This window comes from Burkholderia sp. Ac-20384 (assembly GCF_017104605.1).
Lineage (GTDB): Bacteria > Pseudomonadota > Gammaproteobacteria > Burkholderiales > Burkholderiaceae > Burkholderia > Burkholderia lata.
The window spans coordinates 1-56,424 of sequence record NZ_JAAGPE010000029.1 but is presented as its reverse complement, the minus strand read 5'-3'; the positions used below and the strand labels follow the sequence as shown (position 1 = coordinate 56,424).

The window sequence follows — 56,424 nt, the reverse complement described above, 5'->3', positions numbered from 1 at the left end:
AGACGCTGCTCGCGCGCCCCGATGCCACCGACATCCAGGTGCCGCGCGACATCGCGTACGGCCGGCCGATGACGTTCCGCGCGGTGCCGTTCGCCGACCTGCTCGGCGACAAGCTGCCGGCCGACGGCGTGCTCGAAACCCGTGCGGCCGACGGCTTCGCCGCGCAACTGCCGCTGGAGCTCGTGCACCGCCGCGCGCCGGCCGGCGCCATTCCGTGGCTCGCGATCGAGGATCCCGCGCATCCGTGGCCGAATCTGCCCGGCAAGAAAGTCAGCGCCGGGCCGTTCTACCTGGTCTGGCTCGGCCCGGACGCGTCGTCGGTGCGCGGCGAGCAGTGGCCGTACCAGATCGTGCGCGTCACGATCGAGTCGTCGCCGATCGCGCGCTGGCCGTCGCTCGCCGTCGATGCCGCGCTGCCCGCGAACGATCCGGCTCGCGCGGGCCAGCACCTGTTCGTCACACAATGCCTCGCGTGCCACCGCGTCGACGGCGCGGGCAGCAGCCATGCCGGCCCCGACCTGAACACGCCGATGAATCCGGTCGACTACTTCCAGCCCGCCGCGCTGCGCCGCTATATCCGCAACCCGGCATCGGTGCGCGACTGGCCGGGCCGCAGCATGCCGGCGTTTCCGCCCGATCAGCTGAGCGACCGCGAACTCGACCAGATCGTCGCGTATCTCGCTTATATGGCGCGGCGCAAGGCCGGCAAGTAACGCGCGGTTGAATCGAAGCACTCAAGGAATGTTGATGACGTCAGGCGACACGCTGTTCACCATCGAATCGATCGACGCCGCGCAGACGCACCCGCTCCGGGCGATGATCCTGCTGAATGGCGATCTGGACGCGAGCGCGCTGGCCGGCGACCAAGCGCCGACGACCCTGCATGTCGGCGTACGCGACGCGTCGGGCATCGTTGCCGTTGCGTCGCTCTGCGAGGAGTTGCGCGAAGACGATCGTGCGCGACCGGCGTGGCGGCTGCGCGGGATGGCCGTCCACCCTGCCGTGCGCGGCATGGGCTTCGGGCGCGTGCTGGTGCAGGTTTGCGTGCGGCACGCGGAAGCGCGCGGGGCCGCGCTCGTGTGGTGCACGGCACGCGAGACCGCGTACCGGTTCTATGAAAAGCTTGGCTTCGCAGCCGATGACGCGACGATCACGATGCCGGGGCGCACCGACATGGCGTTCCATGTGATGCGCCGGTATATCGATCGGCAATCGCCGGCGGGCTGACGCGAGCCGCACATTCGCGTCGTCAGGCGGAAAGCGACGCGGCCCGGTCCGGCCCGGCGAACACCCTCCCGCCGGACCACCGCCGTCACATTCAGACTCAGCTTTCCTGCGCGCTCTGCAGCACCGCGCGCAACAGCACGTCGGCGCCCGCCGCCGCCCATTCGGGCGTAATCGCTTCGGCCTCGTTGTGGCTCAACCCGTCGACGCACGGCACGAAGATCATCCCCGTCGGCGCGACGCGCGCCACATAGCATGCGTCATGACCCGCGCCGGACACGATATCCATGTGCGACAGCCCGAGCGCCTGGGCCGCATCACGCACCGTGTCGATGCAGCGCGGCGCGAACGGGATCGGCGCATACGTGAAGATCTGCTCGATCTGCGCACCGAGGCCCGATTCGTCGGCCACGCGCGCGAGTTCCGCGCGCAGCGCAGCGTCGAGCTCGTCGAGCACCGCGTCGTCGGGATGACGGAATTCGACCGTGAAGAAGCACCCGCCCGGCACGGTATTACGCGAGTTCGGCCGTGCCTCGATCATCCCGACCGTTGCCCGCGCGTACGGCGCGTAACGGCGGCCGAGCACTTCGACGAACGAGATCATCCGCGCGGCGCCCACCAGCGCATCGCGACGGAATTCCATCGGCGTGGTGCCCGCGTGCGCGTCGACACCGGTGAGCGTCACCTCGTACCAGCGCTGCCCCTGCCCGGCCGTCACGACGCCGATCGTCTTGCCGGCCCGTTCGAGAATCGCGCCCTGTTCGATATGCAGTTCGTACGCCGCATGCACCGGATAGCCGCCGACGGGCTCGGCACCCGCGTAGCCGATCCGCGCCAGCTCCTCGCCGATCGTCCTGCCCGTGCCGTCGGTGCGCGACAGTCCGTATTCGAGCGTATAGACGCCCGAGAACACGCCGGCCGACACCATCGCCGGCGCGAAGCGCGAGCCTTCCTCGTTGGTCCAGATCACGACGTCGATCGGGCGCTCGGTCTCGATGCCCGCGTCGTTCAGCGCGCGCACGACCTCGAGCCCGCCGAGCACGCCGTAGATGCCGTCGTAGCGGCCGCCCGTCGGCTGCGAATCGGCGTGCGAGCCGGTCATGACCGGCGCGGCGGCGGGATTGCGCCCCGCGCGGCGCGCGAACACGTTGCCCATCTGGTCCACGCGCACCGTGCAGCCGGCGTCTTGCGTCCATTGCACGAACAGGTCGCGCGATTCGCGATCGAGATCGGTCAGCGCAAGACGACAGACGCCGCCCTTCGGCGTCGCACCGATCTGCGCCATCCGGTCGAGCGACGCCCACAGGCGGTCGCCGTCGACGCGCGGCGCGCTCACACGCTCAACCACTACGTTGTCGTCACGCATCGCCGTTCTCCGGCGCGGCTTGCAGCGCATAGCGGAAATCGCAGCGCTTGCCGCCCTGCATGATCGTGCTCGTCCGCGTCAGCGCGATGTCCGGCGCATAGCCCTGGATGAAATAGCTGTCGCGCGCGCAGCTCAGCAGGTGGCCGATCTCGCCGAGCCCCATCGCGTGATACATCTCCGCGTAGCTGCAGCGATGCACGTCGTAATCGTAATGCGCGTCGTCCGCGCGCTGCACCTCGACGTCGAGCGCATCGTCCTTCTCCCACAGCACCTGCAGCGCGACGAACGATTTCACGCTCGTGCCGCCGGGCTCCTGCGCCGCGAACGTGCGGCCGGCGTCGACCGCCGCGCCGCGCACGGCTTCCGCGATCACGGCCTGCGCGCGCTCGGCGCCGAACTCGCGCTTCATGATCTCGTAGATCGGCTTGATGATTTCCGCTTCGATGCGGCGCCGCGCGAGGATCCCGAGGCGCGTGTCCTCGGGTGCGGCGGCGGATGTCTGGGTGGCTTCGGTCATGGGGATCGTCTTGGTCGTTTTATCACTGTGTCGCGCTGTGTCGCGCTGTGTCGCGCGGTGTCGTTTACTTGGTCGCGGTGCGCGAGCCGCCGAGCACGTCGACGACGGTCCACTTGCCGCCGCGCACCTGGTAGATCGTGAAGGCCGGATCCTTCAGGTTGCCTTCGGCGTCGAACGCGATCCGCCCCGTCACGCCGGGCCGGTCGATCGCACGCACCGCCGCGACCAGCTTCGCCGGCTGCGTCGTGCCGGCCTTCTGCGCGGCTGCGATCAGCGTGGCCGCCGCGTCGTACGCGAACGGCGCATGCAGCTCGATCGGAGCGCGGAAGCGCGCCTGGTATTGCGTGTCGAACGCCTTGCCACCCGGCATCCGGTCGAGCGGCAGGCCCGGCTCGAGCGCCGTCACGCCGTCGCCGTCCTTGCCGGCAAGCGACAGGAAGGTCTGGCTCACGAAGCCGCCCGCGCCGAGCAGCGGCGCGTTCACGCCGAGCTGGCGCATCCGGCGCGAGATCGGTGCGGCCTGCGCATCGAGGCCGCCGAAGAACACGAGATCCGCGCGCTTGCCCTTGATCGCGGTCAGCACGCCGCTGAAGTCGGTCGTCTTGTCGTTCACGTACTGGCGATCGACGATCGCGCCGCCGTTCGCCTGCACACCCTTGATGAACTGGTCGGCGAGCCCCGAGCCGAACGACGTGCGATCGTCGATCACCGCGATGCGCTTCGCCTTCAGCGTCTTCACCGCATACGCGCCGGTGAAATTGCCGCCCGCATCGTCGTGACCCATGATGCGGAAGGCCGTCGCATAGCCTTGCTGCGTGTATTGATGGCCGGTGGACGCCGGCGCGATCTGCGGGATGCCCGCATCGCGGTAGACGCGCGACGCCGGCACGCTGCAGCCCGTGTTCCAGTGACCGACGACGCCGATCACGTGCTTGTCGACGAGCTGCTGCGCAACGGCGACGGCCGTGCGCGGATCGGACTGGTCGTCAGCCGCGACGAGCTTGTAGACGACCGGCTTGCCGCCGATGGTCGGATGCTTTGCATTCGCGTCGTCGATCGCGAGTTGCGCGCCGTTCTGCAAGTCCTTGCCGATCCGCGCGGACGGGCCGGTGAGCGGCGCGGCGAGACCGATCAGGATCGTCTGCGGCGCGGATTGTGCGAACGCGGGAACGGAGGCGACCAGGGCGGCCGCCGAGATTGCGAGGCTGGCGTGGAGAAAAGCGATTTTCATGTGCGGGGATCGGTGAATCGGATCAAAACATGAAAAATATTAAATATTCATCACCCAAACCTCAAATACCCAATTGTTGGATGCTTATGCCGTTCCCGACACATTAACCTACACCACTGTAAATACAGGATATTTCCATGTTGTCGGTTACTCTGACTTTTCGATAAAATTCGACACATGAAAAATATCGAACAATTGCCGCACGATCCTCCGCTGCGCGCGGTGCGTGCGTTCGAAGCGTTTGCGCGTCTCGGGTCGGTCACCGCGGCGGCGGGCGAGCTCGACATCACGCCGTCGGCGGTCAGCCATCAGCTGCAACTGCTCGAAGCGTTCATCCAGACGCCGCTGACCGTGCGCGAGGGCCGGCTGCTCGCGCTCACCGACGAAGGCCGCGACTACTACCGCTCGATCAGCGCCGCGTTCTCGGTGCTGCGCAGCGCGACGCGTTTCGTGCGCGACCGTTCGTCGCTGCGGCAGATCACCGTCAGCCTGATTCCGCTGCTCGGCATCGGCTGGTTCATTCCGCGGCTGCACGCATTCCTGGCCGACAACACGGACGTCGACGTGACCGTGCTGTACGCGCATCACCGCAACTACCGCAGCGATGCATCGGACCTGTCGATCCGCTTCGGCACCGGCGACTGGCCCGGCTACCGTTGCGAGCGGCTGCTGCCGGGCGCGATGGTGCCGATGTGCAGCCCGTCGTTCCTGAAACGCCACGGGCCGTTCCGCACGCCGGCCGATCTCGCGCGCGCGCCGCTCGTGCACGACGAGGATCGCAGTACGTGGGTCAACTGGCTGCAGGGCGCGGGCGTCAAGCATGTGTCGCATGCGGTGGGGCCGATGTTCGAGGATGGCCAGCTCACGCTGAGCGCCGCGCGCGCGGATCTCGGCGCGGCGTTGCTGCGCGCGCCGCTGGTCGAGCGCGAGCTGGCGAATGGCGAGCTAGTGAAGCTGTTCGATCACGCGCTCGACGACGGGCGCGATTACTACCTGTGCACGCGCGAGGACGCGGACATGCCGGACGGGGCTCGGAGGCTGGCGGAGTGGCTGAGGAAGATGGCGGGGATTTGAGCGGAGCGGGACAATAACGCTCCGACAGCCGGCCGATTCGGGAAGCCGCATTCGCATCGGTCGCGCCGCGCACTTGCACTTGCCCGGCCGGATCGCCACGATGGCCGCGTCCCGTCACGGAGGTTGCAATGATCAGAATTCCGGTCGATCTATCAGATGACCAGCATACCGCGTTGACCCGCATCGCCACGCGCCGGAGCAGTTCCCCCGCCGAGATCATCCGGAACGCGATCGATGCCTACATCGCGCAGCAGGACCGGACACTTGCTGACAATGTGTTCGGCCTCTGGAAGGGGCGCGACGTCGTCAACCAGGAAGACTTGCGCTCGGAGTGGTGAACGCGCCTCAGCATCCGCCTACCGAACAAACTTCGACGCCGCCTCGAGTGGCTCCCCCCACGGCTTTGGACTTTCAACGCAATCCCTCTCGCCGCATCTCCGCCCGGCTGCCGCTCGTCCACACACCCACGCTTCAATGACCTCCCCGCACACCCCACCCAATCAAGGGCCGGAAGCAGATAGAAATTCCTGATGCCCCGGATTGAAACAAGCAATTTCACAAACTCAGGGTGAACCCGGATACTGGCAACACTCCACTCACCACTGAAGCAAAGGAATTCTCCAGATGCCGATCATCAACACCCAAATCAAGCCGTTCAAGGCAACCGCTTACCACAATGGCGATTTCGTGCCCGTCTCGGAAGAGAACTTCAAGGGCAAGTGGTCCGTCGTCGTGTTCTACCCGGCCGACTTCACGTTCGTCTGCCCGACCGAGCTGGGCGACCTCGCCGACCGTTACGCGGAATTCCAGAAGCTGGGTGTCGAAATCTACGGCGTGTCGACCGACACGCACTTCACGCACAAGGCATGGCACGACACGTCGGACACGATCGGCAAGATCAAGTACCCGATGATCGGCGACCCGACGCTCACGCTGTCGCGCAACTTCGACGTGCTGATCGAGGAAGAAGGGATGGCTCTGCGCGGCACGTTCGTGATCAACCCGGAAGGCGAGATCAAGCTGTGCGAAATCCACGACAACGGCATCGGCCGCGACGCAGGCGAACTGCTGCGCAAGGTGCAGGCTGCGCAATACATCGCGGCGCACCCGGGTGAAGTGTGCCCGGCCAAGTGGACGCCGGGTGCGGAAACGCTGACCCCGTCGCTCGACCTGATCGGCAAGATCTGACGATCGCGCCGCGCGCCTCGCACGAGGCGCGCGAGACACACTACGGGCCGCTGCGGCATGCGGCCCGCGCCCTCCTCCGGCACGACGTGCCCGACCATAATCATTAATACGGAATCCGAAACGCCATGCTCGACGCCAATCTCAAGAACCAACTGAAAGCGTACCTCGAAAAGATCACGCGCCCGATCGAGCTCGTCGCCTCGCTCGACGACAGCGCGAAATCGCAGGAACTGCTGGCGCTGCTGAACGAGATTGCGTCGCTGACGGATCGCGTGACCGTGACCGAACGCCGCGACGACGCCGAGCGCAAGCCGTCGTTCTCGATCGGCGAACCCGGCAAGCCGGCCGGCATCCGCTTCGCCGGCATCCCGATGGGCCATGAATTCACGTCGCTCGTGCTCGCGCTGCTGCAGACGGGCGGCCACCCGATCAAGCTCGACGACGATGTGATCGAGCAAATCCGCGCGCTCGACGGCGACTACGCGTTCGAGACGTATTTCTCGCTGTCGTGCCAGAACTGCCCGGAAGTCGTGCAGGCGCTGAACGTGATGTCGCTGATCAACCCGCGCATCCGTCACGTCGCGATCGACGGCGCGCTGTTCCAGGGTGAAGTCGAGTCGCGCCAGATCATGGCCGTGCCGACGATGTTCCTGAACGGTACCTCGTTCGGCCAGGGCCGCAGCAGCGTGAAGGAAATCCTCGCGAAGCTCGACACGGGCGCCAGCGCACGTGCCGCGAAGTCGCTCGAGAACAAGCCGGTGTTCGACACGCTGATCGTCGGCGGCGGCCCGGCAGGCGCAGCGGCTGCGATCTACTCGGCACGCAAGGGCATTGCGACGGGCGTCGTCGCCGAACGTTTCGGCGGCCAGGTGCTCGACACGATGGCGATCGAGAACTTCGTGTCGGTGCAGGAAACCGAAGGGCCGAAGTTCGCGACCGCGCTCGAACAGCACGTGAAGCAGTACGACGTCGACATCATGGACGTGCAGCGCGCCGACGCGTTGATTCCGGGCGACGTGCACCAGATCCGCCTCGCGAACGGCGCGGTGCTGAAGGCGAAGACGATCATCCTCGCGACCGGCGCACGCTGGCGCGAAATCAACGTGCCGGGCGAGCGCGAATACCGCAACCGCGGTGTCGCGTACTGCCCGCACTGCGACGGCCCGCTGTTCAAGGGCAAGCGCGTCGCGGTGGTCGGCGGCGGCAACTCGGGCGTCGAGGCCGCGATCGACCTCGCTGGCATCGTGAAGGCCGTCACGCTGATCGAATACGGCGCGCAACTGCGCGCAGATGAAGTGCTGCAACGCAAGCTGCGCAGCCTGCCGAACGTGACGATCGTCACGCAGGCGCAAACGACCGAGCTGACCGGCGACGGCAGCAAGCTGAACGGGCTCGTCTACAACGATCTGCGCTCGGGTGACACGCAGCGCATCGATCTCGAAGGCGTGTTCGTGCAGATCGGCCTCGTGCCGAACACCGAATGGCTGAAAGGCACGATCGAACTGTCGAAGCACGGCGAGATCGTCGTCGATGCGCGCGGCGCGACGTCGGTACCGGGCGTGTTTGCGGCCGGCGACGTGACGACGGTGCCGTTCAAGCAGATCGTGATCGCGGTCGGTGAAGGCGCGAAGGCATCGCTCGGCGCGTTCGACCATCTGATCCGGCAGGACGTTGCACCGGTTGCCGCCGCGCAGCCTCAATCCGAGGAAGCAGTCGCCGCGTAACGCGCGTCAGCCCGTCGGCACAACGATTTGTCTCTCTTGGCCCCGCATGCTTTGGTCGGCGTGCGGGGTCCTTTTTATTCCGGAAGCGATCGCGGTTACTTGGTCGTGGTCGGGCCGCTGTTTGCCGGTACCGGTGACGGTGCCGCGTTGAAATTGCTCGACTGCCGGACCAGTTGCTCGGTCATCGCAGCAGCCACCGGATTCGCGCCCGACGATGAACTGCCCTGCCGGTACGAACCGCTGCTCGATGGCGTCGACGTCATCGACGGCGGCGGCAACGACGGGTCGAGCTTCGCCGATTCCCTGACAAGGGCGGCGGTCTCCGGCGTTTCGGATTTCGTTGCAGCGGGGGCGGCGGCCGCGTGGCGTTCGAGGCCATCGCGCTTGCGCGGTGCGCGTTGCGTGACCTGCGCGGGTGCGGGTGCAGGTGCGGCCTGCTGCACAGGTTTGGCTGCCGGCGGGGTCGAATCCTGCGCATCGACGGTCACGACGTTGACCTTCGGCGGCGGTGCGCTCGGCGTCGTCACCGGCTGCGGTTTGTCGCTGACAACCGGCACGGCAGGCGCTGCACTGACGCGCGCGGTTTCGGCCGGCGCAGAAGGCGCCGGTGCCGATGGTGGTGGCGGCACGACAGCCGCCTGTTTCGGTGCCATCGCGGCGGCCGGGGCCGGCGGCGCGATGGTGCCCTGCACGGCGTGATCGTTGCCCGCGGGCGCTGCGGCAACAGGCGCGGCCGAATCGCCGATGCCGGCATCTTCGATCGCGCGGTGGTCCGCACGCAGGAGCATCACGTAGGCAGTGCCGGCCGCGGCTACCAGGAGCCCACCGGCGATCATCAAGGTCTTGCGGGTACTCGTCATGCTTGCTCACCGCTCATATCGACGTGAACAAGCCATCATACGCGGCGATCGGCCGTCGATCCCGCATGAATACATTTGGTTGCATTGTGCCGGAACAGGTCGGCAACACGTTCGTCAGACGTATCGCCTCCGCTGCTCCAGCACGATCAACGCGCGGGCGTCACTCCGGAAACGGCAATTCGGTCTGCCCTTCCGCGCGCATGCCGAACGTGTTCAGCGTCATCGCGACGAGCGCGTAGTAGCCGAGCAACGCAACGAGATTCACGACGGTTGCGTGGCCGAAGCGCGCTTCCGCCCGCGCAAACGTCGCGTCGCTCACGCGCCGCGTGTCGTAAAGCTCGCTCGCGAATGCATGGATCAGCGCATCGTCGTCCGACTCGAATGCGGGTGCGACACCGCGCCGGATCGCGTCGGCCGTCGCGGCCGGCACGCCCGCCTCGAGCGCGATCGGATGGTGGATGTGCCACTCGGCCTGCGAGCGCCAGCGCGCGGCCGTCACGAGAATCGCGAGTTCCGACAGGCGCAGCGGCAGGCCCGTGCGATAGCGGCAGAACGCGCCGAGTTTCTGCGCGTGCTGAGCGAGCTCGGGGCTCGCGATCCAGCCGAGAAACGGCCCGTTCAGGTTGCCGCGCGGGCCGCTGAGAATGTCGGCCAGCACGGCCTTCTGCTCATCGGTGGCCGATGCGGGATCGAACGGAGGCAATCTGTTGGTCATGGCGAGGTCCGGACAGGGTTCGATGAATGCGGTCACGCGCCGGCCGACGCAAGCGCCGTGCCGATCGCGCCCGACAGCCGCTCGACGATCGTATCGATCTGCTGCGCGGTGCAAATGAAAGGCGGCGCGACCAGGATGTGATCGCCGTGCACGCCGTCGATCGTCCCGCCCATCGGATACACCATCAGGCCGCGCTGCATCGCTTCGCGCTTGACCGCCGCATGCAGCTTCAGCGCCGGATCGAACGTCGCCTTGCTGTCGCGATCGCGCACGAGCTCGACGCCGACGAACAGCCCGCGGCCGCGCACGTCGCCGATATGCGGGTGCGCGCCGTAGTGCTCGCGCAACGATGCGCGCAGTTGCTCGCCGCGTGCCTTCACGTTGTCGAGCAGCTTCTCTTCGGCGATCACACGTTGTACTTCAAGCGCGGCCGCGCAGGCGGTCGCATGGCCAAGGTACGTGTGGCCGTGCTGGAAGAAACCCGAGCCGTCGACGATCGTCCGGTAGATGCGGTCGCTGACGAGCGTCGCGCCGATCGGCTGGTAGCCCGCGCCGAGCCCTTTCGCGATCGTCAGAAGATCGGGCGCGACGCCGTCTTCATCGCACGCGTACAGGTAGCCCGTGCGGCCCATCCCCGACATGATCTCGTCGAGGATCAGCAGCACGCCGTACTTGTCGCACACCGCGCGAATCTTCTTCAGGTACGTGCGCACCGGCGGCACCGCGCCGGCCGTTGCGCCCACCACCGTCTCTGCGACGAACGCCGCGACGTTGTCCGCACCGAGTTCGACGATCTTCTGCTCGAGCTCGTCCGCGAGGCGCTGCGCATAGGCCTCGTCGGTTTCGCCGGCCTGCTGGTCGCGATACGCGAAGCACGGGCTCACGTGGTGCGCCTCGATCAGCAGCGGCAGGAACGGCTCGCGCCGCCATGCATTGCCGCCGATCGCGAGCGCGCCGAGCGTGTTGCCGTGATAGCTCTGGCGTCGTGCGATGAAATGGCGGCGCTGCGGCTCGCCCTTCTCGACGAAATACTGGCGTGCGAGCTTCAGCGCGGCCTCGACCGCCTCGGAGCCGCCCGACACGAAATACACGTGTTCGAGGCCGGCCGGCGCGGCAGCGACGAGCCGGTCGGCCAGTTCCTCGGCCACGTCGGTCGTGAAGAACGACGTATGGGCGTACGCCAGTTGCTGCGCCTGCCGCTTGATCGCGTCGATCACGCGCTGGTTGCTGTGGCCGAGACACGAAACGGCCGCGCCGCCGCACGCGTCGATATAGCGTTTGCCGGTCGAGTCGATGATCTCGATGCCGTCGCCTGCGACGGCGACGGGCAAGGTGGCGCGCGGAGCGCGATGGAAAACGGTCGTCATGCGTTGCCTCATGGATCAGGATGCGTCGTGCGCGCGCCCGGACGGCACGATGCGCGTCGCGAAACACTGCGCGCCCTGTTGGTGAATGGTGAAATCGATCGATGCCGCGCCGATCGCGAACACGCCGGTGGCCAGTGTGTTCTCGTCGTCGGGGTCGGCCGGATCATCGCGGTAGATCGGCAGCCCTTCCGGCGCGCGATCGCCGAGTACGCGCAGCAGCGCGGCTTCATCGATTGCGTCGATGCCGGGCGTCAGCGCGTCGACGCGGCGCTGGCGGTCGGCCGACGATTGCGTGACGATCTGCGCTTCCGCGTCGCAGCCGGGATGCACGAGATGGTTCGCATGCCCCGCGAGCCGCGCGACGTCGATCACCGAACAGCGCGCGACGCTCGCCTCGATGCTCAGCAGCCGCGCATCGCCGGTTGCGCCCAGCGTGTGATGAAAGCCGCTTGCACGCCCATGACCGCGCAGCACGTCGGCTGCCGCGTCGAGCGACGTCGCGTCGAGCACGGCGCGCGCGAGGATCATCCGCGGCACGCCCGCGGCCGGCGTGCGGATCCGCAGGTTGTTGATCGCCTGCGCGATGCCCGCGTGGTTCGCGGCAAAGGTATGGCCCGGCAGCGAACCGGGGTAATAGAAGCTGATGAAGCCCGGCTTGCCCTCTGGTTGCACATCGACGAGCAGGCCGCGCTCGCGCAGGTACGGATCGCCGTCCTCGTTGTGCGCGATCCAGCGCGTGCCGGCCGCGTCGCGCGCGGCAAGCGTCGTGCAGCCGTCCGGCGCGTTGTGGATCAGCTCGCCGCGGCAGTTCCACAGAAAGATGTCCTCGGCCGGCCAGCCGACACCGGCCGCGATCCCGTCCAGTTCCGCGACGAGATCGGGATACGCGGCCAGTGCGGCCTGCCGCAGCGCGGCGACGAACGGATGGCCGCGCCAGCGGCGCACGGCCTGCCACGCGCTGCTCTGCTGCATGTATTCATCGAACACGGGGCGGGCGAGCTCGCCGAGGCGCACGCCGATGTCGAACGGCGCGCCGGCGATGACGGGAGAAAGGGAAAGCGGCATGTCGGAGGGTTCGGTTTCGTTCAGGACACGTGTTTCAGGAATTCCTTCAGGCGCGGGGTCGGCGGCCGGTCGATCAGGTCGACCGGATGGCCGTCCTCGGCAATCCCGCCCTGATCCATGAACAGCAGGCGCGTGCCGACCCGTTTCGCAAAGCCGATCTCGTGCGTGACGACGATCATCGTCATCCCTTCGGTAGCGAGATCCTGCATCACTTTCAGCACTTCGTGGCGCAATTCCGGATCGAGCGCCGAGGTCGGCTCGTCGAACAGCATCAGCCGCGGCCGGATCGCGAGCGCGCGCGCAATCGCGACACGCTGCTGCTGGCCGCCCGACAGCTCCGACGGGAAATGATTCGCGCGCGATTCGAGACCGACCTTGTCGAGCAGCGCCATCGCCTGGTCGCGTGCATCGGCACGCGATGCGCCGCGCACCTGGATCGGCCCGAACATCACGTTCTCGAGCGCGGTCATCTGCGGGAACAGGTTGAACTGCTGGAACACCATGCCCGCTTCGAGCCGGATGTTGCGGATCGTCGTCGCGTTGCCGCGCACGCTCTGGCCGTCGACCAGCAGCTCGCCACCGGTGATTTTCTCGAGTGCGTTGATACAGCGCAGCATCGTCGACTTGCCCGAGCCGGACGGGCCGATCACGACGACCACTTCGCCTGCGTCGATCTTCAGGTCGATATGCTTCAGTACCGGCACGTGGCCGAAGCTCTTCGACACGTTCTGGAATTCGATCATGCTCATAAGATGCGCATCCTCTTCTCGACGAGCCGCAGCGTCAGCGTCATGGCGCCGGTCAGCAACAGGTAGATGACGGCCACCGCCGTCCAGATCTCGACCGCCTGGAAATTGCCCGCGATGATTTCCTGCCCCTTGCGCGTCAGTTCGCCGACGCCGATCACGATGAACAGCGACGTGTCCTTCAGGCTCACGATGCACTGGTTGCCGAGCGGCGGAATCAGGCGCCGGAACGCGAGCGGCCCGACCACCTTCAGCAGCACGCGCGGCATCGACAAGCCCATCGCGAGCCCCGCTTCCGTCAGCCCCTTCGGGATCGACAGCAGCGCGCCGCGCACCACTTCGGCGAGATACGCGCCGGAATTCACCGTGATCGCGATGATCGCGGCCGTCAGGCCGTCGATGCGGATATGCGCGAGCAACGGCAGCGCGAAATACAGGAACATCACCTGCACGACGATCGGCGTGCCGCGGATCAATTCAATATAAACCTGGGCAAGCACGTTCATCGCCTTCGGTCCGTAAGCGCGGAACATGCCCGCGATCATCCCGACGATGAAACCGCCCACCAGCCCGAAAAATGCGATGAACACCGTCAACCGGACCCCGTCCATCAGGTCCGGCAACGCCGCCCAGATCGCCGACCAATCGAAATTCACTTGTCGCTCCCCGTTCGATTCAAGACCGGCGCGGCCACCCGGCCGCGCGCTGTTGCGGCGTCACGCTCACATCTTCGGCGGTTCGGCACCGAACCACTTCTTGTAGATCTGCGCGTAGCGGCCATCGGCCCGGATCTTCACGAGCGACGCGTTGACCTTCGGCACGAGCGGGCTGCCCTTCGGGAAGCCGATCCCGTACTTGTCGCCGCTGACCGGCTGGCCCGCGACCTTCACCTTGCCCTTGCCTTCGTTGTTCACGAAGAACAGCACGTTCGGCGTGTCGTGCATCGCCGCGTCGACCCGGCCGGCTTCAAGTGCGAGGTACGCCTGGTCGATGTTCGGGAACTGGCGGATCTCCTTCGGCTTCAGATGCGCCTTGATCCAGTCGATCGTCGCGGTGCCCGTTTTCGCGGCGATCACCTTGCCGTTCAGGTCGTCGATCGACTTGATCGTCGTGTTGTCGGCCTGGACCATCGCCGCGAGGCCGCTGTCGTAGTACGGCGCGGAGAAGTCGATCGCCTTCTTGCGCTCTTCCTTGATCGTCATGCCCGACAGCGCGACGTCGATGTTCTGCGTCTGCAGCGCCGGGATCAGGCCCGCGAAATCCATCGGCTGGATCGTGTATTTCCAGCCCTGGTCCTTCGCGATCTCCGCCCACAGGTCGAGATCGAAGCCGACGTACTTGTCGCCCTGCTTGAACTCGAACGGCATGAACGACGTGTCGGTCCCGACGACGAGCGTCTTGGTGTCCGCGTGCGCGAGGCTTGCGCCGAGCGCGGCAACGACCGCGACGGCTTTCAGGAAGGAACGGCGACTCATGGTTTCTCTCCGCATGATTGAGCGATGTGACCGGCCAGGGAGCCGGCGGAACGACGACATCAAGCCGCACCGCAACATGCGATGTCGAATTAGACCTTAGTGCAACAAGTGTTGTCAATGGCGATACTACGACAACAAAAAAATCCGCAACGGGTAAATGCATCGAGACAAACCCGGGGCGTGGGGGGCGGATAAGTCGGAGGAAAGGGAGTGTGGCTCGCGGCGAAGCAGACGGGCCGGATCGTGCTGCGCCGGCCGAGGGCGGCGTCTGGCGTGCAGTTGGCGGTGGCTGGTCCGGGCGGGCCAGATTGCCGTCCCGGGCATCACGCACGAGAGGATGATGGCGGCGCAATCGTTCGGCGTCGATCGCCGCCGCCCGCGCGTTTGTCAGTGCGTTTGTCAGCACCTTTGTCGGCGCCTCTGTCAGCGCCTCTATCAGCACCGATCGTCGGCGCTTCGACACGCGGCGCGGTGCCGGGGCGGCTGCCCCCGCGATGCCGGCAACCGCCGGCGCGGTTCAACACATGTTGCGGGAAGCGCGCGGCCCTGCCGGCCGGCCGCGCGCCGATGCAGCGTCGCTTACGCCGCCACCCCGCTCGCCTGATGCGACACCAGCCGCGCATACGCGCCCTGCCGCGCCATCAGGTCCGCATGCCGTCCGGCCTCGATCACGCCGCCGTGCTCCATCACGAGGATCAGGTCGGCATTGCGCACGGTCGACAGCCGGTGCGCGATGATGATCGACGTGCGCTGCGTCATCAGGTCTTCCAGCGCCGCGCGGATCTGCTGCTCGCTGATCGTGTCGAGATGGGACGTCGCTTCGTCGAGGATCAGCACCGGCGCATCCTTCAGGAACGCGCGCGCAATCGCGACACGCTGGCGCTGGCCGCCCGACAGCTGCACGCCACGCTCGCCGACACGCGTCGCGAGCCCGTCCGGCAGGCGCGCGACGAAGTCGCCGAGCGCCGCATGGTCGATCGCGCGCTGCACGTCCGCGTCGGACGCATCGTTCGCGGCGAGCCGGATGTTCGCTTCGAGCGTGTCGTTGAACAGGTAGGTATCCTGCGCAACCAGCGCGATGTGCTGCCGCAGGTCGTCGAGCCGCAGGTCGCGCAGGTCGACGCCGCCGAGCGTCACGCGGCCCTGCTGCGGATCCCAGAAGCGCAGCAGCAGGCTCGCGACCGTCGACTTGCCCGCGCCCGACGCACCGACCAGCGCGACCGTGCTGCCGCGCGGCACCTCGAAGCTCACGCGGTCGATCGCGGGCACGCTGCGGCCCGGGTACGTGAAGGACGTCGCTTCGAAGCGCACGGCCGGATCGGCAGGCATCGCATGCGAGCCGTCCGTCACCGGCACCGGCTCCTTCTCCAGCGCGCGCAAGCGGCGCGTCGACGCGATCGTGTCGGCGAGCTGGCGCGCGACCTGGCCGATTTCGGCCACCGGCATGAAAGCGGCCACCGCCACCAGCACCAGCAGCGGCAACGACTCGCGCGGAAACCAGCCGCGTGCGCACAGCAGCGCGCCGAGCGCCGCGACGACCAGCCCGCCGAGCCCGCTCGCGACTTCCAGTGCGGCGCTCTGTGCCGACAGGTCGTCGAGCAGCCTTGCGCGTTGCTTCCGGTACGCCTCGACTTCGGCCACGAACGCTTCACGCCGGCGCGCGACGGCCTGGAACGCGGTCAGCTCCGCAAGCCCCTGGATCGTTTCGGTCAGGTGCGCGCCGAGCTGGCCAAGCGCCTCGCGCGCGCCGGTGCCGAGCCGGTCGACATCGCGCCGCGCCAGCACCGGTGCGAGCCCGGCCCACAACAGGAACGGCAGCAGCACGAGCGCGAGCGGCCACGCGACCGACGCGAGCAGCACCAGCACGGCGGCCGGCACGAGCACCGCGACGAAGGCGGGCGCCAGCGTGTGCGCATAGAAATACTCGACGGTCTCGACGTCCTGCGTCGCGAGCGACACGAGATCGCCGGAGCGGCGGCGCAGCAGCCCGGCCGGCGCGAGGCGTTCGAGCGTCGCGAACAGCGCGACGCGCATTTCCGCGAGCAGCCGGTACGCCATGTCGTGCGCGAGCCACGAGTCGAGCCAGTGCAGCACGGCCGGCACCGGCGCGATCACGGGCAGCGCGGTGACGAGCGTCGGGCTCGCGTGGCCGCCCGGCACGGCGCCGACCACCAGCGCGCCGATCACGCCGACGCCGATGAACGCGAGCACGCGGCCGATCCCGCACAGCACCGTCAGCACGACCTTGCCCGTCCACGGGCGCACGAAGCGCAGCAGCGTCTGCAGGGTTTCCGGCCAGCCGATCTCGGCCGCATCGTCGTTCAGCGGCCGCACCTGCGGGCCCGACGACGCGCGCGCGGTCGCGCCGGCCGTCGTTGCCGCGCCGACCGATTCGGCGACCGCTTCCAGTTGCGGCCCCATCAGCCGGCGATACGGGCCGTCACGCGCGATCAGCGCCGCGTGCGTGCCCTCGTCGACCACCTGCCCCTGGTCGAGCACCAGGATGCGGTCGGCGCCGATCACGCTGGACAGCCGGTGCGCGAGCACGAGCGTGGTCCGCCCGCGCGTGAGCCGGTCGAGCGCCTGCTGGATCAGCGCTTCGTTCTCCGCATCGACCGACGACAGCGCCTCGTCGAGCAGCAGGATCGGCGCATCGCGCAGCAGCGCGCGGGCAATCGCGAGGCGCTGACGCTGCCCGCCCGACAGCATGAGCCCGCGTTCGCCGATGCGCGTTGCGTAGCCGTCGGGCAGCGCCGAGATGAAATCGTGTGCGTTGGCGGCACGCGCGGCGGCGATCATGTCCGCGTCGCTCGCGTCGGGGCGGCCGAGCCGCAGGTTGTCGGCGACGCTGCCGTCGAACAGCGTCGCATCCTGCGCGACGACCGCGATCATCTCGCGCACCTGGCCGGCATCGAGCGTGCGCACGTCGTGGCCGCCGATGCGGATCGCGCCGCCCTGCGCATCGTGCTGGCGCAGCAGCAGGCGCACGATGGTCGACTTGCCCGCGCCGCTCGGCCCGACGATCGCTACCGTCTCGCCTTCGCGTACCGAGAAGCTCAACGCCGCATGCGCGTCCGCGCGACGCCCCGGATACGCGAAGCTGACGCCGTCGAACACGATCTCCGGGCGCAGGCTTGCGACGCGCGGCGCATCGGCGGCCGGCGCGTGGCTATCCGCGTCGAGCAGCGCGTGAATCGCATTCGCCGCCGACTGGCCGATCATCCCCTGGTGCAGCACGGAACGCAGGTCGCGCAGCGGCCGGAAGATTTCGCTGCCGGCCATCAGCACGATCAGCAGCGCCTCGAGGCTCATGTCGCCGTGCCGCACGCGCCACGCGCCGACTGCGATCGCGGCGGCCGCGCCGAGGCCGGTGCCGAGATCGGTGAAGAGCCGTGTCAGCAGGCCGAGCGCGAGCACCCAGAAGGTGCTGTCGGACAGCGCGCGCGCCTTCGCGGCCAGCTTCGCGCCGAACGCCGTGCTTTGCCCGAACGCCTTCAGCGTCGGCAGCCCTTGCACCGCGTCGAGAAATTCTTCTCCGAATGCCTTGAACGCTTTCGAGCGCGCGAGCGCCGCACGCTTGTCGGCGCGATGCACAAGCTGCGGCAGCGCGAGCGTGACGAGCGCCGCGACGAGCAGGATCGCGGCCGTCGGCACATCCCACCACGCCAGCACCGCGAAGATCATCACCGGCGCACAGGCGGCGATCACGAGCTGCGGCAAATAGGTGCCGAAAAAGGTCTGCAGCTGCTCGACGCCATCGACGACGGCCAGCATCACGCCGCCCGTGCGTTCGCCGCTGAACCACGCGGGGCCGAGCGCGGCGATCCGGTCGAACAGCCGCGCGCGCAGGGTAGCCTGCACGCGCCCGGCCGTGTGCTGCGCAAGCACCGTGCGGCGATGGTCGAGCCACGCGCGCAGCAGCACGCAGGCCGCCGTTGCAACGACGGCTTCGCCGATGCTGCGCGCCGGCGCACCGGAAAAGACCAGCGCGAGCACGCGGCCGAGAAATACAAAGCGCAGGATGCCGACACCCATCGCGAGCAGGCCGAGTGCGACGGCCGCGGCGACCCGCCAGCGCAGCCCAGCCATCATTGCCCATAGTCGTCGGTCGAAATACATGAACCCCTCCGGTAGTGTCTGATGATGTTTTTTCTTGACCGGATCGAGGCTACCCGCGCGGCCCATGCGCGGCAAAAGATGATTTTTCAACGGGTGTTGAGTCAACTACAATACCCCGCATGTCGCACCTCCCTCCCCTCAGCGCATTGCGAGCTTTCGAGGCGGCCGTCCGCCTCGGCGGGTTCGCGCGCGCGGCGGTCGAGCTGAACGTGTCGACGAGTGCGGTCAGTCACCAGATTCGCGCGCTCGAGGAATCGCTCGGCGCGCGGCTGCTCGAACGCAGCACGGGGCTCGGCGGCATCAGCCTCACGCCGGCCGGCGCACGCCTGCTGCCGGCCGTCAGCGACGCACTGTCGCGACTGACCGATGCCTGTGCCGAGATTCGCGGCACCGCGCAACGGCTCACCGTCTCCGCCAACGCGCCGTTTTCGGCGATGTGGCTCGCACGCCGCCTCGCGGAATTCTCGTCGCTTCATCCCGACACACCGCTGCATGCCGTCGTGCTCGACGACGAACCGGATTACGCGCGCAGCGGCGTCGATCTGGCGATCGTGCACGTGCCCGCGCACCGGCTGCAAGCCGACGACGACGTGTTGATCCAGGAGACCGTGTTCCCGGTATGCAGCCCCGAGCTGTTTCCGTACGCATCGGGGCATGTGTGCCGCTCGCGGCTGCTGCAGGAGATGCACGAGAACAGCCCCGAGATCGACTGGCGCAACTGGGCATCGGAATTCGGCTTGCCGGGCGACTTCGAGACGAAGATCGTCCGTTACAGCAGCTTCAGCCAGGTGATCGGCGCGGCGGTCGGCGGTGCGGGCATCGCGCTCGGCCGCATGCCGCTGATCGAGCCCGAACTGCGCAGCGGACGCCTGGTGCCGTTGAAACCGGGCATCGAACGCGCCGCGTCGTGGCGCTTCGTGCTGCGCCGCAACCCGTCGACGCGGCACCGGTTGCTCGATCCGCTGATCGAGTTCCTGCGCCGCGAAGCAGACGCGGAAGCCGCGCCGATCGCGGCCCCGATCGTTGCGCCCGCATCCAACGACAGTCTCGTGCGCGGCACGGGCGGCGCGACCGGCAAGTAACGCGCCGGCCTCGCCCGCATGCGCCGCTTACGGCGCAGCGAAGAACAACGCGACCACGCACGCCATCCCGCCGAACCACACGAGCGAACGCAGCGACGCCCAGTTCAGCAGGTACATCAGCATATAGACGATACGGATCGCGACGAACGCCATCGCGAGCTGGTCGACGCGATGCACGTTCGCGCCGTTGTGCCACGCCACCACCAGCGCGGCCGTGAACAGCGCGAGCGCTTCCCACGCGTTCTGGTGCGCGGCCTGCGCACGGGCACGCCAGCCTTCGAGCTTCGCCAGGTAGTCGCGCGGCGCGCGGTTGTCGTAGCCCTTGCGGGCCTTTGCGAGAAACGTCATCGGGAACGGCAACAGCGCCACGATGAACAGGCACAGCTGGGACGTCGTCATCAAAAGTCTCCTCCTTTATGATTACATTGATCAATGACAAGATCGCCGAGAGCTTAGCATTGCGCCGTGCTGTTCGCGCACCGGTTTTCTAGACGGGAGACTCGGCTGCGCGGCCCGCCGGCAGCCGCGACAAGCCTGGTTCGACACCAAAATTTCCACCAAATCGTCGACAAAAACGTTAATTAAAACTGGTCGAACACCAATAAGATAGCGCTCAACACTGGCCTGGCGCGCTATCGCGCCAGGCCGCCGAACCTGCGCCGCCGCGCGCCCCAAACGACATCCGATCCGAGACATCGCCATGCCCCGTCCCATCGTCGCCCATATCCGCCCTGACGCCGTTCGCCACAACCTCGACTTCATCCGCCGCACCGCCGCGCAATCGCGCGTGTGGGGCGTGGTCAAGGCCGATGCGTACGGTCACGGCATCGAGCGGATCTACCCGGGCCTCGCGGCCGCCGACGGCATCGCGCTGCTCGATCTCGACGAGGCGGTGCGCGTGCGCGAGCTCGGCTGGGACAAGCCGGTGCTGCTGCTCGAAGGGATCTTCGAGCCGGCCGACGTCGAGCTGGCCGATCGCCACCGCCTGACGGTCGCGGTGCACTGCGACGAGCAGCTCGACCTGCTGATCGCCGCCAGGCCGCAGCAGCCGATCGACATCCAGCTCAAGATGAACTCCGGGATGAACCGGCTCGGCTTCCGCCCCGCCGTTTTCCTTGCCGCATGGGAACGCGCGGCAAGCGCGCCGTCGATCGGCAAGATCACGCTGATGATGCATTTCGCGAACGCCGACGAAGGCGAAGTCGACTGGCAGCTCGACCAGTTCGATGCGACCACGGCGGGAATTCCGGGCGAGCGCTCGACGTCGAACTCGGCCGCCGTGCTGTGGCATCCGCGCGCGCACCGCGACTGGGTACGGCCCGGCACGATCCTGTACGGTGCATCGCCGACGGGTGCGGCGCGGGATATCGCCGACACGCCGCTGATGGCCGCGATGACGCTGACGAGCAAGATCATCGGCGTGCAGACGCTGTCGCCGGAAGAAACCGTCGGCTACGGCCGCCGCTTCACGGCCGACCGGCCGATGCGGATCGGCGTCGTCGCGTGCGGCTATGCGGACGGCTATCCGCGCCACGCACCGACCGGCACGCCGATCGCGGTGGACGGCGTGATGACGCGCGTCGTCGGCCGCGTGTCGATGGACATGCTGACCGTCGACCTGACGCCGTGCCCGAACGCGGGCATCGGGTCGAGCGTCGAGCTGTGGGGCGACCAGGTGAAGGTGGATGACGTGGCGGAAGCCAGCGGCACGATCGGCTACGAGCTGATGTGCGCACTTGCGCGCCGCGTGCCGGTCGTGATCGTCCCGCCGGGTGCGTCGAGCGAACAGCCGACGCTGCGGACCGGGAGCTACGGGCGCTGACCGGCGGAGAGGCGGCGGCGCACACGCTGTTGCGTCGCCTGACGTGCCGCTTCGGTTGCGGGCCGCGTTGGGCGGCCCGTTTGCTTTTCCGTCCGAGCGAAAGGTGTGGGTTACGGCCCTTCCGCTCCGCTCGGTGAACGCATCCGGCGATGCACTACGAACGCCACGTCGGCTTGCGCTTCTCGAGGAACGCGTCGATGCCTTCGCCCGCATCTTCTTCCATCATGTTGCGCGCCATCACGTCGCCCGCATACGCATAGGCTTCGTCGAGCGGCAACTCGCGCTGGCGATAGAACATCTGCTTGCCATATCGCACCGCCGCCGGGCTCTTCGCGACGATCTCGGCGACCTTGCGAGCGACGGCCGCATCGAGCGCATCTTCGGGTACCGCTTCGTTGACGAGCCCCCACGCGGCGGCCGTCGCCGCATCGACGAAGCGCCCGGTCACGAGCATGTCGAACGCGCGCTTCGCTGTGACGTTGCGGCTCAACGCCACGGCCGGCGTCGAGCAGAACAGCCCGACGTTGATGCCCGAAACCGCAAAGCGCGCGGTATCGGCCGCGATCGCCAGATCGCACGCGGCGACGAGCTGGCAGCCGGCCGCCGTCGCGATGCCGTGCACGCGCGCGATCACCGGCACCGGCAACGCGCGCATCGCGAGCATCACACGGCTGCATTGCGCGAACAGCGTGCGGTAGTAGTCGAGCTCGGGCTGGCTGCGCATCTGCCGCAGGTCGTGGCCCGCGCAGAACGCCTTGCCTTCGGCGGCCAGCACGACGCAGCGCACATGCGGATCGGCCGCCAGCGACTCGAATGCATCGTGCAGGCTCGCGAGCATCGCCTCGGACAATGCGTTGAACTGCTGCGGACGGTTCAGCCGCAGCGTGACGACGCCGTCGTGCGCATCGCGCAACAGGATCGGCTCGGCAGTCTCTTGATCGGATGTCATGATGTTCCGCTCGATGGGGTTCGGCAGGATTCGGTGCGGCGTGAACGCGCGGCGATGATGCGGGCCCGTTCACGGCACCGTGAGGATGAAATGCTCCTCCACATTCCGCCTGGCGTCCAGTCACGAGCCACTCGCGTTGCCAGACGTCCGCGCGGCAATGGCGGCGATCGCATAGGCGACACAACCGACCGCAGTGATTGCCCACAGCGCCTCTGTCAAATCCGGTAGCAGTATCGTCGCAGCGCCCGCGATGGCCACGCCGAGGAGGCTGCCAGCCTGTCTCGCCGCATTGAGGAACCCCGATGCGACGCCCGCCGCGTCCGCCGGCACCTGTTCGAGCACGGTCGCGATCATCGGCGCCACCGACAGCGCGGTTCCGGTACCGAATGCGGCCATGGCCGTCCACACCACCGGCCACTGCGCACGCAGCGTGAGCGCGACGGCAATCGCCGGAATGGCCAGCGCCGCCATCCCGAGGCCGTTTGCCATCAGCGTGACCGGGCGAACCCGACCATGCAGTTTTCCTGACAACAGATTGCCGAGCGACAGGCTCAACGCGAACGGCAACAGTGTCATTCCCGTCTGTCGCGCACTCATGCCGAAGCGTCCGTGCAGATACAGGCTCAGCACGAACAGCAGCCCGAAGTAGCCGACGTAGACGAGACTGCCCATCAGGTTCATCGCGACGAACACGCGATTGCGAAACCACGCCAACGGCACCATCGGATGGCGCGTGCGCCGCTCGACGACGACCAGCACGGCTGCCGCGAGCGCGGCGGCCAGCAGCGCGCAACGGACTTCCGCGGCACCAGGGCCGCGCGTCGGCAATTCGATCACCGCAAAACACAGCGCGCCGAGTGCCGCCGCACCGACACTCTGGCCGGCCCAGTCGAACGGGTGCGCACGTCGCACGGTCGACGCCCGGACGAGCATGACGGCCCCGGCAAAGGCGACCGCGCCGGTCGGCACATTGATCAAGAACGCGCTGCGCCAGCCGAAATCGTCGACGAGAATGCCGCCCAGCACCGGCCCCACGGCAACGGCAACCGACGCGATGCCCGCCCAGACCGCAATCGCCCGCGCACGCTCGGCAGGCACGTCGAAGGTGCTGCGCACGACCGCGAGCGACGCGGGCAGGAAGAGCGCGGCACCGATGCCCTGCACGAAGCGCGCGGCCACGAGGATAGCCACGGACGCCGCGACGCCGCACGCCGCCGATGCGCCGACGAACAGCGCCAGCCCCGCGAGATACACACGCTTCGCGCCGAACCGGTCGGACAGCGCGCCGCCCGCGAGAATCAACGCGGCGAAGCTGAGCGTATACGCGTCGACGATCCACGCGAGTTCGGCGACCGTCGCGCCGAGGCTCGTGCGCATCGCGGGCAACGCCACGTTGACGATCGTCGAATCGAGGACCGCCATGAACATGCCGATCGCGACCAGCGCCAGCGTGAAGCGCTGCTCGCGCACCGTCCGGCGGCTCGTGGCCGCCAGCGGAACGGGAACGGAAACGGGAACGGGATTGCAATCGGACATGACACCTCCAGGCAGATGCCGGGAGTCTAGGAACGGCGTGCGATGCAGAAAAGTGATAATTTCGCATTTTGATGATGCAGATCTGCATCACCCCTTCCCGTCCGCCGCCGCCCGTCCGATGACACAATCGATCCGCATGAACTGGGACAACGCCCGCTTCTTCCTCGCCTTGGCGCGCACCGGCACGCTTCGCGGTGCCGCGGCGCAGCTGAATGTCGATCAGGCGACGGTGGGACGTCGCATCGCCGCGCTCGAGGACGAACTCACGGCCCGCCTGTTTCTTCGAACGCCGACCCTCTATGTACTGACGACCGCGGGCGAAGCCCTGCTCGAACCGGCCGAAACGATGGAACGGGCGTCACTCACGATCGAGCGCCGCGTGATGGGGCTCGACGAGCAGCTGGCCGGGTCCGTGCGCATCGCCACGACCGACTCGCTCGGCAAGCGTTTCGTGGTGCCCGCGATCGCCCGCCTGCGGCGCAGGCATGCAGGCATCGACGTCGTGTGCGTGACATCGGCCGAGATCGCCAACCTCACGCGCCGTGAAGCGGACCTCGCGATTCGCACGTTGAGGCCGGATTCGCCGGATCTGATCGTCAGGCGGCTCGGGCATCTCGAAACGGGCATCTATGCTTCGCGCCGCTATCTGGCCGAGCGTGGCGAACCCGTCGCGGGGAGCGCGTTCGACGGACACGATCTGGTGATGTACCAGCAGCCGGTGGTACCGACGATGTGGGACGCGCTGTGCGGCGAACCGACTTCACGCGGCCGCGTGATGTTCCAGACATCGTCGACGATGATGCTGGTCGAGGCTGCGGTGGCAGGGCTCGGCATTGCAGAGCTGCCGTGCTTCCGCGCCGACGCGGAGCCGGAACTGGTGCGCCTCATGGCGCGGCGATGCAATCATTTCGACGTGTGGCTCGTCGCCCATGCCGATCTCTACAAGACCGCGCGAGTGCAGGCCGTGATCGAAGCCGTCGTCGACGAGTTCGCGACCGCCGGCCCCTCTGCCCGGTAGCGTGCCTGTCTGTCAGCGCGCGGCCGGATTGCGCCCGCTGCGCCACGCGCGCACGCCGGAACGCAGTTGACTGGCGCCGCCCAGGAAAAAGAAGACGCCCATCCCGCCTATCATCAGTACGTCGCCCCAGATCGCACCGAACGTATTCAACCGCGCGCTCCTCCTGGGCTCGTCGGGCGTGTAGCGCACCTCGACGATCGCGCCGTCCTGCTCGCTCACCGAGCCGCCCTGCGGGTATTCGACGTGCTCGCCCGCGAGCGTCGTGAATGCGATCTCCGGATGATGCGGGCCCGCATTCAGCTTGATGACCCGCCCCGGCACGACGACCGACGTTCGCAGGAATTCGCGCGTCGACTGCGCGTACAGGGCAGCGCCGATCAGCAGGCAGCTACCCACGACGGTAAAAACGACGCCCTTCGCGATCAGCGTTTCCGTCTGCGGCGCAGTCGTGCGGCCGGAATCGGACACCATTCCGCCCACCTCACGGACGCGACTGATAGAACGACACGGCGATCTTCGACTGCGCCTTGCAGCGGTACATCACGCCGCGCCCTGTTTCGTCGGTCGTGCCTTCGTACGGGCCGTTGCAGCCGGTGACCTTGTACTTCGCGAACGGAACGCGCTTGCCGTCCTGCGGCCGGACCAGTACCGGGATACGCCCCGTCGGGCCGTCGCCGATCGTGCGGACGAGCACCATGCGCGCCGCATCGATCGGCGCGGCGGAACGCACGTAGGCCGTGCGCCCCTGCGCGTCGGTCGTGCCTTCGACTTCGAGTTCCCGGTTGTCCTGGGCCGCGCTCGTGTACAGCGCGAACGCATAGTGCGTGTTCGGCAGCGGCTGTTTTGTCTCGGGATCGTGCAGCACGAAATAGCCCCCGTTGATGCCCGTCCCGGCCGTCACCAGCCCGTCGGCTGGCGTAGGGTTGCACGTGTACGACGAACCGCTGCCGGCAGCAGCCTGTTGTGCATTCTGCTGCCCGGTGGTGTTTGCGCATCCGCCTGCCAGCGCAGCCATCAGCGCCACGCATGCGCCGCGCACGAGCGCTGCCCGGTCGATTTTGATTGTCATGGGAAGGTGTCCCGTTCCTGATTGTTTGTTGTGGATGCCGGGCGTGCTGCGCAGGTTGCGCGGGCACGCCGCCCTCGGCATCCGGCAGGATACGGACATTGCCGGGCGATGTAAATCGCCCACCCGGTGAACGTCGCGCGGAAATCGAATGATGGATGCGGCGACCGGAATCGTGTCGACTACCCGAACAAATCGCCATGCGCCTTCTCTTTCCAGTACTCCTGACAAAAATCCAGATAGGCGCGCACGACCGACGACGGATGCCGATGAGACGGGTAAAGCAGGTTGAGTTCCTGTTCCGGCAACGGATGCTCGTCGAGCAAGGAAACGAGTCGCTGCGTACGCAGATCCTCCATGACCAGAAACGGCGGAAGCTCGGTCACGACGTCTCCGGCAAGCGCCCGACGGTGAAGATGCGCATAGTCGTTCGTGGCGAACAGCGGACGCGGATGAAATGGCGTCTCCCCCAGATTCCAGACCGGTTGCGCGTAGGCGCCAAGTCCCCAGGTTGCACACGGCAGTAGTTGCAAATCCTCCGGCGTGGCGGGACGGCCGTACTGTTCTAGCAACGCGGGGCTCGCGACCAGCCGATGCCGGTACTGCAGGATCTTGCGCGCCACCATCGACTCATGCTCGATCGCCCCCACGCGCAGCGCCACATCGATGCCGTCGACGATCAGGTCGACGCGCCGCTCCGTCGTATAGACAAAGAGCCGGATGCCCGGGAAACGCACCTGGAACGCCGCCAGTAAATCCCACCAGATATCGAACGTCGGCGGCAGCGACAAGCGCAGAAATCCCTTCAGCTGATGCTGGGCACTGACCACCGCCTCCTTCGCCTCGATCAGCGCCTCGATTCCACGACTCGCGTGTTCGTAGAGCCGGACGCCGGCATCCGTCAATTTGGTGCCGCGAACCGAACGTTCGAGCAACTGAACGCTGAGTTGCCTTTCAAGCTCCCGAACCCGGCGGCTCAAGGTAGGCAACGGCACGCCGGTGCGCAATGCGGCAGCGGACAGGCTCCCGGCCTGCACCACGGTCACAAACATTTCGACGGCATTGAGGTCCATATCATCCTCTCGAATTTGATAGGCAGTGTATCGGATTCGGCGATTCCTGAATGTCATCCGAACCCGCATAGTGGCTACGCGTACCTCACAACCGATCACCGGAGATAGCCATGTCTACCTTGGAAACGCTTTTGAAATCGCGGGTTTCAACCAACAAGTACGATTCCGGCCGGGCGTTGACCGACCAGCAGATCGACGAACTGATTCAACTCGCAACGACTGCCCCGTCCGCCTTTAACCTCCAAAACTGGAAGTTTGTCGCCGTGCGCAGCGCCGCCGGCAAGGCGAAGCTGCTGCCGCTGGCCTACGGACAGCAGAAGGTCGCCGACGCGGCCGTGACGTTCATCGTCTGCGGCACGCTCGAGCCGCACGTCACGCTGCCTGGCGCGCTGAAGCCGTCCGTCGAGCACGGCATTCTCGACCAGGGAATCTATGAAGGCTGGATCGGCGCCGCGAACAGCATGTACGGCGACAACCCCGCATTTCAGCGCGACGAGGCGATCCGTTCGGCATCGCTCGCCGCCATGACATTGATGCTGGCCGCGCAGGATCGCGGGCTCGCGTCGGGGCCGATGATCGGCTTCGACCCATCCGGTGTCGCCGCTGCATTCCACCTGCAACCCACCGACGTGCCGGTCATGCTCGTGACCGTCGGCCATGCCGCGCCCGGCAACTGGCCGCAAAAGCCGCGCAAGTCGACGTCCGACGTCCTGTCATTCGCGTAACACGACATCGAAAGCCGATGCCGGCGTCATATCGACGTGCGCCGGCATGGCCTCCCCCAGCATTCACATTCGACAAGGAAACACCATGAAAGCCTATGTCATCGAGCAAGCCGGCGGCCCCGACGTCCTGCAAATCCGCGATATCCCGTCGGTCGCGCCGAAGGCCGACGAAGTACGCATCCGCGTGCGCGCGTTTGGCCTCAACCGTGCCGAAACGTACCTGCGTGCGGGCAAGATGGGCCCGATCGACGGCCTCCGCGTGCCGGGTATCGAGGCGGTCGGCGAAGTCGTCGAAGACCCGTCCGGCACGTTCCGGATCGGTCAGCGCGTCGCGACGGCGATGGGCGGATTGCAGTTCACGCGTCCAGGCAGCTATGCCGAGGAGGTCACGGTATTGCGCACCAACGTGATCGATCTCGACGGCACCACGTTGTCGTGGGAAGAACTCGCGGCGTTGCCGCAGGCCTACCTGACAATCTGGGGCGCACTGAACAAGAGTCTCGGTATCGAAGCGGGCCAGACGCTGCTGGTGCGCGGCGCGACGTCCACGGTCGGCCTCGCCGCGATTACCTATGCGAAGGCGTCGGGCCTCCATGTCGTCGCAACGACGCGCTCCGCCAGGAACGAAAATCGCCTCTTCCTGGCCGGCGCGGACGACGTGATCGTCGACGGCGGCGAGATCGCGGACGATGTGCGGCGCCTCTTCCCGAACGGCATCGATGCGGCGCTCGAGGTCGTCGGCGCGGCGACGCTGCGCGACACCGCGAGTACCTTGCGGCCGTTCGGCGCCGTCGCGGTCGTCGGGTTGCTCGGCGGGCCACCGGTGCTCGAGCATTTGAACCTGATGACCGACCTGCCGCCCGCGGTCAAGCTGAGTTTCTTCCCGAGCCAGTTGTTCGGCACGCCCTCGCTGCCGCTGGGCGACGCACCGCTACGAATGATCGTGGACGGCGTTGCCAACAAGCAGATTCCGTCATTGCTCGAACGCACCTTCGCATTCGACGAGGTTCGACAGGCGCACGAATTGATCGAAAGCAACCGCGCGCTCGGCAAGCTCGTCGTCCTGGTGTGATCTTCGGGACCGCGCGGATCGCCTGTCGTGATCCGCGCCGTCCCTTTCCCCATGCGCTATCCCGTCCGGAGATTCCCATGCACACATTCCTGAGGGCATCAGTTGCTGCGCTTGCCATCCTGCCGGTGGCCGTGTCAGCGGCCCCGCCCGAAAACAATCGCATCGCAACCGAAGCGATTGCCGGCCAGCTCCGGCGATATGAGAAGGCGCTCAATTCGTCGAATACGGACGAAGTGATGAAACTCTATGCCGACGACGCGGTTTTCATGCCGCAGAACTTTCCGACGGTAATCGGCAAGGACAACGTTCGAAACGCGTACGAAACAATCTTCCGGACGATCAAACTGAACGTCACCTTCAGGATCGACGAGATCAAGCCGCTCTCGAACGACTGGGCCTTCGCGAGAACCCGTTCCAGCGGCACCCAAACGGTGCTGAGCAACAATCGGCAAAGCGCCGAAGGCAACCAGGAAATCTTCATCCTCCATCGCGCCAAGGACGGTGCATGGCAGTTTGCTCGATACATTTTTTCGACAACCAATCGCCCGAAATCCGTCGAGACCTCCGGACCGTAACCAGGAGCCGACATGAAAACATTCATCGCCCTCGCTGTCCGCACCGAGTATGACGGCAGGCATCGGTCTCCCACGGCTGCGATGGATCCTGCGGCGTAATCCGGCACCCGGCGCTGGATCAATCCATGCGTCGTTACCTGGCGCGTCTCCTCAGTACTCGCCGCTCGCGACGCGCGCGATCGTCTGCCGCAGCCAGATGTGCGCAGCGTCGCCGTGCCGGCGCGCGTGCCAGTGCTGCGCGAATTCGAACGAATCGATCGGGAACGGCGGCTCGAACACGCGCAGCCGCGCATCGTCGCGCACACGGTCGAGGTTGCGGCGCGCGACGGTCAGCACGAGGTCGGTGCCGGCGATCAGGTCGTTCGCGACACCCCAGAACGGCAGGATCACCGCGATGTGCCGCTCGCGCCGCAACCGCGCGAGCGCGCGATCGACCTCGTTGTCCATCCCGTCGCGCATCGCAACGAGCGCATGCGGCCGTGCGAGCCATGCGTCGAGCGCGAGTTCGCCACGGCGCGGCAGCCGGCTCGCATCGGCCACGCACGCGAACGATTCGACGAACAGCGGTTGCGCATGCAGGTCGCGCTGCACCGCCGGCAGCACGCCGAGCGCGAGATCGACCTCGCCGTCCATCAGTTGCATCCGCATCGCTTCGCGCGTGGCCTGCGACACGATCAGCTCGATGCCCGGCGCGTCGGCGCGCAGCGTCTTCACGAGCGCCGGCAGCACGATCCGCGCGCCGTAGTCGGACATCGCGATGCGAAACACGCGCGTGGCCGCGGACGGATCGAACGCCGGCGGCTCGATCAGCGCGCCGAGCCGGCCGAGGACGTCGTTCAGCGGTTCGACCAGTTCGTTCGCGCGCGCAGTCAGCTCGAGCCGGCCCGCGCGCCGCACGAGCAACGGATCGCCGAAGATTTCGCGCAGACGCGCGAGCGCATGGCTCACGGCCGGCTGGCTGCGGTGCAGCCGGACGGCGGTACGCGAGATGTGTTTTTCGCTCAGCAGCGCGTGCAGCGTCACGAGCAGGTTCAGGTCGATGCGGGCCAGATTATTCATGAAAGGAATATGAAGCATCCGAAGAACGAATTTCCATTCGCCATCTTAATGGATAACAATCATTTCGAATTCCTTTCACGACCGACCACGATGACGACTTCCCTTTCCTTCGCCACCCTTCCGCTCGCCGTCGCGGCCTTCGTCGCCGGCGCGCTCGTGCCGCTGCAAGGCGGCAGCAATGCCGCGCTCGGGCGTGCGCTCGGCCACCCGCTATGGGCGAGCGTCGCGTCGCTGACAGTCAGCCTGCTCGTGGTGCTGCCCGTGCTGCTGGCCACGCGTGCGCACGCGCCGCTGATCGGCGACGCGCTGCAGCGCCCGCTGTGGACGTGGCTCGGCGGCCTCGCGGGCGTGATCTACATCACGCTCGCGCTGATCCTGACGCCGCGGCTCGGCGCGACGACCTTCATCGTCTGCGTCGTGGCCGGGCAAACGCTCGCGTCGCTGCTGATCGACCACTACGGGCTGATGGGGCTCGCGCAGCGGCTCGCGACACCCGGCCGCATCGCGGGCGTCGCGCTGATCTTCGCGGGGATGATCGTCGTGCAATGGCAGACGCCCGCGCCACGCGCGCCGGCCGCACCCGGCGACGCGGCAGCTGTGCAACCCGAACCGCAGCACTGACTGCGCAGGCGGCAACGGGCGCGCGGTTGCCGAACGGCGATGTGTGTCAGCCCGCGAGCTTCTTCAGTGCGTCGAGCACCGCGTCGCCCTTGAACGGCTTCACGATCCAGCCCTTCACACCGGCAGCCTTGCCGCGTTCCTTCATCGCCGGGCTGCTTTCGGTCGTCAGCATCACGACGTTGACCGTCGAGTTCGCCAGTTCGCCGCGGATCTTCTCGACCATCGTCAGGCCGTCCATGTTCGGCATGTTCACGTCGCTGATCACGAGGCGCACGCCGGGCGTCGCCTTGAGCTTCGCGAGGCCGTCCTTGCCGTCGACAGCCGTCGCGACATCAAGCCCGTGATTGCGCAAGAAGCCCGCGACTTCGTCGCGCACCGTGCCCGAATCGTCGACCACCAGAATCTTTGCCATGTCGTATTCCCCTTCCTTTCGTTGTTGCTGACTTCAGTATTCAAAACAGTTCGAGTTCGCCCGATTCGACCATCGGCCCCACGTCCTGCACCGATTCGCGGAAATCCTCCGGCGACCAGCTCAGGCTGAACACGAAGCGCTGGTCGAGACAGACGGAGCGCCCCGATGCCGGATCGGTCATCCGGTACTTGAAGCAGAGCTGCGGGCAGTCGCCGCCGAACGAGATGAACTTCTGCTTGTGATTGACGACGAGCGGCACCTGCACCGGATGGCGGGCCAGCGCCTCGGCGTCGCCGAGATAGCGGTTCTTGAACGCGCCCCACACGAGGTTGGTCAGTTCGCCGAGCACGCTGTTCACGTCGCGGAAATCTGGTGCGCGGCCGTCGTCGCGCGTGCCGCCTAGCATGTCGAGCAGCGGCTGCTCGCTCGTCTGCAGCAGCATGTAGCCGCGGCACCACGCGCTTTCGAGCGCGATCAGGCTGAACACTTCGCCGAAGATGATCTGGTCGCGCACGATGCACGGCGTTTCGTGCTCGATCGTCATGCCCGGGAACAGGCTGTCGATACGCGCCTCGGTGATCTCCGAGATGCCGCGCACGAGTGCGTTCGGGTAATCGCGGCCGAACAGGTATTCGTCGATCGCGCGCTTGAGCGGCGTCATGTCGTCCGCGACGTAGGCCGCGCATGCAACGCGCGCGAGTGCCTCCGGCAGCCCGTCGCGCGACGCAAGCGATTCGCGGCGCAGGATGATCGGCAGCTCGGGGCGCAGCGCATCGATCTGCGTCGCGATGATCGCGCTCTCGGCCGGCGAGCCGCCGTAATCCTCGGCCAGCAGGATCGCACCGAGGTCGATGTTCGAGCGCAGCACCTTCAGCAGCCGGTTGCGCCGTACGGTCAGGCCGACCAGGTTGTGCTCGTCGCAGAAACGCTTGATCGCGTCGGCGTGCGCGCGGCTGTCGTCGAGCACGAGCACCTTGCTGACGGGTTTGTCCAGGGTCATCTCAAGGGTTCCTAATGGTCGGTCTGGGTCGGTCGGAGTCGGTCAGAACAGTTCGAGCTCGCCACCGGTATCCACCGTGGCAGTGGCCGGCACATGGAAATCGACCGGCGCGTTCGCGCACACGCACAACGTCGCACCCACCCGCACATCGCCGTCGAGCGTCAGGTCGTAGGCAGCCACGTGATCCGGCGAAAGTGCGGGCAGGTAGTCGATGCTCGATCCGCTCAGCAGATACGGCGTCGACATCCCGAGGTCGGGAAACGGCGCGGTCAGCGCCTGGTTGATCGCGCCGCAGCACAGGTTCGCGACTTCCATGAATGCTTCGGGCAGCGGCCGCTGGCTGCTCGTGCCCGCCGTCGCGCCAGCGAAATGGCGGCGCGTCGCATCGTCGTCGCTGAAGCGCAGCGCGAGCAGCAGGCGGAAATGCAGCGCCGAGATCGTCAGCACCGCGACATGCTCGGGCACCTTCGACTTCGACCGCGACTTCGCGGGCGCGTGATCCTGCCCATCGTGTGCGTGGCTGGCGGCCGGCCGGATGTCGCACGCGCCGCCGGACGCGAGCCGCGTGCGCGCCGCATCGAAAAAGATCCGCTCGAAGCCGGCTTTCGCCTGCGCGCTGATCACGCCGCGCCTCCTTCGATTCGCGCGTGCAGTTGCCCGGCGAGCGTCTCGACGGTCGCGAGCGCGGCCGTGATCATCTTGCCGCCGGCCTGGATGTCCTGGAACGTCGCGGCCGTCACGAGATCGTTGCGGTTCAGGCTGTCGCGATAGCTGTTCGACAGTTGCTGCGAGCGTGCGGCCAGCCCACGCACCTCGCTCGCGACGATCGAGAAGCCGCGCCCGGCCGTGCCGGCGCGTGCGGCCTCGATCGACGCGTTCAGCGACACGATCGACACGTGCGCGACGATCGCCGACAGCTCCTGGTTCTTCGTGCGCATGTCCTGGTTCTGCGTGGTCAGCGAGATCATCTGCTCGTGCCAGCGCTCGAAGGTGCCGGCGAGCCCGCGCAGGCGCGCGGCTTCGTCGGCGATCTTCATCGCGTGCTGCGCGAGCGCCGTTCGATCGGCCGACAACGCGTGCATGGCGTCGCGCTGCGTGCCGGCCTCGGACGTCTCGCGCGCCAGCGCATCCTCGAGCTGCGCCTCGCGCTGCGCCCATGCGTCGGCCGCCTCCGCGTGCGCCGACGTAGCGTCGACGACGCGCGCTTCGGCTGCGTCGAGCGCGCCGCGCAACTGCGCCGTATCACGTTCAAGCGCCCCGACGAGCCGCTTGCGCGTCACGCGAAACACGACTGCCGCCACGATTGCGACGACGGCACCGCCCGCCAGTGCAGCGGCCATCTGGATCATCCACGCCTGCACCATCACGTCGTCACTCCGCCGCGCCGATATCCGCGCTGCGCACACGTTCGTGCACGACGCCCTGGGCGGCACCGTCCGCCGCGAAGCGGGCCGGCAGCGACACGATCGTCTCGAACGCGCGATACGGCGCGCCGACGCGATCGTCGGTGAAACGCAGCGCGATGTCGCCGCCGTCGCGCTTCAGGAAGTTGCGCACCGCGTCCATGCCGACGCCACGGCCCGACACTTCGGTCACGGCATTCGCGGTCGAGAAACCCGGCCGGAAGATCAGCTCGGCCACTGCGTCATCGGACAGCGCCGCGTCGTGGTCGGCATCGATCCAGCCGCGCTCGCGGGCAATGCCACGAATCCGGTCGAGCGCGAGGCCGCGGCCGTCGTCGCTCAGCACGAACCACAGCTCGCCGCCGCCCACGCCGACCGCGATGTCGATCGTGCCGGATGCCGCCTTGCCGGCCGCGCGCCGCTCGTCGGACGATTCGATCCCGTGGTCCATCGAGTTGCGCAGCAGGTGCATGAACACGTTCTTCAGCGTCGCGGCGATTTCGCTGCGCACGCGGTGGCCGTGGCTGTCGATATGCACGACGGGCGCCGGCTTGCCGAGTTCGGCCGCGAGCGACGGCAGCGACTCGATCACGCCGCCGAGCGCATCGCCGATGCCCTGCGTGCCAAGCTGGCTCAGCATGCGGCGCACGGCGTCGCGCGCCGCATGCCAGTCGGCCTCGCTCGCCGGATCGGCGCCGTCGAGCACGCGCAGGCTCTCGCTGATGTGCGCGCGTTCGACCATCAGGAAGTCGGCGCCCTGCACCGCCTCGCCGCTGCGGCCGAGCGTGACCGCGTTGATCGTCGCGTAGTGCTCGACCGCATCGCGCACGCGGGCCAGGTCGTCCATCAGCGCGTCGCGGTTCCACTCGGGGCCGCCGTCCGCGCGGCGCAGCGAGTCGTACGCCTGCTCCGCTTCATGGACGATGTTCGTCAGGTGCTGGAGGCTGTACGTGCGCGCATTGCCCTTGATCGTGTGCATGTTGCGGAACAGCGCCGCGACGATCGAGTGATCGGCGCGCTCGTGCTGGCGAATCATCCGCTCGTTCTCGCTCAAGAAGCCCTTCGCGCTGTGCACGAAGTCGTGGAACTTGTCCTGGCTGATCGACAAAATCTCGCCGATCATCTCGAGGCGGCGCTGCTGCTCGCCGGCCTGCGCGGTCAGCTCGCGAATCTCGGTCACGTCGCGCACGCACAGCATCAGGCGCACAACCGTATCGGTCTCGTCGGTGATCGCCGACCAGCTCAGGTCGAGCCACTTGTCGCGGCCGTCCGGCATCCGCTTCGCGACTTCGTTCACCAGCAGGTGCTCGTTGAACTCGAAGTTCATGCTGTCTTCGCCGAGGCACGCATGCACGGCCGCATCGACCTGCGAGCGGGCGTCGGAACCGATGTTCGAGTCGTCGAACACGAGCGCCATCAGGTCACGGCCCGCGATGTCGCTCGTCTCGAAGATGGTTTCGAGGTACGCCGAATATTCCGCATGCACGACGCCGCCTTCGACGACGGTCAGGATCCCCTGCTGCATGTTCTGCAGCATCGCCTGGATGTCGGCCGTCTTCTGCTTGAGCTGCGCCGAGTTCTCCTGGATCTTCTCGATCATCCCGTTGAACGCGACGATCGAATGGCCGATTTCGTCCATCCGGCCCACCGGCACGCGGCGCGTGAAATCCTGGCTCGTCGCGATCTCGCTCATCGCCGTCTGCATCCCGATCAGCGGACGCGTGATCTGGCGATACAGCAGCAGGCCGAGCGCGGTCAGCAGCACGATTACCGTGCCGGCGACGCCCGCGATCGCGGTTGCCGTCGTCGAGAGCATCCCGTTCAGCGCGCTGATCGCGTCGTCCTTCTGGCGGTTCTTCTCGACGCGCAGCGTGTCGACGATGCTTTCGAGTTCGTCGCGATACTGCGCGACGTTCGCGAACAGGTACGCCTGCGCCATCTCGGGCTTGCCGTCGGCCTTCATCTTCACGGTGTCGTCGATCGCCGCGAAATAGTTCGTGGCGCTCTCCTTCGCCTGCGAGACGAGCCCGACCTGCGCCTGGCCGACCGCCGACTTCGCCTGCACATCGAGCGCGGCGCGCAGCGCGCCCTGCTTCGCCTTCAGCTCGTCGCGCGCCTGGGCGGCGGTGTTCGCGTCGGGCGCGTAGACGAGCGTCATCGTCGCGATCTGGATGTTCTTCACATCGGCGACGAGATCCGCCGACGCGAGCGCGCTCGGCACGATTCCCTGGGTGACCTGGCGTACCTCGGACGCGCTCTTGCGTGTCTGGTACACGGCATAGATGCCGATCGCGGACAGCGCGAAGAACGTCAGGACGACTAGCAGCGTAATGCGATGACGAATGGTCATGAGTACAGCTCCCCGCAGCGATTCGGCTTCGATCGCCGTTTGGTCTATTGAAAGAATGTGAGCGCCGAATTATCGGGGATGGTGTATGACGCTCCGATGACCGGAAATCAATCATTCATTGATAAAAATGAAATGAATAATTGTGGCTAAAGAGCCCTAAAGTATTGTCGGGATCTGCCGTTAACCTCGTGCCACAAGGCTTCGATCGGCGATCCGGCGCGGCCTGGAAATTCCAGGTTCGGATATTTTATTTTTATTTATTTAATCCGCTGATTATCCGCAATCGGGCTTTCGTAAAACGTTTGCGCATTATCGACGAATTCGGTTGAATTCGCGATTTTTTATTGCGAGAGCGTGATTCGACGGACGGATGAAAACGATACCGCCCGCCCTGGGGCCGACGATGCAATGCGCTGCATCGTCAGCCCCGGGCGGGCGTGGCAGGCTAACGACCGGTCAGTGGCTGCTGGCGCGAGTCGCCCCCAGCCCCGTTTCCGAACGCACCTGCTGTGCAGCGAACGCGCCCTTCTCCGCCTTCGCGCGCAGGCTCGTGTCGAGTACCGAGAACAGCCACACGCCGACGAAGCCGATCGTCATCGAGAACAGCGCGGGCGACGTGTACGGGAACCACGCCGAACCCTTCGGATAACCCAGCGTCGCTTCCCATACCGACGGCGACACGATCGTCAGCCCCACCGACGAGACCAGCCCCAGGAACCCGCCGATGACCGCGCCACGCGTGGTGCAGCCCTTCCACATCATCGACAGGAACAGCACCGGGAAGTTGGCCGACGCGGCCACCGCAAACGCCAGCGACACCATGAACGCGACGTTCTGCTTCTCGAACGCGATGCCCAGCAGCACGGCGATCACGCCGAGCACCAGCGTCGTGATGCGCGACACCTTCAGCTCGTCTGCACTGTTCGCCTTGCCGTTCTTGAAGACGGTCGCATAGAGATCGTGCGACACCGCGGACGCACCCGACAGCGTGAGCCCGGCGACCACCGCCAGAATCGTCGCGAACGCCACGGCAGAGATGAAACCGTAGAACACGTCACCGCCCACCGTCTTGGCCACCAGCACCGCCGCCATGTTGGCCGTGCCCGCGCCGCCCTTGATCACGCCCTTCGCGACGTCGGCCAGTTCCGGATTGGTCAGCACCAGCGTGATCGCACCGAAGCCGATGATGAAGATCAGCACGTAGAAGTAGCCGATCCACGTGGTTGCCCAGAACACGGACTTGCGCGCTTCCTTCGCATCCGGCACCGTGAAGAAGCGCATCAGGATGTGCGGCAGGCCGGCGGTGCCGAACATCAGCGCCATGCCGAACGAGATCGCCGAGATCGGATCCTTGATGAACCCGCCCGGCGACATCACCGACAGCCCGATCCGGGTCGCGTCGTCCGGCGCTTTGCCGGCATTCGCGGCGATCGCGGTCTTGACTTCCACCGCATGGGCGAACAGCGCCTCCGGGCTGAAGCCGTACTGCGCGAGCACCATGATCGCCATGAACGTCACGCCCGCGAGCAGCATGCACGCCTTGATGATCTGCACCCAGGTGGTGGCCGTCATGCCACCGAATAGCACGTAGACCATCATCAGCGCGCCGACGATGACCACCGCCACCCAGTAGTCGAGACCGAACAGCAGCTTGATGAGTTGCCCCGCACCCACCATCTGCGCGATCAGGTAGAACGCCACCACCACCAGCGTGCCGATTGCGGCGAAACTGCGGATCGGCCCTTGCTCGAAGCGGTAGCCCGCGACGTCGGCGAAGGTGAACTTGCCGAGGTTGCGCAGCCGCTCGGCCATCAGGAACGTGATGATCGGCCAGCCGACCAGGAAGCCGATCGAGTAGATCAGGCCGTCGTAACCCGACGTCATCACAGCGGCGGAAATGCCGAGGAAGGAGGCGGCCGACATGTAGTCGCCCGAGATCGCCAGACCGTTCTGAAACCCGGTAATGCCGCCGCCGGCGGTGTAGAAATCCGCGGCGGAACGCGTGCGGGACGCCGCCCACTTGGTGATCCACAACGTCCCTGCGACGAACAGCGCGAACAGGACGATGGCCGTGGTGTTGGTTGCCTGCTTGGCGGTCTGCCCGACATCGCCGCCGCCCGCGACGGCCACGCCGCACACGCCTACTGCCAGCAGCGCGACCAGCGTCATCGAAAGAGTCTTCTTCATTGGGCGACGTCCTGCAGGATGTCCTGCGTCAGTTGATCGTATTCGTTGTTCGCGCGGCGCACGTAGATGCCGGTGATGACGACGGTGAACACGATCACCGCCATGCCGACCGGTACGCCGACACTCGTCACGCCGGTGCTCACCGGCTTCGCGAGGAACGACTTGTCGAATGCGATCAGTGCGATGTAGCCGTAGTACACGACCAGCATCAGCACGGTCAGGAAGATGCCGAGCGTATTGCGTCGTCGCTTGAGCTGCGCATACTTCGGATGCGCTTCGATTTTTTTCACCAACCCATCATGCATCGCCTGTCTCCTGGTTTGCTTTTTGAATGAGTGTGGCGATTCTGGATGGCGAAGCTGACTGCGTGCTTACTCGATCTTTCGCGAGCGCACTATGGTTTTCCCTAGCGATACCGGGCGCTGGTGCCGCTGTCGCACGCGAGACGCCCTCGTCCTGTACGCGACCGCACGCGGGGCGCGTCGCAACGTCGACGTCATTTCGGCGCAGCGACGCGGGTTAGTCCCGACGCAATATTTCGACAGTTCTCAATAACCGGATAGTCGCGCGCAGCGTCGATCACGGATCGAGCGCGCCGCCCGACCATCCCGCCGACGGCCGCGAACCCGTCAGCTTCAGCGCGACGTCGCCCTGCGCGACCAGCCGCTCGCGATTGCGCGTGACGATGCGTCCGGCCTGCGGCGCGACCAGCACGTGCTCGCTGCCGGGCACGCCCGGATGCGCGACGATCCGCGCGATGCGCTCGCCCGCGTCGACCGTCGCACCGAGTTCGCGTTCGTACACGAGCACGCCCGATACCGGCGCGAGCACCGTCTCCATATGCGCGATCGGCACGGCCTCGCCATGCCAGTCATGCGCGCCGGCCGGCTCCGCGATCACGCCGCGGCCGCGCAGGAACGCCAGCACGCCGTCGGCATCGCGCTCGGCGAGTGCATCGGATACGTCGGATTGCCCGCGCAGCTCGACGGTCGCGACGAGCCGTTCGCGCAGGCCGCCGTTGCGCGCCCAGTGCGCGGCGATCGCGCCTTCGAACGCGCCGTCGTCGTCCTCGTCCCACAGAATCGCGACGTCAACGCCGAGCGCCGCCGCGAGATCGCGGCCGGCCGGCCACATTTCGCGCTGCACGTACAGGTACGGCAGCGCATCGGAATCGGTATGCAGGTCGAGCACGATATCGGCGTCGCACGCGGCGTCGAACAGCGTGCGCTGCCACGCGGCGAATGTCGTCGCGGGCCGGCGCGCCGCGGCCGATTCATGGAAATGCCGGTTGAAATTGCGCTGCGTCGCATCATGGAAGCGGCCGAGCAGCCGCCCTTGCCGGAACTGCGCGAGCCCGAGCGGGTTCGCCTGCGGCACCACCGTCACCGTGCCGCGCAGCATGCCGCGATCGTGCGCCGCGCACAGCTGCGGCAGCAAGCGGTGCAGCACGAGCATGCCGGCGATCTCGTCCGCATGCACGCCGGCCTGCAGATGCACGCGCGGCCCGTCGCCGCCCGTCAGCCGCCATGCGCGAATCGCGAGCGGCTGCCCGCCGTCGCCGGGCACCTGCCATGTCAGCACCTCGATCATCGTCCGTCCTCCTTCCGGTTCGGCTCGCCCGTCACGACGCTGCGCGCGACTCCGCGCCGAGGCTCGCGACGAATGCCGCAATGCGCTCGCAGGCGTCGGCCAGCTTCGCATCGTCGACGACGAAGCCGAAGCGCACGAAGCCGGACGCGGTATCGCCGAACGCGCTCGCATCGAGCAGCGCGACCTGCTTCGCGCGGAACAATCCCCACGTGAATGCGTGCGCGTCGAGCCCCGTGCCGCGCACGTCGACCATCATGAACATGCCGGCTTCCGGCAGCAGGCAACGCAGCCCCGGCACGTCGCGCAGACGTGCGTAGGCCAGGTCGCGGCGACGCCGGTACAGTTCGCGCATGTCCGCGACGATCGCGGCCTTGTTGTCGAGCGCGGTGACGGCCGCCTGCTGGATGAAGCCCGGCAGCCCGTACAGCATGCACAGCGCGAGCCGCTCCGCATGCTCGATCAGCTCGGCCGGGCCGATGGCCCAGCCGACCCGCCAGCCCGGCATCGCATGCGATTTCGACAGGCTGCCGATCGTCACCGTGCGTTCGGCCATCCCCGGCAGCGACGCAATGCTGACCATGTCGCGCTCGAACGTCAGTTCCGCATAGACCTCATCGGACACGACCCACAGATCGCGCTCGCAGGCGAGCCGCGCGATTCGTTCGAGATCGGCGCGCGGCATCACGACGCCGGTCGGGTTGCACGGCGTCGCGAAGAAAATCGCCTTGGTGCGTGGCGTCACGGCCGCTTCGAGTGCGTCGAAGTCGAGATGAAAGCCGCGCGACGCATCGACCGGCACCGGCACGAGCGTCGCGCCCGACGCGCGCACGCTCGCCTCGTACGTCAGGTACATCGGCTCCGGCACGATCACCTCGTCGCCCGTCTCGCACAGGCACATCGCCATCGCGAACAGCGCGTTCTGCGCGCCGGCCGTCACGATCACGTGCTCGGCACCGACCGCCTGCCCGGACGTCTTCGCATGCTCGCGCGCGATCGCCGCACGCAGTTCGGCGCGGCCCCGTACTTCGCTGTAGTGGGTGTCACCGCCGCGCAGCGCGGCTACCGCGCGCTCGACGATGATCTCCGGCGTCGAAAAGTCGGGATCGCCGACGCTCAGGATGATCGCCGGGTCGCCCGCCGCGACGGCCGCCAGCGCCGCGTAATGAATGTCCCATGCAGTCGTACGCTTGCCCTGCAGGCGATCGACCAGCTTCGAATAGTTCATGCGTTCTCCGTCGCGCGGCGACCGGGCGGCCGCCGCATCTTCAAGGGTTCGTTCAACGCGGCATGCGTACCGGCACACGCCGCTCGAGCCGGCCGAACGCGCGCTCTATCACGAACGCGAGCACGACATAGATCACGGCGATCGCCAGCAGCGGCTCGTAGGTCCGCAGGGTCTGCGCGCGGATGTAGTTCGCGGCGCCGAGCACGTCCATCACCGCGACCGTCGACGCGAGCGCGGTCGATTTCAGCAGCATCACGGTCTCGCCCGCAAGCGTCGGCAGCAGGATCTGGATCGCGCGCGGCAGCCATACGCGCCGCGCGATCATCGACGGGCGCATCCCCATCGCGCGCGCCGCCTCGATCTCGCCCTTCGGTACGCCGCGCAAGCCCGCGCGCAGCACCTCGCCGACATACGCGCCGACGCTGACCACCAGCGCGAACGCGACATACCAGAAGCCGTCGCGCAGGAATGGCCACAGCACGCTGTCGCGCAGCGCGGGCCAGCCGGCGAACAGCGAGCCGACGCCGTAATAGATCAGGTAGATCTGCACGAGCAGCGGCGTGCCGCGTATCACTTCGGTGAAGGCCTTGCTGACACGCGCGATGACCGGGTTGCCCGACAGCCGTGCGAACGCGACGACGATCGCGAGCGCGAAGCCGAACACGGCCGAGATGACGAGCAGCTTGACAGTGGTCAGCACGCCGAGCAGCAGCAGCGATCCGTAGGAAGACAGTACGCTCAGATCCATGACGTTGATCCGGTTCGGTCAGAAAATGCGTGAGAAGACCCGGCGCGGCTCACGATGCCGGCATCCATCGGCCGAAACGCCGCTCGATCTCGCGAAACAGCATGCCGGACAGCGACGTGATCGCGAAGTACACGGCCGCGACCATCAGGTAGTAATGCATGTACTCGCGCGTCGAACCGGCCGCCTGCTTCGCGGTGTAGAGCAGCTCGCTGTAGCCGACCACGCTGATCAGCGCACTGTCCTTCACGAGGATCAGCCACAGGTTCGTGAAGCCGGCCAGCGCATACGGCGCCATCGCCGGCAGCGTCACGCGGCGGAACACGAGTGCCGGCGGCGCGCCGAACGCGCGTGCGGCCTCGATCTGCCCGTACGGGATCGCGAGGATCGCGCCGCGGATGATCTCGGCCGCATACGCGCCCTGCACGATGCCGAGCACGATCACCGCCGCCGCGAACCCGTTGACCGCGATGGGCCCGACGTCGATCGCCGTCATCAGCAGGTTGATCGCATCGGTGCCCGCGTAGTAAAGCAGCAGAATCAGCAGCAGCTCGGGCACCGCGCGGCACAGCGTCGTGTAGCCCTGCGCGAGCCGCTCCAGCACGCGCACGCCGGACAGCTTCGCGGCCGCACCCAGCAGCCCGAGCACGATGCCGACGACGAACGCGCCGAGCGAAATCTCGAGCGTCACGCCCGCGCCCTGCAGGAGCGCGACGCCCCAGCCGTCCGGGTCCATGCCCAGGTAGCTCACCCATCCCCAACCGTCCATGTCGCCTCCTCGTCCGTGCGCGTATCCGTGCGATCAGTGCGGCCAGAGGTCGATCGGGAAATACTTCTTCGCGATCTGCGCGTACTTGCCCGACGCATGCAGTTGCTCGAGCGCCTGGTCCATCTGCTGCTTGAGCGGCGCATCGGCCTTGCGCATCCCCGCGCCGACACCGTAGCCGAAGATCGCCGGGTCCATCTTCACGCTGCCGGGGCCCTTCAGCTCGAACGCGGAACCGTCCTTCGACTTCAGGAAATCGAGGATGCCGAGCTGGTCGAGATACATCGTGTCGATGCGGCCGGCGACGAGGTCGGCGTTGCAGTCGTCCTGCGTGTTGTACAGGCGCACCGTCGCATTCTTGCCGTAGGCCATCTTGATGAACTCGGCGTTCGCGGTCGAACCCTGCACGCCGATCACCTTGCCCTTCAGCCCGTCCGGCGTCAGCGTGAGCTTCTGGTTCTTCGCGCCGACGAAGGTGCCCGGCGTCTCGTAGTACGGCCGCGAGAACGAGATCACCTTCTGACGCTCCGGCGTGATCGACATCGAGTTGAAGATCACGTCGATCTTGTCGCTGAGCAGCGCCGGGATGATGCCGTCCCACGCGACTTCCTTGATCTCGCACTTCGCCTTCATCTGCTCGCACAGCGCGCGGATCAGGTCTGCCTCGAAGCCGCTCCACTGGCCCGTCGGACTCTTCATCAGGAACGGCGGATACGGCTCGGCGGCGACCCCGAAGCGCAGCACGCCCGACGACGCGTGCGCGGAACCCAACGGCGCGAGCGCCGCGAGGACAAAACTCAACAGGCACAGCAGATTGCGTACGACACGTTTCATGGTCGGACTCCTTGCGGGAAAGAATGGGATCGGGGCAGCCGGCCGCGCGGGCACGCGCGGGTCGCCCCCGCGGTTCAGTGGCGTTGCCGGTGTGCGTTGACGAACTGGCGGCAGCGTTCGCTCTGCGGCGCATCGAAGATCTCGGCCGGCGTGCCGCTCTCCTCGACGCGCCCCTCGTGCAGGAACAGCACCTTGTTCGACACGTCGCGCGCGAACGCCATCTCGTGCGTGACGAGAATCATCGTGCGGCCTTCGCACGCGAGATCGCGAATCACTTTCAGCACTTCGCCGACGCGTTCGGGATCGAGCGCGGACGTCGGCTCGTCGAACAGCATCACCCTGGGCCGCATCGCCAGCGCGCGCGCAATCGCGACGCGCTGCTGCTGGCCGCCGGACAGGAACGCGGGATAGACGTTGCGCTTGTCGGCGAGGCCGACGCGTTCGAGCAGCTGCTCGGCGCGCGCGATCGCTTCGGCGCGCGGTTCGCGCAGCACGTGCACGGGCATCTCGATCACGTTCTCGAGCACCGTGCGGTGCGCCCACAGGTTGAAGCTCTGGAACACCATGCCGAGCCGCGTGCGGATGCGCTCGACCTGGCGCGGATCGGTCGGCACCGTGCGGCCCTTGCGGTCGACCTTCAAGCCGATCTCCTCGCCGTCGACCACGATGCGTCCGCGCGTCGGCGTCTCCAGCAGGTTGACGCAGCGAAGCAGCGTGCTCTTGCCCGAGCCGCTCGCACCGATCAGCGAGATCACCTCGCCTTCGCGCGCGCTCAGCGACACGCCCTTCAACACCTCCAGCTCGCCGAACCGCTTGTGCAGGTCCATCACCTGCACGCGCTCCTCGACGGCCGCCTTCACGCTCTCCACCCGCGCCAACATGCTGTCTCCTGTGTCGAATTCTCGCGCCCGTCCCGTGCGGGACAGCGGCGTCTTGTTGAATGGCCGACCAACCTCATGCGGAGTCGAGTATAGGCGCTGTTGAACGGTGGTTCAACAGATTTCAATAATCCGGGAGCAAGGGTTTTCGCGGGTTCCGCGCCGCTTTCGAAGGTGTAATTGAACAAGCGTCCGACACTCCCCTATAATCGGTGCCATGACGATTCCGTAAGGTCACTCCGTGAAAAAGACTCCTGGCAGCGCACCGGTTCAGACCCGCGGCCGCGGTATCCGCGAAACGCCCGCGGTGCGGCAGCAATCGATCATCGACGCGACGATGCGCTGCATCGCGCGCTACAGCTATTCGGAAACCACGATCGACCGCATCTGCGCGGAAGCGAAGGTATCGCGCGGGCTGATCAACCATCACTTTCAGTCGAAAGACGAGCTGATGGCGCAGACCTACAAGCGCCTCGCGTCCGACCTGCTCGACGTGTCGCGCGCGGCCGCCGCGAACGCGACTGGCCCCGAGGACAAGCTCGACGCGATCATCAAGGTGTGTTTCGCCGCGCCGGTGTTCGCGCCGAAGAACGTGAAGGTATGGCTCGGCTTCTGGAGCGTTGCGCACAGCGATCCGGTGATCCGCAAGGCGCACAAGGAGCTGTATGCCGGCTACCGGCAGGCATTGAAGAAGCTGTTCGACCAGATCGCGGAAGTGCGCGGCGGAACCGTCGACAGCGCTCTCGCCGCGCTGACGCTGACGGCCGTGATCGACGGGTTCTGGCTCGAACTCGCGCGCGACCCGACGTCGTTTACCGCGGAAGACGCGCTGACGAGCTGCCTGCGCGTCGTCGATACGTTCCTGCCGCCGCCGAAGACGGCCCGCAAGCGCGCGTAGTACGCCGCGCGACGACGGCAGCATCGCTGCCGGATCGCCGCCGGCAATCCGGCGGCGCCCACGAACGGCCTCGCATCGCGAGGCCGTTCGCGCTCTCAGTGCGCGCGGATCTCGATCAGATACGGCGCATCGTGCGCCGCGGCTTCCGCGAGTGCGCCGGCCAGCGACCCGCCCTCCTCGATCCGTTGCGCACCCCATCCATACGCCCGCGCGATCGCGACGAAATCCGGCGTATGCAGATCCACGCCGACCGGCTCGACACCGCCATCGACCATCGCGCGCTTGATTTCCCCGTATCCGCCGTTGTTCAGCAGCACGACGATCACGCGCGCACGATGCTGCACCGCCGTGCCGAGTTCCGCGAGCGTGTACTGGAATCCGCCGTCGCCGGCGACGCAGACCACCGGTCGCGACGCATCGCCGAGGCTCGCGCCGACGGCGGCCGGCAGCCCGTAGCCGAGCGAGCCGAACCCGACCGACGCGTTGAACCAGCTGCGCGGGCGCGGCGCCGCGAAGCCGACGTTGCCCGCGTAGACGATGCGGGTCGAATCCCCGACGATCGCCGCATCGGGCAGCGTGTCGCGCACGAGGTCGAGCAGCGCGAGATCGTGCCGCATTTCGTCGTTCAGCTCCTGTCGCGCCGCCGCACGGCACATCGCCGCGCGTTCGACGCCGCCGCGATCCGCATGGGCGAGCGCATCGCCGGGCCACACGCGCCGCAGCGCGCGCAGGGTTTCGCCGACGTCGCCCAGCAAAGGCAGCGCGGGCACCGCATTGCGGCACAGCTGCTGCGGATCGATGTCGATCCGCACGAGCGGCGCGGGCATCGAGAAACTGCGCGTCGCATACAGGTCGTAGTCGGTCGGCCCGAGCTCGGTGCCGAGCGCGACGATCAGGTCGCTGTCGCGCATCAGTGCGCGCACCGCGTCGCTCGACGCCGACCACGCGATGCCGAGCGGGTGCGCGGGCGGCAGCACGCCGCGCCCGTTGATCGTCATCACGACCGGTGCGTCGAGCGCTTCGGCGAGCCACCGCACGTCGTCGGCCGCGTCGAGCGCGCCGCCGCCCGCGAGGATCAGCGGCGCGCGCGCGGCAGCCGCCTTCGCGCGCAGTGCGTCGATGCCGTCGGCCGACGCGGGGCCGGGCGCGATGCGCGGCGGTGCAGCCGGCACCGGCGGCAGCGTGTCGGCCGGCGCCGCGAGCACGTCGAGCGGAATCTGGAGGTGCACCGGGCGCGGCCGGCCGCCCGAGAACACCGCGAACGCGCGCGCGATCGCCTGCGGCAGTGCGTCGGCGCGCGGCACCGTATAGCTGAACGCGGCGACATTCTCCGCGAACGCATGCTGGTCGGGCAGTTCGTGCAGATGGCCGTTGCCCGAGCCGATATCGCCGGACGCGTTGACGCTCGAGATCACCAGCATCGGAATCGAATCCGCATACGCCTGCGCCATCGACGTCGCGATGTTCGTCATCCCGGGGCCGGTGATCACGAAGCACACGCCGGGCTTGCCGGTCGCGCGCGCATAGCCGTCCGCCATGAAACCAAGGCCCTGCTCGTGGCGCGCGCTCACGTGGCGCAGCCCGCTGCCGGCCAGGCCGCGATACAGCTCGATCGTATGCACGCCGGGAATGCCGAACACCGTGTCGACGCCGTACGCGGCGAGCAGGTCGACGAGATACATGCCTACAGTTTTCATTTTTCTTCCATCGTTCAGGACAGGTTTCTGGATCATGCGCGGGCCGGCACCGCCGTCAATGCGCGAGCCCCGGCAACAGCTCTCGCACACCCTGCGCGAGCATCTGGAACGCGATCGCGGTCAGCACGATGCCTGACAGCCGCTCGACGAGCGTCCTGCCGATCTCGCCGAGCCGCCGGCACCACGATGCCGAGCACGCATACGTGAGCCCGATCACGCCCGCATGCAGCACGCAGGCCGCGCTCAGCGCAAGCAGGTCGGACGGCGTGTGAAAGCGCGTCGCGGTCGTGATCACGAGCGACATCACCGCGCTGCCGATCGACAGCGGAAAGATCAGCGGCACCGCGATGTAGTTGCGCCACTGCGCATATTCGAGCCGCCGGTCGCCGCCGCTGCGTTCGTCGTTGGCCGTGCCGCGCATCATCGGGATCGACCACAGGCACAGCACGAGGCCGCCCGTCAGCGTCAGCGCGCCGAGCGTGAGGCCGAGCATGCGCAGCAGGAACTGCCCGCCCCATACCGCGCCGACCATCAGCGCCGCGATCCACGCGAACAGCCTGAACGCGATCTGCCGCTGCGTCACGTCGGGAAAATGCCCGGTGACGGCCGCGTACATCGGGATCGCGACCGGCGGACAGAACAGCGTCAGCAGGCCGGTCAGGAACAGCAGCACGTCGCTCGACGTCAGGGTCATCGCTCGAACTCGCAGGCGATCGGAGGGTTGAGAAGCGCATCGGCATCGGGGCCGGGTGCGGCAGTCAGTCCTGCGCGGCTTCCTGCGGCGCGCGCTCGCGCGGCCGCATGTCGCCGTCGAAATCGTCGAGCGTCGGAAACACCATCGGTTCGAGCCGGTCGAGCTGCGCAAGATAGTCGTCGTAGCGGTCGAGCACCGCCGCGCGCTCGGCATCGCCGATATACGGCACGTGATAGCCGACGAACGACGGCAGCACGTCGAAGCCCGCGTAACCGAGCGTGCCGCGCAGCACGTGCCGCAGCATCAGGTCGATTTCGCCGTGCACGCCGTCCGCACCGAACATGTAGTCGCGGCCGCCGCACGTACAGGCGAGCAATGCGCGCTTGCCGCGCATCCCGCCGCGATCGTAGAAGCGCACGCCGCCGTACACCTTGCCCGACACGAGCACACGGTCGATCCAGCCCTTCATGATCGCCGGCACCGAGCACCAGAACAGCGGGAAGCTCAGGATCAGCAGGTCGCACGCGGCCAGCTTGTCGAGTTCCTCGGCGATGTCCGGCGCGATCGCATTCGCGGCGACGTTCTCGCGCTGCTCCAGCGCGTAGACGAGATAGCCGGGGTTCTTGCGCACGCCGAAATCGGCCGCGCTCGCAACCGGATTCCACTGCATCGCGTACAGGTCGGACACCGTCACGGTATGCCCCTGCGCTTCGAGCGTGCTCACCGCGCGATGCAGCATCGACGTCGTGAACGACTGCGGTTCGGGATGGGCGTGAACGATCAGGACTTTCATGATGCGATTTTTCTCCGCAACGTAACGTTCAAGGGTTGAATTCAGACGGCCCCGGCCGCGCGCTTGCGCAGCAGCGACAGGCCGATCGCGACGCAGGTCGCGACGAGCAGCAGCGTGGACACCGACGCGATCGCGGGATCGACGTTCTCGCGCATCCCGTCCCACATCCGGCGCGGCAGCGTGTACACGCTCCGGCTCGAGATGAACAGCGTGACGACGAGCTCGTCCCACGACAGGATGAACGCGAACACCGCCGCCGACAGCACGCCCGGCCGGATCGACGGCAGGATCACGTAGCGCAGCGTCTGCGCGAGGCTCGCGCCGAGGCTGCGCGAAGCCCGTTCGATCCGCAGGCCGACGGTCGCGAGCGATGCGGACACGGCCACCACCACGTAAGGCACCGACAGCACGACGTGCGACAGGATCACGGCCGGCAGGCTGTCGAGCATCCCGAGCTCGCCCCACAGCCGGTAGAACGCGAGCGCCGATACGATCGGCGGCACGATCAGCGGAAACAGGATCACGCCGCGCACGAACTCGCCGCGCCGCGACGCGACCTTCCACAGCCCGATCGCGCACAGCGTGCCGAGCGTGACCGAGATCGCCGACGACACCAGCGCGATCAGCCCGCTCTGCAGGAAGCTCGACACCCAGCCGTCGTCGTCGAGCAGCACGCGGTAGTGGCGCAGCGACAGCGCGCCGTCCGGCATCGACAGGTAGTCGCTCGGCGTCAGCGATACGGGCACCGACACGAGCAGCGGCAGCATCAGGAACAGGATCGCGGCCCACGCGACGCCGACCACCAGCGCGCGCCCTGCGGTCATTCGGATCTTCATCGGTTCTTCCTCCGGTCGGGTCAGCGCGCGCCGAACAGTTCGCGCAGGTCGACGAAACGCGCGAGCAGCGCGAGCGCGGCCAGGATCGACGCCAGCAGCAGCGACGCGAGCGCCGCCCCGCTGCCCCAGTTCACGAGCTGCAGGATCTGCGTGCTGATGTACTCGGCGACCATCACCGTGCGGCCGCCGCCGAGAATCACCGGCGTCACGTAGAAGCCGAGCGAGAAGATGAACACGAGGATCGCCGCGCCGACGATGCCCGGCCGCGTCTGCGGGAAATACACCTTGCGGAACGTGACGAACGCGCCCGCGCCGAGCCCCTGCGAAGCACGCGCGAGCTGCGGGTCGATACCCTTCATGTTCGCGTACAGCGGCAGCACCGCATACGGAATCATGAAGTGGATCATCCCGATCACGACGCCGATCTCGTTGCGCATCAGCGGCAGCGGCGCGTCGATCAGCCCGACGCGCATCAGCAGCGTGTTCACGAGCCCCTGCTCGCCGAGCAGGAACAGCCACGAGAACGCACGCACCAGCACCGACGCCCAGAACGGCACGAGCAGCCCGAACATCAGCGCCATCCGCTGGCGCGGGCCGACGTGGGCCATCGCATACGCGATCGCGTAGCCGAGCGCGACCGAAAAGACGGTCGTAACCGCGCACACGCGCAGCGTCGTCCACAACACACGGTGTACGCCGTGGTTTTCCAGCAGACGTGCGTAGTTGTGCAGGCCCGGCTCAGGCACCGTGAAACCGAGCCACAGCACGCGCACGAGCGGATACACGTACAGCACGATCAGCACCGCGAGCAGCGGCACGACGAGCAGCCAGTAGCGATCGGCTTTCGCGCGGCCGAGCGGGACGTCGCCCGCGACGGGAGTAGACAGGGTATTCATGCGGTCACGCTCACGAGGCGGCGGCTCAGGACGACATCAGGTCGGTGTACTGCGCGAGCGTCGTTTCGTAATGCTGCGCCCACCATTCCGGATTCACCTTGCACTGCTTCGCCCAGTTCTCGGGCGTGCCGGGATTGTCGGCGCGCAGCGCCTGCGGCACCGCGGCCGTCGCGGCCGGCGTCACCGGCCCGTTGCCGAGCAGCGACAGCAGGCGCACCTGCGGCTCGACGCCCTGCACGAACTTGATGAACTGCCACACGGCATCGCCCGACGGGTTGTTCTTCGGCACGCCCCACACGTCGCACGACGCGAGCCCCTGCTCCCACGTGTAGCGGAACCGGCCGTTGCTCTCGCGCTGGATCACGTTCGCGCGCGTATGCCAGATGCACGCCATGCTGACTTCGCCGTTGCGCAGCAGCTGCAGGCTGTCCGCGCCCGAATCCCACAGCAGCACGTTCGAGCGCAGCTCCCCGAGTTTCTTCAGCGCGCGCGGCACGTCGATCGGATAGACCTTGTCCTTGTCGACGCCGTCGGCCATCAGCGCGGCTTCCAGCGCGCCGCCCATCCATTTCCACAGCCCGCGCTTGCCTGGAAACTTGCCGACGTTCCAGAAATCGGCCCAGTTCTTCGGCGGATTCGCGCCGAACTTGCGCGCGTCGTAGACGAGCACGTAGCTCAGCAGGTACGACGGCACGCCGAAGTCCGATGCGAGCCCCGGCAGCGCATTGCGACCCACGACCGAATAGTCGATCGGCCGCAGGAAACCCTGCTTGCCGAGCTTGATCGCCGCGAAGCCGTCGAGGTCCATCACGTCCCAGATCACGTTCCGGTTCTCGACCATCGCCTTGATCTTGCCGTCCTCCGGCGACGAGTCGTAGCCCATCCTGATCCCGCTCGCCTTCGTGAACGGGTCCATGTACGCGGAGCGAAACGCCGAACGCGCTTCGCCGCCCCACGCGCTGAGCACGATTTCCTTCTGATTCGCGGCCTGCGCCTCCTTCGCGCCGAGCGACAGCAGCGTCGGCGCGATGCCGGCGGCCGCGCACAGCCGGAGAAAATCGCGGCGCCGCTGCGACGTCGCGGGTTGAAGATCGCGTGCTTGGTCGAGCAGGTCCTGCAGATGGCGGTTCGTCATGGTGTCTCCTCCAGGCTGGGCAGCGCCCGCACGCGTCTCGTCGTTTCCGGGCACCGGTGAATCGATCGGCGACGACGGCCTGCGCCGCGTCGCGCGGGATGCAGCGTTCGCGCGTCAGTCGGCCGCGATCCGGCAGGTCGCGTCGCGCTCCCACTGCACGAACACGTCCATGCCGGTGCGCGGCGACGCGAGCCCGCGCCACGCGGGCACGTCCGCCGTCATGCAGCCGAGCGCTGGCGTCTCGATCTCGAAGCGGTACGACGAACCGAAATAGCTCCAGTGACGGATGCGGCCGGCCACTTCGTTGTGCGCACCGCCGCACGACGTCGCCGACACGGCCACCTTCTCGGGGCGCAGTGCGAACAGCAGCGTGTCGTCGGCGCGCGCGCCGCATGCGGGCGCGACGAACCGTGCGTCGCCGACGCGGTAATGCGTCGCCGTCGCATCACTGCCGAGCGCGATGCCCTCAATGAAGTTGCTCTTGCCGAGGAAGTCCGCGACGAAGCGGTTGGCCGGCTGCTCGTACAGCCCGTCCGGCGTGCCGATCTGCTCGAGCCGGCCGTCGCGCATGATCGCGATCCGGTCCGACATCGACAGCGCTTCCTCCTGGTCGTGCGTGACGAACAGGAACGTCGCGCCGAGCCGTTCGTGCAACGCCTTCAGCTCGACCTGCACCTCGCCGCGCAGCTTGCGGTCGAGCGCGCCGAGCGGTTCGTCGAGCAGCACGAGATCGGGATCGAACACGAGCGCGCGCGCGATCGCGACGCGCTGCTGCTGACCGCCCGACAGCTGGCGCGGCAGGCGATCCGCAAGATGGCCGAGCCGCACGAGATCAAGCGCGGCCTTCACGCGCTTCACCGCGTCGGGCCCCTTCTGCTTGCGCACCATCAGCGGATACGCGACGTTCTGCTCGACCGTCATGTGAGGAAACAGCGCATAGCCCTGGAACACCATCCCGAAGTTGCGCTTCTCCGGCGGCAACGCGACGATGCTGCGGCCGCCCACGCGCAGGTCGCCGGTGGTCGGATGTTCGAAGCCCGCGACGATCGTCAGCAGCGTCGTCTTGCCGGAACCCGACGGCCCGAGGATCGTCAGGAATTCGCCGCGCGGAATCTCGATCGACGTTTCCCGCAGCGCATGCACGCTGCCGTAGCGCTTCGATACGCGATCGATCTGCAGGCCCGCGCCGTTCACGATGCGCGCGGCCTCCGCTCCGGGCCTTCCCTCCTCCACACCTGCCGACGTCTCCATCACCACGCTCATCGTGTGTCTCCTGGTCGACTCACAATTGGGTTGAACGTTCATTTAACAGAACTTATACTATGCCGAAATGCGGTCCGCAAGTAGCGGCGACCCTTGCCGGCTCTGACACACCCCGACACACAACAACCAGGAGACAGTGATCAGCATGAGCATCGAGGACATCCGAATCGAACGTCACGACGGCGTCGTGACCCTTCGACTGAACCGCCCGGCGAAGCGCAATTCGCTTGCGCGGCCGCATCTCGACTTTCTTCGCGAGACGCTCGACGCGCTCGCGAACGATCCAGCGGTGCGCTGCGTCGTGCTGACCGGCACCGGCAGCGCGTTCTGCGCGGGCGCGGACGTTGACGAATGGGCCGAGGCCGAGCGCAACGGCGAACTCGACACCTACGGGTGGACCGAACGCGCGCATCGCTTCGTGCAGGCGCTCGCCGCGTTCCCGCGCCCCACCGTCGCGGCGCTGAACGGCTCGACGGTCGGCGCGGGCACCGACATCGGCTTCGCGTGCGACTTCCGCATCGCGAGCACGGCTGCGACGCTGCGCTGCGGGTATACGGGCATGGGCTACAGCCCCGACATGGGCGGAAGCTGGTTCCTGCCTCGCCTCGCGCGCCCCGACGTCGCACGCCGCTTCATCTTCCTGAACGAACGCTGGAGCGCGCAGGATGCGCTCGCGGCGGGACTGGTCTCCGAAGTCGTCGACGCCGATGCGTTCGCGGAGCACGTCGCCGCGTTCGCCTTGCGGCTCGCGCAGGGGCCGAGCGTCGCGTTCGGCCATACCAAGGCGCTGCTCGCGCAGTCACTCACGCATTCCCTCGCCGAGCAATTGCGCGGCGAACTGGCGGCCGGCGTCGCTTGCGGTCACAGCGAGGACGGCCAGGAAGCGCTTCGCGCGTCGGTCGAAGGTCGCGCACCCCATTTTGTCGGGAGATGATTGATGGATTTTTCGCTGACCCAAGAGCAGGAAATGCTGGTGACGTCGCTGCGTCAGTTCGTCGAAAAGGAACTGCAGCCCCATGAATTCGCGGTCGATCGCGCGGACGACGTGCCGCCCGAACTCGCCGAGTCGATCCGCCGCAAGTCGCTCGAGCTCGGCTTCTATGCGTTCAACATGCCGGAAAGCGCCGGCGGGCCCGGGCTCGACTACGTGACGCAGGCGCTCGTCGAGCGCGAGCTCGGCCGTACAAGCTGGGCGCTGCACGTGTTCGTCGCGCGGCCGAGCAAGATCCTGATGGCATGCAAGGGCGACCAGATCGAGCGCTACCTGAAGCCGGCCGTGCGCGGCGAGCGTGTGGACTGCTTCGCGCTGACCGAACCGGGCGCGGGCTCCGACGCGATGGGCATCCGCACGCGCGCGGTGCGCGACGGTGACGACTACGTGATCAACGGCAGCAAGCACTTCATCAGCCACGCGGATACGGCCGACTTCGTGATCCTGTTCGCCGTCACCGGCGAGGAGGAAGTGCGCGGCCAGAAACGCAAGCGCGTGACCTGCTTCCTGATCGACAAGGACACGCCGGGCATGACCGTGCGCCGCGGCCCGCACTGCACGAGCCTGCGCGGCTACCACCAGTCGGAGATCTTCCTGAGCGACTGCCGGGTGAGCGCCGCGCAGATCCTCGGCGAAGAGCATCGCGGCTTCGAGCTCGCGAACGACTGGCTCACCGCCGGCCGCGTGATGGTCGCCGCGAACAACATCGGCCGCGCGCAGCGCGCGTTCGAGATGGCCGCCGAATGGGCCGCGACGCGCCATCAGTTCGGCAAGCGCATCGGCGATTTCCAGGGCACGTCGTTCAAGCTCGCCGACATGCAGACCGAGATCCGCGCGGCGGAACTCGTCACGCTCTATACCGCGCAAAAGCTCGACCTGGGCACGATGACCGACGGCGATGCCGCGCTCGCGAAACTGCTGGCCACCGAAACGCTCGGCCGCGTGACCGATCACGCGGTGCAGATCTACGGCGGCATGGGGCTGATGGACGAACTGCCGATCGAGCGCTTCTGGCGCGATGCGCGCATCGAGCGCATCTGGGAAGGCACGTCCGAGATCCAGCGCCACATCCTGTCCAAGGAAATCCTCCGACGCTACAGCTGACGCGAATCGTCGCGCCGGCGCGCAAGCCGGCGCGCGCTCAGAAAGGACCATCATGACCTCTTCCCCTGAAGTCAGGGATCGTCGTGCCGCCGCCGCGGCCAACCTGCGCCGGCTGCTCGAGCCGGCCAGCATCGCGTTCGTCGGCGGACGCGGCATCGCGGGCGCCGTGCAGCGCTGTCGCGACTACGGCTATGCCGGCGACATCCGGCTCGTCAATCCGAACCATGCCGAGATCGACGGCGTGCGCTGCCATGCGAGCGTCGCCGACCTGCCCGCCGCACCCGATGCCGTGTTCGTCGCGGTCCCCGCGCGGCAGGCGATCGACGTCGTGCGCGCGCTCGCCGAACGCGGTGCCGGCGGCGCGATCGTGTACGCGTCGGGTTTCTCCGAAACGGGCGCCGACGGCGCCGGATTGCAGCAGGCGCTCGTCGACGCGGCCGGCGACATGGCCGTGCTCGGCCCCAATTGCTACGGGCTGATCAACGGCCTGAACGGCAGTGCGCTGTGGCCGGTCGCGCACGGCGCGCCGCGCGTCGAATCGGGCGTCGCGGTGATCACGCAAAGCGGCAACCTCGCCTACAACCTGTCGATGAGCGCACGCTCGGTGCCGTTCGCGTACCTGGCGAGCGTCGGCAACCAGGCGTCGGTCGACATCGCACGCCTCGTCGACGCGTTCGTCGACGATCCGCGCATCCGCGCGATCGGCGTGCATCTCGAAGGGCTGAAGGACGTGCGCGCCTTCAGCGAGGCCGCCGCCCGCGCGCTCGCGCGCGGCGTGCCGATCGTCGCGCTGAAGAGCGGGACGTCGGCGCTCGGCGCGCAGCTCGCGATCAGCCACACGAGCTCGCTCGCGGGTTCGGACGCGCTGTACGACGCACTGTTCCGGCGGCTCGGCGTGATCCGCGTGAAGGACCCGGTCGGCCTCGTCGAAACGCTGAAGCTGCTCGCGATCGCCGGTGTGCCCGAGCGCCGCACGCTCGCCGCGCTGGCGACGTCGGGCGGCGATGCGGGGCTCGTCGCGGATCTCGGCGAAGCGCGCGGCATCGCGTTCCCGCCGGTCGGCGACGCCGGACGCGACGCGCTCGGCAACGTGCTGCCCGCGTACGCGACGATCGCGAACCCGCTCGATTTCACGACGACGCCGTGGGGCGATCCCGACAAGATGCGCGCGTGCTGCGACGCGCTGCTCGCCGACCGCCCCGGCGCGGCCGCGATGATTCTCGACTATCCGCAGGAAGCGACCGGCGAGCGCCCGCTGTGCGACATCGCGGCGAATGCGTTCGCGGCATCCGCGCGCCGGCACGGCGTGGTCGGCGCGGTGATCTCGGTGTTTCCGGACCTCACGCCGCCCGATCACGCGGCACGCATGGCCGCGGCCGGCATCGCGCCGCTGCAGGGGCTCGCGGACGGGATCGACGCGATCGGCGCGGCGATGACCTACGGCGACACGCGCCGCCG

Annotated in this window: 55 protein-coding genes (1 of these 55 only partly in view); 17 read left to right on the top strand and 38 right to left on the bottom strand. The window is 67.3% G+C overall.

Annotated features, from left to right (window positions below):
- Positions 1-713: the 3' portion of a cytochrome c gene (locus G3O00_RS08400; protein WP_206142682.1), read on the top strand. 121 nt of this gene lie to the left of the window's left edge; 713 of the gene's 834 nt are visible here — the last part of the coding sequence; its start codon lies beyond the left edge, outside the window; its stop codon occupies positions 711-713.
- Between the two features lie 34 nt (positions 714-747).
- Complete coding sequence (locus G3O00_RS08395; protein ID WP_206142681.1) at positions 748-1,227, top strand: GNAT family N-acetyltransferase; 480 nt, start codon at positions 748-750, stop codon at positions 1,225-1,227.
- Positions 1,228-1,324: 97 nt separating this feature from the next.
- Here G3O00_RS08395 and G3O00_RS08390 read toward each other — a convergent pair whose 3' ends face one another.
- From G3O00_RS08390 to G3O00_RS08380, 3 genes are all read right to left on the bottom strand, one after another.
- Positions 1,325-2,590 carry a Zn-dependent hydrolase gene (locus G3O00_RS08390; RefSeq protein WP_206142680.1) on the bottom strand — a complete coding sequence of 422 codons (1,266 nt, stop codon included), beginning with the start codon at positions 2,588-2,590 and terminating at the stop codon, positions 1,325-1,327.
- The gene (locus tag G3O00_RS08385) at positions 2,583-3,107 is read right to left on the bottom strand and encodes an L-2-amino-thiazoline-4-carboxylic acid hydrolase (protein ID WP_206142679.1); all 525 of its coding nucleotides are present in this window, start codon (positions 3,105-3,107) and stop codon (positions 2,583-2,585) included. Before G3O00_RS08385 ends, G3O00_RS08390 begins: the two co-directional genes overlap by 8 nt.
- Positions 3,108-3,171: 64 nt before the next feature.
- Positions 3,172-4,338, bottom strand: coding sequence for a branched-chain amino acid ABC transporter substrate-binding protein (locus tag G3O00_RS08380; RefSeq protein ID WP_206142678.1), 1,167 nt, complete (start codon positions 4,336-4,338; stop codon positions 3,172-3,174).
- Positions 4,339-4,515: 177 nt separating this feature from the next.
- Between G3O00_RS08380 and G3O00_RS08375 the strand changes: the two genes are divergently transcribed.
- The 4 genes from G3O00_RS08375 (at position 4,516) to ahpF (ending at position 8,324) form a co-directional block, all read left to right on the top strand.
- Positions 4,516-5,412: a LysR substrate-binding domain-containing protein gene (locus tag G3O00_RS08375; RefSeq protein ID WP_011355549.1), complete on the top strand. Its 897-nt coding sequence runs from the start codon at positions 4,516-4,518 to the stop codon at positions 5,410-5,412.
- Positions 5,413-5,540: 128 nt separating this feature from the next.
- Positions 5,541-5,750, top strand: coding sequence for a CopG family transcriptional regulator (locus tag G3O00_RS08370; protein WP_206142677.1), 210 nt, complete (start codon positions 5,541-5,543; stop codon positions 5,748-5,750).
- A 286-nt stretch (positions 5,751-6,036) separates the two neighbouring features.
- Positions 6,037-6,600 (top strand): alkyl hydroperoxide reductase subunit C, encoded by a 564-nt coding sequence (gene ahpC, locus G3O00_RS08365; protein WP_006488685.1) that lies wholly within the window; start codon positions 6,037-6,039, stop codon positions 6,598-6,600.
- Positions 6,601-6,725: 125 nt separating this feature from the next.
- A complete protein-coding gene (gene ahpF / locus G3O00_RS08360) occupies positions 6,726-8,324 on the top strand; it encodes an alkyl hydroperoxide reductase subunit F (protein WP_206142676.1) in 1,599 nt (532 codons plus the stop codon).
- A gap of 95 nt (positions 8,325-8,419) precedes the next feature.
- Here ahpF and G3O00_RS08355 read toward each other — a convergent pair whose 3' ends face one another.
- From G3O00_RS08355 to G3O00_RS08320, 8 genes are all read right to left on the bottom strand, one after another.
- Complete coding sequence (locus tag G3O00_RS08355) at positions 8,420-9,184, bottom strand: extensin (RefSeq protein WP_206142675.1); 765 nt, start codon at positions 9,182-9,184, stop codon at positions 8,420-8,422.
- Between the two features lie 160 nt (positions 9,185-9,344).
- Entirely contained in the window at positions 9,345-9,899 is a 555-nt protein-coding gene (locus G3O00_RS08350; RefSeq protein WP_011355553.1) for a carboxymuconolactone decarboxylase family protein, read from the bottom strand.
- A gap of 32 nt (positions 9,900-9,931) precedes the next feature.
- The gene (locus tag G3O00_RS08345; RefSeq protein ID WP_206142674.1) at positions 9,932-11,266 is read right to left on the bottom strand and encodes an aspartate aminotransferase family protein; all 1,335 of its coding nucleotides are present in this window, start codon (positions 11,264-11,266) and stop codon (positions 9,932-9,934) included.
- A gap of 15 nt (positions 11,267-11,281) precedes the next feature.
- Positions 11,282-12,331 (bottom strand): C45 family peptidase, encoded by a 1,050-nt coding sequence (locus G3O00_RS08340; protein ID WP_206142673.1) that lies wholly within the window; start codon positions 12,329-12,331, stop codon positions 11,282-11,284.
- A gap of 20 nt (positions 12,332-12,351) precedes the next feature.
- Positions 12,352-13,080, bottom strand: coding sequence for a glutamine ABC transporter ATP-binding protein GlnQ (glnQ, locus tag G3O00_RS08335; RefSeq protein ID WP_011355556.1), 729 nt, complete (start codon positions 13,078-13,080; stop codon positions 12,352-12,354).
- Positions 13,077-13,733 (bottom strand): glutamine ABC transporter permease GlnP, encoded by a 657-nt coding sequence (gene glnP, locus G3O00_RS08330; RefSeq protein ID WP_011355557.1) that lies wholly within the window; start codon positions 13,731-13,733, stop codon positions 13,077-13,079. The genes glnQ and glnP overlap by 4 nt, the downstream gene beginning before the upstream one ends.
- Positions 13,734-13,799: 66 nt before the next feature.
- Positions 13,800-14,552 carry a glutamine ABC transporter substrate-binding protein GlnH gene (gene glnH / locus G3O00_RS08325; protein WP_011355558.1) on the bottom strand — a complete coding sequence of 251 codons (753 nt, stop codon included), beginning with the start codon at positions 14,550-14,552 and terminating at the stop codon, positions 13,800-13,802.
- Positions 14,553-15,131: 579 nt separating this feature from the next.
- On the bottom strand, positions 15,132-18,671 hold the full coding sequence (locus G3O00_RS08320) for an ABC transporter ATP-binding protein (protein WP_206142672.1): 3,540 nt from the start codon (positions 18,669-18,671) through the stop codon (positions 15,132-15,134).
- 119 nt (positions 18,672-18,790) lie between these two features.
- Here G3O00_RS08320 and G3O00_RS08315 point away from each other — a divergent pair, with 119 nt between their 5' ends.
- On the top strand, positions 18,791-19,753 hold the full coding sequence (locus G3O00_RS08315) for a LysR family transcriptional regulator (protein ID WP_206142671.1): 963 nt from the start codon (positions 18,791-18,793) through the stop codon (positions 19,751-19,753).
- 27 nt (positions 19,754-19,780) lie between these two features.
- Here the strand turns inward: G3O00_RS08315 and G3O00_RS08310 are convergent, their stop codons facing one another.
- Positions 19,781-20,152 carry an MAPEG family protein gene (locus G3O00_RS08310; RefSeq protein WP_011355561.1) on the bottom strand — a complete coding sequence of 124 codons (372 nt, stop codon included), beginning with the start codon at positions 20,150-20,152 and terminating at the stop codon, positions 19,781-19,783.
- Positions 20,153-20,453: 301 nt separating this feature from the next.
- On the opposite strand from G3O00_RS08310, the gene alr reads away from it, so the two are divergent.
- Positions 20,454-21,575, top strand: a complete 1,122-nt coding sequence (gene alr, locus G3O00_RS08305) for an alanine racemase (protein WP_206142670.1) — start codon at positions 20,454-20,456, stop codon at positions 21,573-21,575.
- A gap of 154 nt (positions 21,576-21,729) precedes the next feature.
- Here the strand turns inward: alr and G3O00_RS08300 are convergent, their stop codons facing one another.
- Positions 21,730-22,524 (bottom strand): enoyl-CoA hydratase, encoded by a 795-nt coding sequence (locus G3O00_RS08300; protein WP_174930397.1) that lies wholly within the window; start codon positions 22,522-22,524, stop codon positions 21,730-21,732.
- A 120-nt stretch (positions 22,525-22,644) separates the two neighbouring features.
- Complete coding sequence (locus G3O00_RS08295) at positions 22,645-24,060, bottom strand: MFS transporter (protein ID WP_206142669.1); 1,416 nt, start codon at positions 24,058-24,060, stop codon at positions 22,645-22,647.
- Between the two features lie 136 nt (positions 24,061-24,196).
- On the opposite strand from G3O00_RS08295, the gene G3O00_RS08290 reads away from it, so the two are divergent.
- Positions 24,197-25,078, top strand: a complete 882-nt coding sequence (locus G3O00_RS08290; RefSeq protein ID WP_174930602.1) for a LysR family transcriptional regulator — start codon at positions 24,197-24,199, stop codon at positions 25,076-25,078.
- 12 nt (positions 25,079-25,090) lie between these two features.
- Here G3O00_RS08290 and G3O00_RS08285 read toward each other — a convergent pair whose 3' ends face one another.
- The 3 genes from G3O00_RS08285 to G3O00_RS08275 form a co-directional block, all read right to left on the bottom strand.
- Positions 25,091-25,549, bottom strand: a complete 459-nt coding sequence (locus tag G3O00_RS08285; RefSeq protein ID WP_206142668.1) for a DUF3592 domain-containing protein — start codon at positions 25,547-25,549, stop codon at positions 25,091-25,093.
- A 10-nt stretch (positions 25,550-25,559) separates the two neighbouring features.
- The gene (locus G3O00_RS08280) at positions 25,560-26,147 is read right to left on the bottom strand and encodes a hypothetical protein (protein ID WP_206142667.1); all 588 of its coding nucleotides are present in this window, start codon (positions 26,145-26,147) and stop codon (positions 25,560-25,562) included.
- 179 nt (positions 26,148-26,326) lie between these two features.
- Positions 26,327-27,217: a LysR family transcriptional regulator gene (locus G3O00_RS08275; RefSeq protein WP_174930401.1), complete on the bottom strand. Its 891-nt coding sequence runs from the start codon at positions 27,215-27,217 to the stop codon at positions 26,327-26,329.
- A 110-nt stretch (positions 27,218-27,327) separates the two neighbouring features.
- On the opposite strand from G3O00_RS08275, the gene G3O00_RS08270 reads away from it, so the two are divergent.
- The 3 genes from G3O00_RS08270 to G3O00_RS08260 all read left to right on the top strand — a co-directional run bounded on the left by G3O00_RS08270 (position 27,328) and on the right by G3O00_RS08260 (position 29,589).
- The gene (locus tag G3O00_RS08270) at positions 27,328-27,942 is read left to right on the top strand and encodes a nitroreductase family protein (protein ID WP_206142666.1); all 615 of its coding nucleotides are present in this window, start codon (positions 27,328-27,330) and stop codon (positions 27,940-27,942) included.
- A gap of 85 nt (positions 27,943-28,027) precedes the next feature.
- Complete coding sequence (locus tag G3O00_RS08265) at positions 28,028-29,014, top strand: zinc-binding alcohol dehydrogenase family protein (protein ID WP_206142665.1); 987 nt, start codon at positions 28,028-28,030, stop codon at positions 29,012-29,014.
- Between the two features lie 77 nt (positions 29,015-29,091).
- On the top strand, positions 29,092-29,589 hold the full coding sequence (locus G3O00_RS08260; protein WP_206142664.1) for an SgcJ/EcaC family oxidoreductase: 498 nt from the start codon (positions 29,092-29,094) through the stop codon (positions 29,587-29,589).
- Positions 29,590-29,739: 150 nt separating this feature from the next.
- On the opposite strand, the gene G3O00_RS08255 is transcribed toward G3O00_RS08260, so the two are convergent.
- The gene (locus G3O00_RS08255) at positions 29,740-30,648 is read right to left on the bottom strand and encodes a LysR family transcriptional regulator (RefSeq protein WP_174930405.1); all 909 of its coding nucleotides are present in this window, start codon (positions 30,646-30,648) and stop codon (positions 29,740-29,742) included.
- 90 nt (positions 30,649-30,738) lie between these two features.
- On the opposite strand from G3O00_RS08255, the gene G3O00_RS08250 reads away from it, so the two are divergent.
- Positions 30,739-31,269: a DMT family transporter gene (locus tag G3O00_RS08250; protein ID WP_174930406.1), complete on the top strand. Its 531-nt coding sequence runs from the start codon at positions 30,739-30,741 to the stop codon at positions 31,267-31,269.
- A 46-nt stretch (positions 31,270-31,315) separates the two neighbouring features.
- Here the strand turns inward: G3O00_RS08250 and G3O00_RS08245 are convergent, their stop codons facing one another.
- From G3O00_RS08245 to G3O00_RS08185, 13 genes are all read right to left on the bottom strand, one after another.
- Positions 31,316-31,681 (bottom strand): response regulator, encoded by a 366-nt coding sequence (locus G3O00_RS08245; RefSeq protein ID WP_011355572.1) that lies wholly within the window; start codon positions 31,679-31,681, stop codon positions 31,316-31,318.
- Between the two features lie 40 nt (positions 31,682-31,721).
- Entirely contained in the window at positions 31,722-32,681 is a 960-nt protein-coding gene (locus tag G3O00_RS08240) for a chemotaxis protein CheX (RefSeq protein WP_011355573.1), read from the bottom strand.
- A 42-nt stretch (positions 32,682-32,723) separates the two neighbouring features.
- Positions 32,724-33,305 (bottom strand): hypothetical protein, encoded by a 582-nt coding sequence (locus tag G3O00_RS08235; protein WP_206142663.1) that lies wholly within the window; start codon positions 33,303-33,305, stop codon positions 32,724-32,726.
- Complete coding sequence (locus G3O00_RS08230; protein ID WP_206142684.1) at positions 33,302-34,045, bottom strand: methyl-accepting chemotaxis protein; 744 nt, start codon at positions 34,043-34,045, stop codon at positions 33,302-33,304. Before G3O00_RS08230 ends, G3O00_RS08235 begins: the two co-directional genes overlap by 4 nt.
- A gap of 7 nt (positions 34,046-34,052) precedes the next feature.
- Positions 34,053-36,434, bottom strand: coding sequence for an MCP four helix bundle domain-containing protein (locus G3O00_RS08225; RefSeq protein ID WP_206142662.1), 2,382 nt, complete (start codon positions 36,432-36,434; stop codon positions 34,053-34,055).
- Between the two features lie 456 nt (positions 36,435-36,890).
- Positions 36,891-38,621: a cation acetate symporter gene (locus G3O00_RS08220; protein WP_206142661.1), complete on the bottom strand. Its 1,731-nt coding sequence runs from the start codon at positions 38,619-38,621 to the stop codon at positions 36,891-36,893.
- The gene (locus tag G3O00_RS08215; protein ID WP_206142660.1) at positions 38,618-38,926 is read right to left on the bottom strand and encodes a DUF485 domain-containing protein; all 309 of its coding nucleotides are present in this window, start codon (positions 38,924-38,926) and stop codon (positions 38,618-38,620) included. Before G3O00_RS08215 ends, G3O00_RS08220 begins: the two co-directional genes overlap by 4 nt.
- 274 nt (positions 38,927-39,200) lie before the next feature.
- Positions 39,201-40,211 (bottom strand): succinylglutamate desuccinylase/aspartoacylase family protein, encoded by a 1,011-nt coding sequence (locus G3O00_RS08210; RefSeq protein ID WP_206142659.1) that lies wholly within the window; start codon positions 40,209-40,211, stop codon positions 39,201-39,203.
- A 31-nt stretch (positions 40,212-40,242) separates the two neighbouring features.
- Positions 40,243-41,436: an aminotransferase class I/II-fold pyridoxal phosphate-dependent enzyme gene (locus tag G3O00_RS08205; protein WP_206142658.1), complete on the bottom strand. Its 1,194-nt coding sequence runs from the start codon at positions 41,434-41,436 to the stop codon at positions 40,243-40,245.
- Positions 41,437-41,488: 52 nt separating this feature from the next.
- Positions 41,489-42,184 carry an ABC transporter permease subunit gene (locus G3O00_RS08200; protein ID WP_206142657.1) on the bottom strand — a complete coding sequence of 232 codons (696 nt, stop codon included), beginning with the start codon at positions 42,182-42,184 and terminating at the stop codon, positions 41,489-41,491.
- Positions 42,185-42,233: 49 nt separating this feature from the next.
- Positions 42,234-42,950: an ABC transporter permease subunit gene (locus tag G3O00_RS08195; protein WP_174930415.1), complete on the bottom strand. Its 717-nt coding sequence runs from the start codon at positions 42,948-42,950 to the stop codon at positions 42,234-42,236.
- Positions 42,951-42,983: 33 nt separating this feature from the next.
- Positions 42,984-43,781 carry a transporter substrate-binding domain-containing protein gene (locus tag G3O00_RS08190; protein ID WP_206142656.1) on the bottom strand — a complete coding sequence of 266 codons (798 nt, stop codon included), beginning with the start codon at positions 43,779-43,781 and terminating at the stop codon, positions 42,984-42,986.
- Positions 43,782-43,855: 74 nt separating this feature from the next.
- Positions 43,856-44,662: an ATP-binding cassette domain-containing protein gene (locus tag G3O00_RS08185; protein WP_174969297.1), complete on the bottom strand. Its 807-nt coding sequence runs from the start codon at positions 44,660-44,662 to the stop codon at positions 43,856-43,858.
- A gap of 238 nt (positions 44,663-44,900) precedes the next feature.
- Between G3O00_RS08185 and G3O00_RS08180 the strand changes: the two genes are divergently transcribed.
- A complete protein-coding gene (locus G3O00_RS08180; protein ID WP_254602297.1) occupies positions 44,901-45,557 on the top strand; it encodes a TetR family transcriptional regulator C-terminal domain-containing protein in 657 nt (218 codons plus the stop codon).
- Positions 45,558-45,652: 95 nt separating this feature from the next.
- On the opposite strand, the gene G3O00_RS08175 is transcribed toward G3O00_RS08180, so the two are convergent.
- The 7 genes from G3O00_RS08175 to G3O00_RS08145 form a co-directional block, all read right to left on the bottom strand.
- Positions 45,653-47,254 carry a 5-guanidino-2-oxopentanoate decarboxylase gene (locus G3O00_RS08175; RefSeq protein WP_206142655.1) on the bottom strand — a complete coding sequence of 534 codons (1,602 nt, stop codon included), beginning with the start codon at positions 47,252-47,254 and terminating at the stop codon, positions 45,653-45,655.
- A gap of 55 nt (positions 47,255-47,309) precedes the next feature.
- On the bottom strand, positions 47,310-47,948 hold the full coding sequence (locus G3O00_RS08170; protein ID WP_122949365.1) for a MarC family protein: 639 nt from the start codon (positions 47,946-47,948) through the stop codon (positions 47,310-47,312).
- Positions 47,949-48,012: 64 nt separating this feature from the next.
- A complete protein-coding gene (locus G3O00_RS08165; protein ID WP_206142654.1) occupies positions 48,013-48,741 on the bottom strand; it encodes an NAD(P)H-dependent oxidoreductase in 729 nt (242 codons plus the stop codon).
- 41 nt (positions 48,742-48,782) lie between these two features.
- Positions 48,783-49,577: an ABC transporter permease gene (locus G3O00_RS08160; RefSeq protein ID WP_174930421.1), complete on the bottom strand. Its 795-nt coding sequence runs from the start codon at positions 49,575-49,577 to the stop codon at positions 48,783-48,785.
- Between the two features lie 20 nt (positions 49,578-49,597).
- Complete coding sequence (locus tag G3O00_RS08155; protein ID WP_174930422.1) at positions 49,598-50,473, bottom strand: ABC transporter permease; 876 nt, start codon at positions 50,471-50,473, stop codon at positions 49,598-49,600.
- 25 nt (positions 50,474-50,498) lie between these two features.
- A complete protein-coding gene (locus G3O00_RS08150) occupies positions 50,499-51,608 on the bottom strand; it encodes an ABC transporter substrate-binding protein (protein WP_206142653.1) in 1,110 nt (369 codons plus the stop codon).
- 114 nt (positions 51,609-51,722) lie between these two features.
- Positions 51,723-52,871 (bottom strand): ABC transporter ATP-binding protein, encoded by a 1,149-nt coding sequence (locus tag G3O00_RS08145; protein ID WP_206142652.1) that lies wholly within the window; start codon positions 52,869-52,871, stop codon positions 51,723-51,725.
- 145 nt (positions 52,872-53,016) lie between these two features.
- On the opposite strand from G3O00_RS08145, the gene G3O00_RS08140 reads away from it, so the two are divergent.
- The 3 genes from G3O00_RS08140 to G3O00_RS08130 all read left to right on the top strand — a co-directional run.
- The gene (locus G3O00_RS08140) at positions 53,017-53,805 is read left to right on the top strand and encodes an enoyl-CoA hydratase-related protein (protein WP_174930425.1); all 789 of its coding nucleotides are present in this window, start codon (positions 53,017-53,019) and stop codon (positions 53,803-53,805) included.
- A gap of 3 nt (positions 53,806-53,808) precedes the next feature.
- A complete protein-coding gene (locus tag G3O00_RS08135; RefSeq protein ID WP_206142651.1) occupies positions 53,809-54,966 on the top strand; it encodes an acyl-CoA dehydrogenase family protein in 1,158 nt (385 codons plus the stop codon).
- 52 nt (positions 54,967-55,018) lie between these two features.
- Positions 55,019-56,424, top strand: a 1,406-nt coding sequence (locus tag G3O00_RS08130) for a CoA-binding protein (RefSeq protein ID WP_206142650.1), incomplete at its 3' end; no start/stop codon positions are given.

Bases quoted from the DNA above. Each gene is read 5' to 3' on its own strand.
- G3O00_RS08395 (WP_206142681.1), top strand. From the start codon at position 748: ATGACGTCAGGCGACACGCTGTTCACCATCGAATCGATCGACGCCGCG.
- G3O00_RS08390 (WP_206142680.1), bottom strand. From the start codon at position 2,590: ATGCGTGACGACAACGTAGTGGTTGAGCGTGTGAGCGCGCCGCGCGTC.
- G3O00_RS08385 (WP_206142679.1), bottom strand. From the start codon at position 3,107: ATGACCGAAGCCACCCAGACATCCGCCGCCGCACCCGAGGACACGCGC.
- G3O00_RS08380 (WP_206142678.1), bottom strand. From the start codon at position 4,338: ATGAAAATCGCTTTTCTCCACGCCAGCCTCGCAATCTCGGCGGCCGCC.
- G3O00_RS08375 (WP_011355549.1), top strand. From the start codon at position 4,516: ATGAAAAATATCGAACAATTGCCGCACGATCCTCCGCTGCGCGCGGTG.
- G3O00_RS08370 (WP_206142677.1), top strand. From the start codon at position 5,541: ATGATCAGAATTCCGGTCGATCTATCAGATGACCAGCATACCGCGTTG.
- ahpC (WP_006488685.1), top strand. From the start codon at position 6,037: ATGCCGATCATCAACACCCAAATCAAGCCGTTCAAGGCAACCGCTTAC.
- ahpF (WP_206142676.1), top strand. From the start codon at position 6,726: ATGCTCGACGCCAATCTCAAGAACCAACTGAAAGCGTACCTCGAAAAG.
- G3O00_RS08355 (WP_206142675.1), bottom strand. From the start codon at position 9,184: ATGACGAGTACCCGCAAGACCTTGATGATCGCCGGTGGGCTCCTGGTA.
- G3O00_RS08350 (WP_011355553.1), bottom strand. From the start codon at position 9,899: ATGACCAACAGATTGCCTCCGTTCGATCCCGCATCGGCCACCGATGAG.
- G3O00_RS08345 (WP_206142674.1), bottom strand. From the start codon at position 11,266: ATGACGACCGTTTTCCATCGCGCTCCGCGCGCCACCTTGCCCGTCGCC.
- G3O00_RS08340 (WP_206142673.1), bottom strand. From the start codon at position 12,331: ATGCCGCTTTCCCTTTCTCCCGTCATCGCCGGCGCGCCGTTCGACATC.
- glnQ (WP_011355556.1), bottom strand. From the start codon at position 13,080: ATGAGCATGATCGAATTCCAGAACGTGTCGAAGAGCTTCGGCCACGTG.
- glnH (WP_011355558.1), bottom strand. From the start codon at position 14,552: ATGAGTCGCCGTTCCTTCCTGAAAGCCGTCGCGGTCGTTGCCGCGCTC.
- G3O00_RS08320 (WP_206142672.1), bottom strand. From the start codon at position 18,671: ATGTATTTCGACCGACGACTATGGGCAATGATGGCTGGGCTGCGCTGG.
- G3O00_RS08315 (WP_206142671.1), top strand. From the start codon at position 18,791: ATGTCGCACCTCCCTCCCCTCAGCGCATTGCGAGCTTTCGAGGCGGCC.
- G3O00_RS08310 (WP_011355561.1), bottom strand. From the start codon at position 20,152: ATGACGACGTCCCAGCTGTGCCTGTTCATCGTGGCGCTGTTGCCGTTC.
- alr (WP_206142670.1), top strand. From the start codon at position 20,454: ATGCCCCGTCCCATCGTCGCCCATATCCGCCCTGACGCCGTTCGCCAC.
- G3O00_RS08300 (WP_174930397.1), bottom strand. From the start codon at position 22,524: ATGACATCCGATCAAGAGACTGCCGAGCCGATCCTGTTGCGCGATGCG.
- G3O00_RS08295 (WP_206142669.1), bottom strand. From the start codon at position 24,060: ATGTCCGATTGCAATCCCGTTCCCGTTTCCGTTCCCGTTCCGCTGGCG.
- G3O00_RS08290 (WP_174930602.1), top strand. From the start codon at position 24,197: ATGAACTGGGACAACGCCCGCTTCTTCCTCGCCTTGGCGCGCACCGGC.
- G3O00_RS08285 (WP_206142668.1), bottom strand. From the start codon at position 25,549: ATGGTGTCCGATTCCGGCCGCACGACTGCGCCGCAGACGGAAACGCTG.
- G3O00_RS08280 (WP_206142667.1), bottom strand. From the start codon at position 26,147: ATGACAATCAAAATCGACCGGGCAGCGCTCGTGCGCGGCGCATGCGTG.
- G3O00_RS08275 (WP_174930401.1), bottom strand. From the start codon at position 27,217: ATGGACCTCAATGCCGTCGAAATGTTTGTGACCGTGGTGCAGGCCGGG.
- G3O00_RS08270 (WP_206142666.1), top strand. From the start codon at position 27,328: ATGTCTACCTTGGAAACGCTTTTGAAATCGCGGGTTTCAACCAACAAG.
- G3O00_RS08265 (WP_206142665.1), top strand. From the start codon at position 28,028: ATGAAAGCCTATGTCATCGAGCAAGCCGGCGGCCCCGACGTCCTGCAA.
- G3O00_RS08260 (WP_206142664.1), top strand. From the start codon at position 29,092: ATGCACACATTCCTGAGGGCATCAGTTGCTGCGCTTGCCATCCTGCCG.
- G3O00_RS08255 (WP_174930405.1), bottom strand. From the start codon at position 30,648: ATGAATAATCTGGCCCGCATCGACCTGAACCTGCTCGTGACGCTGCAC.
- G3O00_RS08250 (WP_174930406.1), top strand. From the start codon at position 30,739: ATGACGACTTCCCTTTCCTTCGCCACCCTTCCGCTCGCCGTCGCGGCC.
- G3O00_RS08245 (WP_011355572.1), bottom strand. From the start codon at position 31,681: ATGGCAAAGATTCTGGTGGTCGACGATTCGGGCACGGTGCGCGACGAA.
- G3O00_RS08240 (WP_011355573.1), bottom strand. From the start codon at position 32,681: ATGACCCTGGACAAACCCGTCAGCAAGGTGCTCGTGCTCGACGACAGC.
- G3O00_RS08230 (WP_206142684.1), bottom strand. From the start codon at position 34,045: ATGGTGCAGGCGTGGATGATCCAGATGGCCGCTGCACTGGCGGGCGGT.
- G3O00_RS08225 (WP_206142662.1), bottom strand. From the start codon at position 36,434: ATGACCATTCGTCATCGCATTACGCTGCTAGTCGTCCTGACGTTCTTC.
- G3O00_RS08220 (WP_206142661.1), bottom strand. From the start codon at position 38,621: ATGAAGAAGACTCTTTCGATGACGCTGGTCGCGCTGCTGGCAGTAGGC.
- G3O00_RS08215 (WP_206142660.1), bottom strand. From the start codon at position 38,926: ATGCATGATGGGTTGGTGAAAAAAATCGAAGCGCATCCGAAGTATGCG.
- G3O00_RS08210 (WP_206142659.1), bottom strand. From the start codon at position 40,211: ATGATCGAGGTGCTGACATGGCAGGTGCCCGGCGACGGCGGGCAGCCG.
- G3O00_RS08205 (WP_206142658.1), bottom strand. From the start codon at position 41,436: ATGAACTATTCGAAGCTGGTCGATCGCCTGCAGGGCAAGCGTACGACT.
- G3O00_RS08200 (WP_206142657.1), bottom strand. From the start codon at position 42,184: ATGGATCTGAGCGTACTGTCTTCCTACGGATCGCTGCTGCTGCTCGGC.
- G3O00_RS08195 (WP_174930415.1), bottom strand. From the start codon at position 42,950: ATGGACGGTTGGGGATGGGTGAGCTACCTGGGCATGGACCCGGACGGC.
- G3O00_RS08190 (WP_206142656.1), bottom strand. From the start codon at position 43,781: ATGAAACGTGTCGTACGCAATCTGCTGTGCCTGTTGAGTTTTGTCCTC.
- G3O00_RS08185 (WP_174969297.1), bottom strand. From the start codon at position 44,662: ATGTTGGCGCGGGTGGAGAGCGTGAAGGCGGCCGTCGAGGAGCGCGTG.
- G3O00_RS08175 (WP_206142655.1), bottom strand. From the start codon at position 47,254: ATGAAAACTGTAGGCATGTATCTCGTCGACCTGCTCGCCGCGTACGGC.
- G3O00_RS08170 (WP_122949365.1), bottom strand. From the start codon at position 47,948: ATGACCCTGACGTCGAGCGACGTGCTGCTGTTCCTGACCGGCCTGCTG.
- G3O00_RS08165 (WP_206142654.1), bottom strand. From the start codon at position 48,741: ATGAAAGTCCTGATCGTTCACGCCCATCCCGAACCGCAGTCGTTCACG.
- G3O00_RS08160 (WP_174930421.1), bottom strand. From the start codon at position 49,577: ATGAAGATCCGAATGACCGCAGGGCGCGCGCTGGTGGTCGGCGTCGCG.
- G3O00_RS08155 (WP_174930422.1), bottom strand. From the start codon at position 50,473: ATGAATACCCTGTCTACTCCCGTCGCGGGCGACGTCCCGCTCGGCCGC.
- G3O00_RS08150 (WP_206142653.1), bottom strand. From the start codon at position 51,608: ATGACGAACCGCCATCTGCAGGACCTGCTCGACCAAGCACGCGATCTT.
- G3O00_RS08145 (WP_206142652.1), bottom strand. From the start codon at position 52,871: ATGAGCGTGGTGATGGAGACGTCGGCAGGTGTGGAGGAGGGAAGGCCC.
- G3O00_RS08140 (WP_174930425.1), top strand. From the start codon at position 53,017: ATGAGCATCGAGGACATCCGAATCGAACGTCACGACGGCGTCGTGACC.
- G3O00_RS08135 (WP_206142651.1), top strand. From the start codon at position 53,809: ATGGATTTTTCGCTGACCCAAGAGCAGGAAATGCTGGTGACGTCGCTG.